Origin of the sequence: Streptomyces sp. NPDC056883, from assembly GCF_042788835.1 — a bacterium.
In the GTDB taxonomy this organism is placed as follows: Bacteria; Actinomycetota; Actinomycetes; order Streptomycetales; family Streptomycetaceae; genus Streptomyces; species Streptomyces stoeckheimensis.
In genome coordinates this window covers 55,603-113,273 of the sequence record NZ_JBHUBS010000004.1, presented here as the reverse complement: position 1 = coordinate 113,273, position 57,671 = coordinate 55,603, and the positions used below count along the sequence as shown (strand labels likewise).

Below are 57,671 nucleotides of genomic sequence, written 5' to 3'. Positions count from 1 at the left end.
ACGTCGACTCAGGCGTTGGAGAGGATAGACGGGCGGCCAGCCGCACACACCAACGGGGAGGGCGCTATGACGGGGACGGGATTCGAGAAGGCACCGGCGCGGGACCGCAAGAGGTTCCCCGGTATTTCCTCACGGGCGTACGAGCATCCGGCGGACCGGTCCGCGCTCGTGGCCCTGCGCAAGCTGACCGGCTTCGACACGGTCTTCAAGGCGCTCAGCGGGCTGCTGCCGGAGCGCAGTCTGCGACTGCTCTTCCTGTCGGACTCCGTCCGGGTGGGCGAGACGCAGTTCCCGCACCTGCACGCGATGCTCCTGGACGCCTGTTACATCCTGGACCTGGAGAAGGTCCCGCAGATGTACGTGCAGCAGGACCCGAAGCCCAATGCCATGTGCATCGGGCTGGACGAGCCGATCATCGTGGTCACCACGGGCCTCGTCGAGCTGCTCGACGAGGAGGAGATGCGGGCGGTGGTGGGCCACGAGGTGGGCCACGCCCTGTCGGGGCACGCCGTGTACCGCACGATCCTGCTGTTCCTGACGAACCTGGCGCTCAAGGTCTCCTGGATCCCGCTGGGCAATGTGGCGATCATGGGGATCGTGACGGCGCTGCGCGAGTGGTTCCGCAAGTCGGAGCTGTCGGCGGACCGGGCGGGGCTGCTGGTGGGACAGGACGTGCACGCCTCGATGCGCGGACTGATGAAGCTCGCGGGCGGCAACCACCTCCACGAGATGAACGTCGACGCGTTCCTCGCCCAGGCCGAGGAGTACGAGCGGAGCGGCGATCTGCGCGACTCCGTGCTGAAGATCCTCAACGTGCTGCCCCGGACGCACCCCTTCACGACGGTGCGGGCGGCCGAGCTGAAGAAGTGGTCGCAGAACCGGGACCACCAGCGGATCATGGACGGCCACTACCCGCGGCGCGAGGACGACAAGGACACCTCGGTGACCGACTCCTTCCGGCAGTCCGCGGCGCACTACGCCGATACGGTGCGCACGAGCAAGGACCCGCTGCTGAAGCTGGTCGGCGACATCGCCGGCGGTACGGCGGACCTGGGCGGCAAGCTGCGGGACAGGTTCTCGGGCATGGGTGCCACGGGAGCGGGCGGCGGCAGCGGCAGCAGCAGCAGCGCCGCCGGCGGCGAGGACAAGAGCACCGGCACCGGCAAGGACGGCGCTACGGAGCAGGGCTGACGCCCTCCCCCGGGGCGGCCGGGGACGCCGGCGCCTGTGACTGCGGCGGCTCCGGCGGCTCCGGCGCGGTCGTCGGCGCGAGCACGCCGCACAGCCCGGCCGTGCGGCGCGGACTGCCGCTGGCGTACGGGTCGCTGGCGGCCGGGCCGGTGGTGGTCGGCCCGGCGCCGGCCGTCAGCGGGCGGAAACCTCCGGCCGGGTCGGCGGAACAGGCCTGCGGGCCCGCCATGACGTACGCCGAGACGAGCTCCGCCCGCCGGGCCGCGAGGTCGTCGCGGTCGAAGCGCATCCGCAGCTCCCGGCGGACGGTGAAGAGCGAGGCCCCGTCCGCCGCGGCCGGCTGGCCGGTGGCCGGGCGCACCGCGTAGACGAAGGTGTGGTCGGAGGTCACCTCCAGGGCGTTCGGGGCGGTCTCCGCTGCGGCGAGGACCCCGCTGACCCGGACCCGGGTGTCGGCCACCACGGCGGTCGCCGGGTCGAAGCGCACGAGCCAGCCCGTGATGGCGTGCCGCCCGTTGCCGGCCGGGACGAGCATGCTCTGGTCGAACTGCGTCAGCTGGTCGGGGTCGAGCAGGACGCGCACCGGCCGGGAGGCCTCGCCGGACAGCACGTCGGGGTCCAGCGAGGACTGCACCAGGTAGTCCTTGGCGATGGTCAGCGCGGTTTGGACCTGCTCCTCGGTGAAGTGGCGGGTGCGGCGCACGGCGGGGAAGGTGATCCCGGCCGCCCCGATGCGGTACTGGGCCGCCGGACTCTGCGCGTACAGGTCGGCGGGCCGGCCGCCGGGCACGGGCGCGGAGGGCGCGAGCGGGACCACGGTGCTGCTCATCGCCTCGGCCGGGTCCCCGGCGGGCGGCACGTAGGGATTGCGCAGCCCCATGTAGACGGCGCCGGCGAGTGCCAGGGCGATGCACAGCACGATGATCCGGCCCTGCCGGGCCGCACCGCCGCCGGAGCCGCCGCGGGGGCCCGGATGGCCTCCGCCGGTCGACCAGATCGAGCGGCTCCGTACGGCGCGGGCGTGCTCGCCCATGCGCTCCTGTGCGGAGAACTCCTGGATCCGGGCAGCCCGGACGAAGTCCTCGTCGAACACCACCGACCGGTACTCGTCGGCCCGGAACTCGTCGTCGGCCCCGCCGGCACCCTCGGGGGTGCCGTTCGGCGGATCTCCTGGCATGGCCATCGCTTCTCCCCGCTGTCCCCGCTCCAGAGAAGCCCCCGGCTCCGGCGATGGGGAGCGGGGTCGTACCTTCAGGGTTGGCGGCTGACGCGGTCCATAAACGCTCCGGCGCCGGTGACTTCGCCCATCGGGGTGCTGGCGGGGGCCGGAGCCGGTTCCGCGTCGCTCGCCGCGCTGCGGTACACGGCGCTGAAGGCGAGCGCGATCATGCCGAGGCCCATCACGAAGGCGAGCACCCAGGCGACCGGGCGCAGCCACGGCGAGCGGCCGCGGTAGGGGCGCAGACTGCCGCCGTAGACTCCGTACGGGCCGTCCCCGGAGCCTGCTCCGTGGCCGTGGTCCCAGCCGGGATCCTCGGAGTGGTGGCCGTCGGCGCCGCCGTAGGCGTACGCGTCGTAGTCCTCGTCGCCCGTCCAGCCGCCGGCGAAGGCGGCGCGGGCGGCCTCGGCCGCCTCGGCGCGCGCCCGGTCGCCGGCCCGCTGGCGCTCTGCGGCGCTCGGTTCACGGATTTCGGCGTTCCGGACGAAGTCCTCGTCGAACACCACGGAGGCGAAGTCCTTGTCCGCGCCTCCGCGGTCGTCTGCATGTTCTTCGGGGGTCCCGTCGTCCGGGAACGGCTTGCCCCCCACGTCGTCCGGCACGGAACCAGCGTAGACCTGAGGGCCACCTTTGGGCAGGGTGTAGGCCGAAATCCGGCCACACCGCGTTCAGAGGTCGACTACCGTACGTGACCGTCGCCGGTGACGATGTACTTGGTCGAGGTGAGCTCGGGAAGCCCCATCGGGCCCCGGGCGTGCAGCTTCTGGGTGGAAATGCCGATCTCCGCGCCGAAGCCGAACTGACCACCGTCCGTGAACCGCGTGGAGGCATTCACGGCAACCGTGGTCGAGTCGACCAGCTGGGTGAAGAGGCGGGCGGCGGCCTGCGAGGTGGTGACGATCGCCTCGGTGTGGCCGGAGGTCCAGCGGCGGATGTGGGCGACGGCCTCGTCGAGGGAGTCCACGACACCGGCGGCGATGTCGTACGAGAGGTACTCGGCGGCCCAGTCCTCGTCGGTGGCCGGGAGGGCGGTGACCTTGGAGTCCTCCGCGTACCCGAGCACCCGCTCGTCGCCGTGGACGGTCACGCCGGCGTCGGCGAGGGCGTCCAGGGCGAGGGGCAGGAAGGCGTCGGCGATGTCCCGGTGGACGAGCAGGGTCTCCGCGGAGTTGCAGACGGAGGGCCGCTGGGCCTTGGAGTTGACGAGGATGTCCACGGCCATGGCCAGATCGGCCTGGGCGTCCACGTAGACGTGGCAGTTGCCGGTACCGGTCTCGATGACCGGGACGATGGATTCCTCGACGACGGTCTTGATGAGCGAGGCGCCGCCGCGCGGGATGAGGACGTCGACGAGACCGCGGGCGCGCATCAGCTCGCGGACGGAGTCGCGGGACTCGCCCGGCACGAGCTGGATGGCGTCGGCGGGCAGACCGGCCGAGACGACGGCGTCGCGCAGGATGCCGACGAGGGCGGTGTTGGAGGCGTACGCCGAGGAGGAGCCGCGCAGGAGTACGGCGTTGCCGGACTTCAGGCACAGGGCGGCGGCGTCGACGGTGACGTTGGGGCGAGCCTCGTAGATGATGCCGACGACGCCGAGCGGGACGCGGATCTGGCGGAGGTCGATCCCATTGGGGAGGGTGGAGCCGCGGACGACCTCGCCGACGGGGTCGGGCAGGGCCGCGACGTCGCGGACGTCGGAGGCGATGGCCGCGATGCGGTCGGGGGTGAGGGTGAGACGGTCGATGACGGTCTCGCTGGTCCCGGCGGCGGCCGCCTTCGCCGTGTCGACGGCGTTGGCCTCGACGATCTCGGCCGTACGGGCCTCCAGCGCGTCCGCGATGGCCAGCAGGGCCTTGTCCTTGGCGGACCGCGGGAGCGGGGCGATGGCCGCGGCGGCGATCCGGGCGGCTTGCGCGGTGGCGATCACGGGCGAGGTCGTGGCATCGAGCGAGGTCATGCCGCCCAGGGTAATCCCCGCCGGGCCCGGCCCCGATGGGTTTCCACCCCCCGAGACGGGGCATCGGTGGACACCGTCCGAGGTGGCCCGGGTGCCGGGTGCCGAGTGGGCGGGTGCGGCTGGGGTGGCCCTGCGGGGCATGTCCCCTACCCGCCCTTCGCCCGTTCCCTGGGGCTCCGCCCCAGACCCCGCGCCTCAAACGCCGGCGAGGCTGATTTTGGCTGACGTGTGCGTGCATGTGCGGGTCCGGGCGGAGCCCGGGGAACGGGCGAAGGGCGGGTAGGGGACCTCGCCCCGCAGGGCCCACCCAGCCGCACCCGCCCGCTCGGCCCGCGCCGGGGTGCGGTGGCGCCGGCGCCGACCAGCCCCCCGACGGACGGAGTCCGGCGCAGCGACGCGAAGCCCAGGAGACCCGCCAGGGCCGAGTGGTGCGAGCGGAGCGTTAGTAGGGGTGCACGCCCATGGGGTGGGCCGGGGGTGGGCCGTAGCCTTCGGCGACGCGTTGGTGGTAGGTGGCGCGGTCGATGACTTCGAGGCCGACGATCTCCCAGGGCGGGAGCTTCGCCGAGGAGCGGTGTTCGCCCCAGAGCCGCAGTGCCACGGCCGCCGCGTCGTGGAGGTCGCGGGCTTCCTCCCAGTAGCGGATCTCCGCGTGGTCGTCGGCGTAGCGGCTGGTCAGCAGGAAGGGGTGGTCATGGGCGAGCTGCTCCAGCCCACGGCGTACGTCGCACAGCGGCGCGGGCTTCCCGGAGACGCTCAGGGTGATGTGCCAGAGGCGGGAGGCATCCCGTTCCTCCCCGCTCCCGCCGACGTCACCGTCCCCGGTGCCGACGCTGGTCAGCGCTCGTCTCACCAGCCGCCTCCTTGTCCTGCGCTACGCGTGTCCGCCCCTCACAGTTGACCAGTCCTCGGCTCACCGCGCGGCGGTTTTACCGAACCTCAGCCCTGCAGCAGGACCAGATCGTCGCGGTGGACGACCTCCCGCTCGTACTCGGGTCCGAGTTCCCGCGCGAGCTCGCGCGTGGAGCGGCCGAGGAGCTGCGGGAGCTCCTTGGCGTCGAAGTTGACGAGGCCGCGCGCCACCGCCCGGCCGTCGGCCGCGCGCAGTTCCACGGGGTCTCCGGCGACGAAGTCGCCCTCGACCGCGGCGATGCCGGCGGGCAGCAGCGAGCTGCCGCGTTCGGTCACCGCGCGGACGGCCCCGTCGTCCAGGACGAGGTGTCCCTGCGGGGCCGACGCGTGCTGGAGCCAGAGCAGCCGGTCCGTCGAGCGGCGTCCGGTGGAGTGGAAGAGGGTGCCGGTCGCCCGTCCGGCCAGGGCGTCCGCGGCCTGGCTGGCCGAGGTCAGGACGACGGGGATGCCGGCTGCCGCCGCGATGCGCGCCGCCTCGACCTTGGTGGCCATGCCGCCGGTGCCGACGCCCGCCTTGCCGACGCTGCCGATGGTGACGTGGGCGATGTCCTCGGGGCCGCGCACCTCGTCGATGCGGCTGGTGCCGGGCTGGGACGGGTCCCCGTCGTAGAGGCCGTCGACGTCCGAGAGCAGGACGAGGAGGTCGGCGCGGACCAGGTGCGCCACGAGTGCGGCGAGGCGGTCGTTGTCGCCGAAGCGGATCTCGTCGGTGGCGACGGTGTCGTTCTCGTTGACGACGGGCAGCGCCCCCATGGCCAGGAGCTGGTCCAGGGTCCGGTAGGCGTTGCGGTAGTGCGCGCGCCGGCTCGTGTCGTCGGTGGTCAGGAGCACCTGGCCGACGCGTACGCCGTACCGGGCGAAGGAGGCCGTGTAGCGGGCGACGAGCAGGCCCTGGCCGACGCTCGCGGCGGCCTGCTGGCGGGCCAGGTCGGTGGGGCGGCGGCGCAGGCCGAGCGGGGAGAGTCCGGCGGCGATGGCTCCGCTGGATACCAGGACGATCTCCTTCTCGCCGCCGCTGCGCGCCTTGGCCAGTACGTCGACCAGCGCGTCCACCCGGTCGGCGTCGAGTCCTCCGGCCGCCGTGGTCAGGGAGGAGGAGCCGACCTTGACCACGATCCTGCGCGCGTCGAGCACACCCTGCCTAGCCGCTGACACTTCTGTCCCCTGACCCTTGACCCTCGCCGAACACGAACCTGCGAACCTGCGAACCTGCGAGTCTTCGAAGGTTCGAACCCTCGAAGCCGCCCGTTCAATCTACGGGGTGTCCGGGCGGGTCCGCCCAGGGGTTTCAGACCGTGGACGCGCTGTGGGTCTGCTCCGGTTCCGCGGCCTTGTCGCCCGTCCCCGGGATGAGGATCTTGCGGGAGAGGACGTAGGTGAACGGGATGGCCACCACGGCCGCGACCAGCGGCGCGATCTGGGTGTTCATGCCCGCCCAGGTGACCAGGGCGTACAGGCCCGCGGACTGGATCACGTAGTTGGTGATGTTGGTCAGCGGGAAGAGCAGGAACTTCTTCCAGGTCGGCCGCGTGCGGTAGGTGAAGTAGGTGTTCATGAAGAACGAGCCGACCATCGCCAGCACGAAGGCGATGGAGTAGGCGGCGAAGTACGGCATCAGGGGATGCAGGAGCAGGTAGATGGCGTAGAAGGTGCCGGTGTTGACTCCGCCCACCAGTCCGAAGCGGATGATCTGGGCGAGCTGGGCCTTGCGGTCCGGGGCCGGACGTTCGTTCGTCGTGGGCGGCATCACTTGCTTCGCTCCGCAATCACGGCCTGGGCCTCGGGCAGGTCCCGGACGTCGGTGGACGTGGCCAGGCGGTCGGCGCCGTGCGCCTCCTTCACCAGGAAGTGCGGCCGGCGCTTGCTCTCGTAGTAGATGCGGCCGATGTACTCGCCGATCAGGCCCAGCATGATCATCTGGACGCCGCCCAGGCCCGCGATGAGCGCGACGAGCGTGACGTATCCCGGGGACTCCACCCCGTTGGTCATCGCCATGACGGCGATCCACACGGCGTAGAGGACCGTCAGGGCCACCAGCGACACGCCCGACCAGATGCCGATGCGCAGCGGCCGGTTGTTGAAGGAGATGAGCCCGTCCATGCCGTAGTTCAGCAGGGCGCCGAACTTCCACTTCGTCTCGCCGGCCTCGCGCTGCGCGTTGCGGTAGTCGAAGTGGACCGTGTCGAAGCCGATCCAGGAGAAGAGGCCCTTGGAGAAGCGGTTGTACTCGGGCAGCGACAGCAGCGCGTCCACGGCCGGGCGTGACAGCAGCCGGAAGTCTCCGACGCCGTCGGTGAGCTCCACGTCGACCCAGCGGTTGATGCCCCGGTAGTAGAGGCGGCTCAGCGCCGTGCGGAGCTTCTTGTCCCCCTCGCGGGTGCGGCGGGCGATGATCTGGTCGTGGCCCTGCCGGTAGTAGTCGAGCATCGTGGCGATGAGCTCGGGCGGGTGCTGGAGGTCCGCGTCCATGATGACCACGGCGTCGCCGGTCGCCTCGCGCAGGCCGGCGAGCATGCCGGCCTCCTTGCCGAAGTTCCGGCTGAAGGAGACGTAGCGGGTGCGGTCGGGGTGCTGGGCGGCGATCTTGCGGAGTTTGGCGAGGGTTCCGTCGCGGCTGCCGTCGTCGACGTAGCAGACCTCGTACTCGACGGGGAGCGCGTCCAGGACCTTTCGGATCTCCGTGTCGAAGCTGTCGATGACGGCTTCCTCGTTGTAGCAAGGGACTACTACAGACAGCTTCATGAACACTTCCTGCGGTCCGAACGGGTGATTTACGGCGACCGGACCTGCCACTCACCTCTTCCTTAGAAGTATGCACGGCGGTGGTTGCCCTGCCTGGCGCGAGTGCGGCACACGGTAGCTTTGACGGGATAAGCGGAATGAAACAGAGGGATCGAGGTGCACGTGCCTGACGTCTCCGTGGTCGTCATCGTCTACAACGACGCAGAGCGTCTCCCGGCAGCCGTCCAGTCGGTTTTGGACCAGACCCTGCACGGGGTCGAGGTCGTGATCGTCGACGACTGCAGCAAGGACGGGTCCTACGCGGTCGCCCAGGAGCTCGAAACCGCGCATCCGGGGAGGGTGCGCGCCTTCCGGCTGCCCGAGAACAGCGGGGGCTGCGGTGCCCCGCGCAATCACGGCATCCAGCAGGCCACCGGAACCTACGTCATGTTCCTGGACAGCGATGACGTGCTGGAACGCAATGCCTGCCGCAACATGCTGGACGCCGCCGAGCGGACCGGGTCCGACCTGGTCTCGGGCATGTGCGTCCGGGTCCACCTCGACAACCGTTGGGGCAAGACCACCGAGTGGTACCCGTGGATCTACGCGCGCACCCGCACGCTGGAGTCGATCACCGAGTACCCGGACCTGCTGGTCTACGACACCCTCTCCACGAACAAGTGCTACCGGCGCGCGTTCCTGCTGGAGCAGGGCCTGGAATTCCCGGTGGGCATCCACTACGAGGACCTGCTCTTCTCCGCGCAGGCCTACGTCGCCGCCCGCCGCATCACGCTCATCCCGAACCACGTCTACTACTGGAACGTGATCGAGAAGGCCTCGGCGAAGTCGATCAGCAACCGGCGCCACGAGATCGAGAACTTCGTCCACCGGATGGAGATCCACCGCCGCGTCGACGAGCTGCTGGCGGCCAAGGGCCACACGGAGATCAAGTCCGCGAAGGACGCCAAGTTCCTCAAGCACGACCTGGTGCTCCACCTGCGGGACCTGCCCCTGCTCGGTGACGCCTACCGCCAGGAGTTCGCCCGGCTCGCCAACGGCTACCTGGCCGGCATCGACCCGGCCGCGTACGACAACGTCAGCAACCTCCAGGCCATCTGCGCCTACCTGCTCGGCAAGGAGGACTGGGACAACCTGCTGCCCGCCGCCGACGCCATGACCAACCAGGGCCGGCTCACCTCCCCGCTCGCCGAGCGCGACGGGCGCGTCTACTGGTGCGGCCGGCACATCGACGGCCCCGACGCCGAGGAGGCCCGCCGGATACTGGACGTCACCGACCAGGGCTACGCCGGTGCGCCGCTCACCTCCCTCACCCTGGGCAACCGCCTCACCGCGTACGAGGACGACGGCCGCGGCACGGTCACCCTGTCGGGTGCCGTGGTGAACCCGCTGGGCCGGATCCGCCCCGAGGCGGAGCTGAAGGCCTCGCTGGAGTTCCGGGCCCGCCGGCAGATCGGCGTCCGCTCCTTCAGCTTCCCGGTGGCAACCGTGCGCCACGCCGGTGACACGATCGAGTGGAAGGCCACGGCCGACATCGGCAGCACCGTCCGCCCGCTCGGCATCATCGACGCGGTCTGGGACGTGCGCCTGAAGTTGACGGCCGGCGGCGACCGGCTCACCACCCGCGTCTCCGTCGGCGGGGTCGACCTGGAGCAAGCCGCCCGGCTGCGCGTGCGCCCGAGGCTGACCCGGCTGGTCTCCGACCGCTTCGAGCCGGAGATGACCAAGAAGGGCAACCTCTCCTACGTCCTGACCGCCGAGGGCGCCGCCGCCGTGCGCACCCAGACGCTGATCAACAGCGCGATGCACGGCAAGGCCGCGGGCGTGGTCAAGCGGGGCCTGCGCAGGGCCCTGCGGGCCCGCCGCAACATCGGCTCGGGCGAGCAGAAGGTGAAGGTCTACCACGAGGTCTTCTCGAAGCTGCCCATCAAGAAGGGCACGGTCGTCTTCGAGAGCCACATGGGCAAGCAGTACAGCGACAGCCCGAAGGCGATCTACGAGGAACTGGTGCGCTCCGGCGTGCAGTTCGAGGCGATCTGGTCGTACGCGGGCGGCCGGCCCACCGGCTTCCCCAAGGAGGCCACCCTGGTGCGGCGTTGGAGCTGGGCCTACCTGCGCGCGCTGGCGCAGGCCGAGTTCTGGATCGACAACCAGGGCTTCCCGCTGGCGCTGGCCAAGCGCCCGGGGACCACGTACATCCAGACCTGGCACGGCTCGGCACTGAAGCGGATGGGCTTCCACGAGCCCCGCACCAAGGCGCAGGACCGTCCGGGCCAGGCCCGCTTCCAGGCGGCCGTCGACCGCTTCGACCACTTCCTGATCCGTTCCGAGCACGACGCCCGCACCCTCGCCAAGGGTTTCCGGCTGCGTGACGAGGTGCTGCTGCGCACCGGCTACCCGCGCAACGACGCCCTGGTCGCGGCCCACCGCTCCGAGGCGAACAGCGGCGAGCGGGTCCGCGGCTCCCTGGCCGGCGAGTTCGGGATCGACCCGGAGAAGAAGGTGCTGCTGTACGCACCGACCTTCCGGGCGAACGCGGACGGCGCGGTGGAGGGCTTCGAGTTCCCCTTCGACGTGGAGGAGTTCGCCGACCGGCTCGGCGACCGCTTCACGCTGCTGGTGCGCACCCACTACCTCAACAGCGTCACGCTGCCGCCGTCGGTCGCGGGCCGGGTCATCGACGTGTCCAAGCACCACGACATCACCCCGCTACTGGCGCTCGCCGACGGGCTGATCACGGACTACTCGTCCGTGATGTTCGACTACGCGGTCCTGGACCGGCCGATGCTGTTCTTCGCGTACGACTACGAGAAGTACGCCACCGACATCCGCGGCACCTACTTCGACCTCAAGGAGAAGGCGCCGGGCCCGGTGGTCGCCACCGCGGACGAACTGCTCCAGGCCCTCGCCGCCTTCGACGAGGCGGATGCCAAGTACGCCGAGGCGCGCCAGCGTTTCCTCGCCGAGTTCGGCGAGTACGACCGCGGGGACGCGGCCCGCCGGATCGTCGAGAAGTTCTTCACCAGGAGCGGCAAGTGAGCCAGCAGACCGCCACCCCGGGCGGCCGTGACATCTTCCTCGTCTCCAACAGCGTGGACGAGCTGGGCGGCGTGACCACCTGGTCGCACCAGATGGCCCGGCTGTTCAGCGAACGCGGGCACCGGGTGCACGTCATCGGCATCGCCCCCGTCGCCGAGGAGATCCGCCAGCAGCTCCCGGCGGACCTCCCCTACGCGGTGACCACGCTGTACGAGGCCCACCCGCCGGCGGCCCGCCGGCTGCACGGCATCAAGGGCCGGCTCAACGCACCCGAGCGGCGCCGTCAGGCGGCCCGCCGGGCGAAGATGCGGGCCAAGGCGGACCAGTTGGGCGAGCTGCTGCGCGCGGCCCGCCCCGGCGCCGTGGTGATCGTCACCCAGGTCTGGGCGATGGAGTGGGTGGCCCTCGCCGACACCAAGGGCTGCACCGTCATCGGCATGAGCCACGAGTCCTTCGAGGCCAGCAACAAGTCCACCCGGGGTCAGCGGGTCCGCCGGTACTACCGGGACGTCGACCGCATGCTCGTACTGACCCCCGAGGACGCCGACCTCTGGATCCGCTCGGGCATGGAGAACGTCTCCAGCATGCCGAACCCGCTGCCGTTCATGCCCGCCTCCCCCGCCCCGCGCACCGAGAAGGTCGTGGCGAGCGTCGGCCGCCTCGCCTTCGAGAAGGGCGTGGACCTGCTGCTCGACGCCTGGGCCGACGCCTCCCCGCACCACCCCGACTGGGTCCTTCGGATCTACGGGGCGGGCCTGGAGGAGGCGACCCTGCGGGCGCACGCCGCCGGGCTCGGCCTGGAGGAATCCGTGGAGTGGATGGGCAGCACCGGCGACGTGCTGGGCGCGCTGAACGGAGCTTCCGTCTTCGCCCAGGCCTCGCGCGCCGAGGGCTTCCCGATCACGCTGCTGGAGGCGATGGCCGCGGGCGTGCCGGTGGCCGCCTTCGACTGCGCGCCGGGTGTGCGGGAGATCGTGACGCACGGCGAGGACGGGCTGCTGGCCCGGCTCGGCAACACGATGGAGCTGGCCGGACAGCTGGACCGGCTGATGGCCGGCCGTGAACTGCGCGACCAGCTCGGCGACGCCGCCTTCCGCAACGTGCAGCGGTACTCCAGCTCCGAGATCACCGACCGGTGGGAGGAGCTGTTCTCCTTCCTGGAGCGCTGAGCCGGACGCTCGACGTGAGACGAAGCCGCCCGCCCCGGAATCGACCGGGGCGGGCGGCTTCTTCGTACGCTCTACGGGCCTCAGGCCTTGCGGTGGGCCTCCCAGCCCTCCCAGGCCGAGGTGATCATGTCGCGGACGTCGTGGCGGGCCTTCCAGCCCAGCTCCGCGGAGATCCGGTCGGCGGAGGCGACGACCTTCGCCGGGTCGCCGGCGCGGCGCGGGGAGACCTGGGGCGCGTAGGCGGCGTCGGTGTGACCGGTGACCTCGTTCACCAGCTCGACCATCTCGCGGACGGAAACGCCCTCGCCGCGGCCGATGTTGACGGTGAGGTCCTTGTACTCGCCCTGCGCGCCCCATTCGACGAGCTTGCGGGCGGCCACCACGTGGGCCTCCGCGAGGTCGGCGACGTGGATGTAGTCGCGGATGCAGGTGCCGTCCGCGGTCGCGTAGTCGTCACCGAAGATCCGGGCGCCCTCGCCCTTGTCGAACCGCTCGAAGATCATCGGGACCAGGTTGAAGACCCCGGTGTCGGCGAGCTCGGGGGTCGCGGCGCCCGCCACGTTGAAGTAGCGCAGGCACGCGGTGGAGATGCCGTGCGCCTTGCCCGCGGCGCGGACGATCCATTCGCCCGCCAGCTTCGTCTCGCCGTACGGGCTGAGCGGCAGGCACGGGGTGCTCTCGGTGACGAGGTCCACGTCCGGCATCCCGTACACGGAGGCGGAGGAGGAGAAGAGGAAGTTGCGCACGCCCGCGGCGGCCACGGCCTGGAGCAGCACGGTGAGGCCGCCCACGTTCTCCTCGTAGTAGTGCAGCGGCTTCTCGACGGACTCGCCGACCTGCTTCTTGCCCGCCAGGTGGACCACGCCGGTGATCCGGTGCTCGGCGAAGGTCTCGTCGAGGAACTTCCGGTCCAGCACGGAACCGATCACCAGCGGAACGCCCTCCGGGACGCGGGCGGCCTTGCCGGTCGAGAGGTCGTCCAGCACCACCACCTCCTCACCCGCAAGCAGCATCGCGCGGACGACGTGCGCCCCGATGTAACCGGCTCCACCAGTGATCAGAAACGTCATGCGTGTCTCCCCAAATATCTTTCGTACGTCTCGTCCGGCGCCGGACCGTTCAGCCGCGTTCCGTTCTAGCCGCGCACTATGCGCGCCCGGTGGAACCGGTGACGGGCCAGGCTCATGACACCCGCGGCACCGGGCGCGAGCCGCAGCGCCAGGGATCCCCCGGTCGTGCGGTACGGCTGCGCCAACAGCACACCGTACCGGCTGCTGGGCAGCACCCGTCGGTGCAGCAGGCGGCTGAGGGGGCGGGGGGAGGTGAGCACGGAGCTCCCGTCGGCGCACTCCACGTTCAGTTTCACGTCCCACGCCTGCAGGCCCCGCCGGCCCTCGCCCCGTCCGAGGCGCGCCAGCGTGGTGAGCCGGAAGGGCAGCTCCGCGGTCCACCGCAGGCCGTCCGCGGCGGGGGTGAGCTCCACCGGTTCGGCCACCAGCAGCTCCCCGAGGTCGCCCCGGGGCTGGAAGCGCAGCTGGACGGTGCGCGGGCCGGCCGCGGCGAGCCGCCCGTACAGGTCGTGCACCTGGATCCGGAGCCCTGCGCAGCCGCTCGGTTCGGCGTCGATGGTGACGGGCAGGTCCGCCGTCTCCAGCTCGTCCAGCCGGTCCAGCTCGACCGGCAGCGTGTCGCTCCAGACCGGCGTCCCGGAGGGGCCGGTCGCGTACGGGGGCAGCAGGCGGGGCGGGTCGGCGGCGAAGCGGGTCAGCCGCAGCAGGTCGGCGGGGGCGGGCGGCACCTCGGTGGCGCGCAGCACTCGTACGATCCAGCGGGCGTGCGCCCCGGCGGCCTCGATGTCGGCCTCGGAGAACCCGGCGACGTAGTCACGGGTCAGCGTCCACCAGGCGGCCTGGTAGTCGGGGTCCTCGCCGAGCTCGCGCAGGTACATGCGCAGGTCGTACTCCAGGAACTTCACCTGGCAGGCCCGGCCCAGCTCGGGGGAGGACGCCTTCATCAGCCGGGAGGCCACGCGGTGGGCCTCCACGCGCGCGCTCCAGTTGCCGACGTCCTTGCGGTCCAGGGAGATGGAGACCTGGGCGGCGTTGCGGCGCACGTGCCACACGTAGACGAGGTCGCCGATCACCGCGATGCGGGGGCGGGCGGCCAGTACGCGGGCGGTGAAGACGAAGTCCTCGTAGATGAAGCGGCCGTCCGGGAAGCGGATCCCGTACATGTCCAGGAAGGCCCGCTCGTACAGCTTGTTGACGCAGAGGGTGTCGCGGACCAGTTCCGGACGGTCCGCCGGGCGCTCGATGACCTCGCCCGGCGTGTACAGGCCGGGCACCCAGGGCACGTCACGGCTCTCGGGCAGTTCGCGGCGGACGCACGAGCCGACGGTGACCGGCGACCGGTGCTCCCCGGCCGCGGACACCAGGGCCTCGACCGCCCCGCGGGGCAGGACGTCGTCGCTGTCCAGGAACATGACGTACGGGGCGGTGGCAGCCGCGATCCCGTCGTTGCGGGGGGTGCCGCAGCCCCCGCTGTTCTCCGTGCGGTGCACGACCTTCACGCGGGGGTGGCGGGCCGCCAGCTCGTCCAGCACCTCGGCGGTGCCGTCGCCGGACGCATCGTTGACCGCGATGACCTCGGCAACGACCGGGCCTTGGGCGAGGGCCGAGGAGACGGCCTGACCGACGAGCGCGGCATCGTTGTACGCGATCACGACGACGGCAACTGTGGGGGTATGGGTGCTCGTCACTCGTGGATCCTAGGCCACTGGAGTAAACGTGGCCTTAATACGGGTCACCCGAACGGGGGTAACCGGAATCCTGTGACGAGCCTGTGACGACGGCCGGAGACCCGGCCGTCGTCCTCGGTCACGGCCCGGTCAGAAGGGACGGAACTCGTCGTACTCCTTCTGGGCGGAATCCCGCTCGGCTTCCTTCTCCTTGCGGCGCGTGGTCGCCGGACGCGGCGCCTCCAGACGGTGGTCCTCACCGCGGCGGCCCAGCATCTCGGCGCCGGCCATCATGGTCGGCTCCCAGTCGAAGACGACCGCGTTGTCGTCGGAACCGATGGCGACGCCGTCACCCGCGCGGGCACCGGCCTTGGCCAGCGCCGCCTCGACGCCGAGGCGGTTGAGGCGGTCGGCGAGGTAGCCGACGGCCTCGTCGATGTTGAAGTCGGTCTGGCGGACCCAGCGCTCCGGCTTCTCGCCGCGCACGCGGTACACGTCCTCGGCCTCGTCGTAGGTGATGGTGAAGCCCGAGTCGTCCACGGCCTTCGGACGGATGACGATGCGGGTCGCCTCCTCCTTCGGCTTGCGGGCGCGGAACTTCGCGATGACCTCGGCGAGGAAGTAGGACAGCTCCTTCAGGCCGGTGCGGTCCACCGCGGAGACCTCGAAGACCTTGTAGCCGCGCTCCTCCAGGTCCGGGCGGACCATGTCGGCGAGGTCCTTGCCGTCGGGGATGTCGACCTTGTTGAGGACGACGAGGCGCGGGCGCTTCTCCAGGCCGCCGCCGTAGAGCTTGAGCTCCTCCTCGATGGCGTCGAGGTCGGCGAGCGGGTCGCGGTCGGACTCCAGGGTGGCGGTGTCCAGCACGTGCACGAGGATCGAGCAGCGCTCGACGTGGCGCAGGAACTCCAGGCCGAGGCCCTTGCCCTGGCTGGCGCCCGGGATGAGGCCCGGGACGTCGGCGATCGTGTAGACCGTCGAGCCGGCGGTGACGACGCCCAGGTTCGGGACGAGGGTGGTGAAGGGGTAGTCCGCGATCTTCGGCTTGGCCGCGGAGAGCACCGAGATCAGCGAGGACTTGCCGGCGCTCGGGAAGCCGACCAGCGCCACGTCGGCGACGGTCTTGAGCTCCAGGACGACGTCGCCGCCGGTGCCGGGGACACCGAGGAGCGCGAAGCCGGGCGCCTTGCGGCGGGCGGAGGAGAGCGCGGCGTTGCCGAGGCCGCCGCGGCCGCCTTCGGCCGCCACGTAGGTGGTGCCCTGACCGACGAGGTCGGCGAGGACGTTGCCCTCCTTGTCGAGGACGACGGTGCCGTCCGGCACGGGCAGGATGATGTCCTGGCCGTCCTTGCCGGAGCGGTTGTCGCCCGCGCCGGGCTGGCCGTTGGTGGCCTTGCGGTGGGGGCTGTGGTGGTACTCCAGCAGGGTGGTGACCGCCTGGTCCACCACCAGGATGACGTCGCCGCCACGGCCGCCGTTGCCGCCGTCGGGGCCGCCGAGCGGCTTGAACTTCTCCCGGTGAACGGAGGCGCAGCCGTGGCCCCCGTTACCCGCGGCGACGTGCAGCTCGACGCGGTCCACGAAGGTGGTCATGGTTGTTCCTCCAGATACAGCGGGAATATCCCGGAAAGCCCGGGGGGTAGGCCTTGCTACCCATTAAACGTGTCTGTGTGACAACGCGCCGAGGGCGGACCTCTCTTCCCGGCTGCTGCCGGGAAGAGCTGAGATCCGCCCTCGGGGTGTTACGAACGCTTCAGATCAGCAGGAGCTGAATCAGGCGGCCGGAACGATGTTGACGACCTTGCGGCCACGGTGCGTGCCGAACTCGACCGAACCGGCCTGCAGCGCGAACAGCGTGTCGTCGCCACCACGACCGACACCCGAACCCGGGTGGAAGTGGGTGCCGCGCTGGCGGACGAGGATCTCACCAGCGGAAACGACCTGACCGCCGAAGCGCTTCACGCCGAGCCGCTGAGCGTTGGAATCGCGCCCGTTCCGGGTGGACGATGCGCCCTTCTTGTGTGCCATGTCTCAGTCCCTCTTACTTCGCAGCCGCGGGGATACCGGTGACCTTGATCGCCGTGTACTGCTGGCGGTGACCCTGGCGACGGCGGTAGCCGGTCTTGTTCTTGTACCGAAGGATGTCGATCTTGGCACCCTTGTGGTGGTCCACGATCTCGGCCTGGACCTTGATGCCGGCCAGGACCCACGGGTCGCTGGTCACGGCTTCGCCGTCGACAACGAGCAGGGTCGAGAGCTCGACCGTGTCGCCAACCTTGGCAGTGGGAATCTTGTCAACTTCAACGATGTCGCCGACAGCAACCTTGTGCTGGCGACCACCGCTGCGCACGATGGCGTACACGCGGATCTCTCTCTCACTCGAGTTCGGGAACCCCTGAAGCCAGCCGGCCCCGCGGGAACCCGCAGACCGGCCTCCCCCGCTCCAGCCGCGAGGCGGCGGTACGGGAGGTGAGGTGCTCAGTGGATTGGCGTGCACATAGACACGCCAGCGACCTAGGTTACGGGCCCCGGTCAGGAGGGTCAAACCGGGGCCCTGCCGGATGGAGTGACCCACCCGGCAGGGCTCGGCGTCCGGCTCAGCTGCCACCCATGCCCTCATCGGCCAGTGCGATGATCAGAGGATCCGAGTCCTCCGACATGTAACCGATTTCCGGAAGGTACTCGATGTGCAAGTGAGAATCCGTTCCAGCTTCCTCGGCGAATGATTCCAGATTCGCCGCAAGGATTTCGAGGGACTCGCGCCCACCACGAATTTCCAGGCACTCCGAATCAGCGGAGGCCAGGGCTACGGCAAGCCCGACGGTCTCCTCGAATTCGACGCTCGACAACGATGTGTCGTAAGGATGAGGGTCTGGGTTCCGGTCCAGCTCCAGACGGCCCCTCTCTCCATGCAGGAGATCTGCTAGTCGCGAGAGACCGGCCCGGCTCCCTCTGATCTCCATCTCTCCCGTGGCCTCCGAGAGCCGCACTTGCAGTGTCATCACTTCTTCTTTTTCCTCGGCTCGTACGGGAAATAGTCTCCGGATCGGATCGTTGCAGGATCGATCGGCGTGTGCGGGTCCTTAAGGGGACCGCTTGTTACCGGCTTCTTGTTGATCTGCGTCTCCAGGTTCAGGTGAGGACCCCATTCCTGGACATGCGGCACATCAGGATTCACGTCGAATCGGGCGATCTTCGAAACCAAGTTACCGGCTTCATCCGTAGAGGTACTCATGTATTGGACGGCGAACGTACCCGACCTCACCACGCTGACGTCGCCGTCACCGACGAATTCCGTCGCACGGTTCACGGCCTCGCTCATCGAGATGGGTTCGTCGCAGTTGTGCACCAGCAGGGGTGCCGTCCCCGCGAGTACGTAGTACGCGTGGATCCCCTCGACCGTGAGGTCGTGCGTCCGCTGCATCTTCCGGAAGAAGCGCAGGCCCGTCAGTTCGACATCCGCGCCGTTGGGCGTCCGCAGCAGCATGCCCGCCTTGAGCTCGCCCGCATTGATGAAGCGGCCTTCGCTCTCCACCCAGAACGGGTGGGTGACGGTGGAGACCAGTGAGGCCTCGCCCCCTCCGACCGTCACCGCGAGGTCGACGAAGTCCTTGTCGTCCTCGGTGACCACCGTGCCGACGACTTCGCGCGTGAGCGCCTCACCCGTCGACGGATCGGTCGTGGTGATTCGATCTCCGAGCGCGACGTCTTCAATGCTCTTGGTCGTCCCGTCATCAAGCAGAACCGCGGTACCCGGCAGGAAGCTGTGGCTGGCTCCCACGAGGCAGCCGCCCCCCGTCCCCTTGAAGCGCGCACTGGCAGACGCCAGGGCACTCTTGGCCTTGCCGACCTTCTCCGAGGCGTTCCACCAGGCCTTGGCACCGCCGATCAGGTCGCCCGCCAGGCCGGCCAGGCGCTTGCCGAGTTGTGCTGCCTTCTCCCACTTCCACGGGGCGCCGTACTTGGCCAGGATCTTGCCGGCCAGGCCGCCCGCGAAGCTGCCTGCGATGTTCAGTGCGGTTTCGCCGCAGGAGCCGAGGTCGCCGCTGGAGAAGCAGTCCAGGGCCGCCGTCACACCAAGTTCGTCCATGAGGATCTTGGTGATCTGCTTGACGGCGTTCTTGACCTTGTTCTTGGCGCCGTTCAGTTCCTTGTTGGCGTTGTTGTAGGCGTCGGTGGCCTCGTTGTAGTCCGCCTCCTCCTGGCTCGCCGGAGGGGTGAACGTCGACCCGCCGCCACAGCTGGACGGGTTGTTCTGGCAGAACGCCCGCTCGTCCGGGTCGTACAGACCCGTCGGGTCGCTCGCCGAGACCGGGCGGTTGTGGGCGTAGGCGTACGCGTTCAGCTGCTGTGCGTCGTTCGTGTCGACGACCGGGTCCGGGGTGATGAACTTCCCCAGGAAGGGGTCGTACTCGCGGGCTCCGATCGTGGTCAGGCCCGTGGACGCGTCGATCGTGCCGCCGACGAAGCCCTTCTCGCCCTTCCAGGTGCCCTGCGGGGTACCGCGGCTGTTGCCGTAGGGGTCCATGCGGCGCTGGGTGACCGCACCCGTCGTCGCGTCGACCGAGAGCTCGGCCGTGCCGTGGTGGTCCGAGGCCAGGAAGGAGAGCTTCTTGTCCGGGGTCCGGATCGCGACGCTCTGGCCTGCGAAGGCGTAGTAGCGCGTCGCCTTGGCCGTGGTCGTGCCCGCGTCCAGGCGCAGCTCCATGCCGGGGAGGTACACCGTGGTGCCGGTGGCGTCCTTGCGCTGGACGCGGCCGCCGTCGGCGCCGTAGAGGAACGTCGTTTCCGACGCCTCGTTCTTGGCCGGGGTGGTGACGTCGTCCGGCTGGCTGTTCTTGATCGGGTTGCCCAGGGAGTCGTACTCCAGGGTCTGGGTGTTGCCCCCGATCGTGCGGGTGGTGGTGTTGCCCGCCGCGTCGTAGCCGTACGTGGACTGACGGTCACCGGTCGGGGTGTTCTCCACGACCTTCTGGACCTGGTGGGTCCCCGCCTTGTAGGTGAAGGTGCGCTTGACGTCCTTCGTGGCGTTCAGACCGGTGTCGTGCGCCGTCTCGGTGAGGCGGTTGCCGACCTTGTCGAAGGTGTACGAGTTCCAGTACGGCGCCGGGCCGCCCAGCGCGGAAGCACCGGGAGCGGTGTTGCACGCCGACGGGCCGGAGCCCGAGACCGGGACCTGGCTGCCGACCGTGCCGGACGCGGCGGCCGCGGCCTTGGTGGTCGTCGGGGTCCAGGACTCCGTCATGCGGTTCTGGTAGTCGTACCCGAAGCACTGCAGGTCCGGCGTGCCGGCACCCGCGGTGTCCGCGATGGACTTGACGTTGCCGATCTGGTCGTAGGAGTAGTTCGACTCCTTGGCCGGACCGGTGGTGGACCCGTAGACGTCCACCGTCGACTGCATCAGCCGGTCGGTGCCGGTCTCGTACTGGAAGGTCTGCCAGACCTTCTTGCCGCCGTTGTTCAGCTCCAGCTGCTGGAGCAGGGTGCGGCCGGACCAGATCGCGTTCGTGACGTACGACGTCGTGCCCGTCATGCTCTTCAGGCGCTGGATGTCGTCGTAGCCGTAGGCGAGCACTTCGGCGTCGAGGCCGCCCGCTGCCGGAATCCCGTCGCTCTGCTTGGTGCCGTCACGGTTGTAGGCGCTGGTGAAGACGTACGTGCCGGCAAGGCCCGTCCCCGAGGAGGCGGGGACCGAGTAGGCCGTCTTCAGCGGCTGGTAGAACTCGTCCATCGTCTGGACGACCGACGCGAAGTACTCCGTCGCGTTGATGTAGCGCAGCGAGGCGTAGCCCTTGCCGAGCCAGCCCGCCTTGTCGTAGCGCTGCTCGGTGAGCTTGGTTCCGGTGGTCGGAACGCCGTCCCACGTCGTCAGCGTGCGGCCCAGCTGGTCGTAGACCGTCGAGATCTTCTTGCCGCGGGCGTCCGTGGCGGAGACGGGGCGGTCGACCTCGTCGTACGTGGTCGTGCGCTTGCCCGCGTCCGGGTCCACGGCCTCGATTGCACGGCCCAGCTGGTCGTACTTGTAGGACCACACGTTGCTCGCGGGGTCGGTGACCTTCTTGAGCTTGCCCGACGGCGTGTACGCGTACGCCGTCGTGTCGTAGCCCGACGTCGGGCCGTTCGGCACGGGGGACGCGCCCTTGTAGTGGCGCACCTCGGTGGTCTGGCCCTGCGCGTTGACCAGGGTCGTCGTCGGCGTGCCGCCGACCGGCGGGTCGATGTGGGTGCGGTCGCCGCCGTGGACGTACGTCGTACGCCACTGCTCGCCGCCCGACACCGCGAAGATCTCCGCGGTGGTGCGGCCCAGGCCGTCGTACTCGTACGACTGCTGGGCACCGACGTCGCCGTTGCGCACGATCAGCAGCTCGTCCGAGGCCGCGCCCGCCGCGTTGTACGTGGCGTTGGACTTCGCGACCTTGCCCGTGGGCGTGTAGAAGGTGTCGGCCACCATGCGGGTGCCGCTCGGGCCTTCGGTCTGCTTCTGTCGGGGGCGCAGGAGGCTGTCGTACAGCTGGTACTCGGCGCCGTACGAGCCGTCGATCTCGATCTTCTCGGTCTTGACCGAGACCGGCTTGTCGAGGCGGAAGTTGTAGCCGTACTTGATGCTCGGCGTCTGGGCGGCGCTCTTCGAGCGGTCCGGGAGCCAGACCGAGGTCAGGCGGCCGAAGGGGTCCAGCGCGAGGTCGCTGCGCTTGCCGTTCGGGTCGGTCTGGCCGGTGGACTGGCCCCAGGCGGGGTCGTAGTCCGTCGTGGTGACGTGGCCCAGGGCGTTGGTGGTCTTCACCTGGGAGATGAGCCCGTTGGCGTCGGTGTACGCCGTCTTGGACTCGGCTCCCGCGGCATCGATCTGACTCGTCGGCCGGCCGAAGGTGTCGTAGGCCGTCGTGCCGGTGACCTGGTAGGTGGCGGTGGTCCCGTTGTGGGACGTCATCCGCTCCGTCTTCGTCGCCTTGCCCGCGGTGGGCGCGGCCCCGAAGGCGAGGCCGTCGAACGAAGTGCGCTCGTCGGAGATGACCTGCGTCTTGTAGTCGGGAGTCGCGCCGCAGTTGACGGAGACGGTCTCGACCCGCGAGGCCGCGCCGAGGATGTTCGCCGTCGTGTTGTCCGCGTAGGTGGTGCGGGTGCAGGTGTCGTCGGCCGCGGTCGACAGGTCGCCCAGGTCCTCCGTCTCCAGCACGCGGCCGGTGCCGTTGGTCAGGTCGTACGTGGTGTTCGACTCGGTCTCGCGCCTGCCGTCACCGCCCTCGGTCACCGAGTAGCCGCGCGTCTTGGTGGTCTTGGTGAAGGAGGCGTGGCTGGTGCCCCACGTGTGGGTGTCCGTCGCGGTGTAGTGCCGCATCGGGGTCTTGATGACCTTGGAGATCAGCTTGTCGCCGTCGTAGGTCGCGGACTCCAGCTCGTGGCCGCTGAACTCCTTGTGGTCGGTGTACGTGCCGCCCTCGGAGTCGGTGACCTGGACGCTGCGGGTACCGCCCGCGGAGTCCTTGTCGCCGTCCATGCCCTGGAGGTACGTGTAGTCGATCCGGGTCTTCGGGCCGGTCTCGCCGCCGTTGGTGACCTTGACCTTGCCGTAGCCCTGCCAGCCGCCCCAGGTGAGGTACTTGTCCTCGGTCAGGCCGTCCGGCTCGGCCTTACGCCAGGCCGCCGGGCCCTGGTAGTCGTAGTACGTGACCGAGTCGGGGGCTCCGCCGGTCCGGTCGGTCTCGATGACCTGCGTGACGACGTACTTGTGGAACCAGTCGGTGATCGGGTCGATGAACCCGGGCGGGGACCAGACGACCGGATAGCAGCGCTTGGTGGACTCGCCCGGCTTGGGCAGGGTGGCCTTCGTGCACTCCTCCGCGGAGTACGTGACGTCCAACTGGGCGCCGGTCTCGCTCAGTACGGTGGCGAGGCGGAAGCGGTGGAAGGCGGCGATGGTCTCGTCCGTGCCGTCCACGCGGTTCTTGAGCTGGGTGCCGAAGAGCTCGACGGAGGGGACGTCGGCGGTGCCGCCCCTGCGGCCCTGGTGGTCGATCTTGTTCAGCCACAGGGTCTTGGAGTCGTCGCCGTTGTCGGTGAACTGGTGCGTGAACGTCCAGGCCTCGACGTCGTCGTAGTTCGTGGCGTCCTTGCGGATCTGCGTGGTGACGCCGGTCAGCCGCTGGCGGGTCCAGAAGGACGCCGCGACCTGGGTCGCCTTGCACTTGGTGCTCGGCGCGCAGTACCGGTCCATCGGCACGTCCGGCCAGTAGGCGGCGTTCGCCGTCTTGAAGTCGGCCGGGAGGCACTTGAAGGTCTCCGTCGGCAGGCATCGCTCCTGCGTCGTGAACACGACGCGGGCCGGGGCCTTGGCGGAGTAGACGGTGGCCTCGCGCTGGCCGTAGTCGATGCGCTTGAGCCAGCCGCCGGCCGTGTACGGGGTGCCGTTGACGTCGGTCTTGCCGTTCAGGGCGTAGTGGTTCGTCTCCTTGCCGTAGAAGTACGACATGACGTTGCCCTGGGCGTCCTTGACGTAGTCCAGGTTCCAGCGCCAGGCCTGCTGGCAGGAGGCGTTCGCGAAGGTGGCGTTGTAGCAGGGATCGCCCGTGTTGTTGCCGAAGACCGGGGCGGTCCAGACGGAGTCGGTCACCTCGTTTCCGGTGGCCCAGCCCGGCAGACGGTTCTTGCCGAAGTAGTACTCGGTGCCGTCGGTCGTGGTGATCTTCCAGTACTCACCGTTGTTGTCGCCGTTCACGGCGCCGGTGATCCGCTCGACCTTGGCGCCGTCGTCGGACCCGAACCGCCACTTTCCGTCGGCGTCGCCCCTGATCAGCTCGGTGGAGGTGCCGTTGAGCATCACGGTGGCGTTGTCGAAGGCCCAGCACTGCTCGGCGGAGGCCGTCTCGCCGTCCTTCGCGCAGGGCTTGTAGCGGCGCTCGACGTAGCCGGACTCGTAGGAGAAGCCCTCACCGAGCCAGGAGCCCTGGTTGTTGGTGTCCGAGGTGCGGCCGTCCGCGGACTGCGAGGAGTAGCCGAGGCCGACCGTCGGGACGAGGCCGCCGGGGACGGGAGGCGTGCGCAGCGGGTACGACCAGGAGAAGCCGCCCGAGGAGTTCGACACGTTCCACTTCGCCGACGGGGCGAGCGGGGTGGCCGCGTAGTTGCCCTGCGAGGAGGAATCCCCCGAGGTGAGCGCCACGATCGAGCCGCCCGCTGCCGGACCGGCCGCCATCGTGGACATGCCCGCCGCGCGGGCCGGAGCGGTCACGTCGGCCGAGACCGTCTTCGTCTTGGCGTTGTTGACCGTCTTGAGGGGCTTGGGGAGTTCGGGGCAGGCCGCCGTACCCGGCTGCGCGATCGCCGCACAGGCGGGCAGCTCGACCAGGCTCAGGCGGGATCCGTAGCCGCCGCCGAAGCCGTCGGCGAACGCCGAGTAGTCGACGTTCAGCCGGACCTGGCCGCCGGCCCCGGCGCCGTCGGCCCGCTGGACGCGCAGCAGGGCGCCGGCGCCGAGTGCGGTGGCGCGCTCCGGCGCGAGGACGTCGACCTGCACCTTTCCGGGGCTCTTCGCCCCGGAAAGGGCGGCCGACTGGAAGCTGGTGGCCGGCGCCTTCGGCGCGGCCTCCTTAGGAGCCGTGACGGTGACGGGCAGGCCGCCGACCTTCACCTGGGCGGCCGGGACGGCGACCTCGGCCGTGCCGCCGACCGGCCAGACCGGCTTGTCCAGCTTCTTGACGGCCGACTTGGCGGTCTCGTTCGCGGGACGGGGCTTGGACGTGCCCTTGGTTCCCTTGACGGGATTCCCGAAGTCCTGGACGCCGGGCCTCTTGGTGCCTCCCGGGGCGGCCTCCAGGGCCTGGACCGAAGAAGCCGACAGGGCCAGGCTCAAACCTATGACGACGGAGCTCAGCGCCCGTCGTGAAATGCGCCGATCGAGCAATCGGCCGCGTAGAGACATCAGTGAACTCCACAGAGAGAGCAGGAAGGTGGTGCGAGGTGGTGCGCGGAGGGCAGGCCGGACCGCCGCGAGAAGGTCGGACCGACCTGTCGGGGGGTTGGGCTAGGCCGTCCGTCAGTTCGTCGACTGCCGCGAGCTGGACGACGGTCTGAGCGTCGACGTGGCGAATCCGTCGCCGGTCGCGGAGGCGTTGCCTGCGGTCGCGCCCGGATCTGCGATCGCGGCATACCGCCTGATCGCACCGCGTGGCGCGAGGGATGTGGTGCTCACGTGATCGTTCCGCCTTCGTCGGTTTTCAGGATGCCGGGGCGGCCGCCGAAAATCGGGACGGAATATCGGAGCGTGAAGACATGCAAAGCGGAGCAACGTCAGGGCGCTGTCGCAGCGCACGTCACCCCATCCCCCCGCCCGCCAAAGCCCCCCCCATGACAAGCCGCTGAATAGCGTGGGAACACGTTCTCCCGTTCACCTATCGCAAACAAGTGACGAAGTCGGATATCTAACGATGTCGCAGTTAACGAACTGATCACGCAAACGCAAAACCCCGCCCCGGCACCAGAGGTGCCGGGGCGGGGTTGATGAAGCGGGACCGCGGGGTCAGGACTCCGTCGGAGCCGAGACGGAGGGCAGCGTCTGCTGCTCCGCCGCCGCGGTCTTCTTCGTCGCCCGCTTCGTGGCCGTCTTCTTCGCGGCCGTCTTGGCCGTCGTCGTCTTCTTGGCCGCGGTCTTCTTCACGGCCGCCGCCTTCTTGGCCGGGGCCTTCTTCGCCGCGGTCGTGGTCGCCTTCTTGGCGGCCGTCTTGCGGACCGCCTTCTTGGCGGGAGCCGCCGGGGCGGCCTCCTCGACGACGTCCTCGGCGGCCTCGGGCGCCTGCACCGGCGTCTCGACCGGCGCCTCGACGACCAGCACGGCCGCCTCCGCGCCCGCCGGGGAACCGGCCGGAGCGGTGGCCTTGCGGGTGGCACGGCGACGCGGACGGGCCGGCGCGGCCTCGGGCTCGGCCGGGGTCTCGACGACGACCGGCGCGGCCTCCACGACGACCTCGGGCTCCGGCTCCGGCTCGGCCACGGGGGCCTCTGCCACCGGCTCCGGGGCCTGGACCGCCTCGGCCGGGGCGCCCGCCGGAGCGGTCGCCTTCCGGGTGGCGCGGCGGCGGGTGCGGCCCTTGGGGGCCTCCTCCGCGACCGGCTCCGCGACGACCGCCTCGGCGATCTCGACGACGGCCTCGGGCTCTGCGGCCTCGACGAGCTCCACCTCGGCCTCGACCACCGGCTCGGGCTCGGCAACGGGGGCCGCGGGAGCCGCGGCCGCCGGGGTACGGTCCGTCGCCGCACCGCGCGGGGCGCCCGCCGGAGCGGTCGCCTTGCGGGTGGCGCGACGGCGGTTGCGGCGTCCGCTCACTCCGGCAGCGGCCTCGGCCTCGGCCGGGCTGCTGTAGAGCTCCTCGTCGGCGACGAAGGAGGGCTCGGGCAGCGCCACGGGGGCGGCGACCTCGGCAGCCAGCTCCGCCTCGGTCTCGACCTCGTAGACATCGCCCTCGGCGGTGTCCACGGCCTCGATCTCGTGGTCGTGCTCGTGTCCGCCCTGGCCACCGCGGCGCTTGGAGCGCTTGCCGTTGCCACCGCCGCCGATCGCGGTCGGGGTCTCCATGTGCACGATGACGCCGCGGCCGTTGCAGTGGACGCAGGTCTCGGAGAAGGACTCCAGCAGACCCTGGCCCACGCGCTTGCGGGTCATCTGGACCAGACCCAGCGAGGTCACCTCGGCGACCTGGTGCTTGGTGCGGTCACGGCCCAGGCACTCCAGCATGCGCCGCAGGACCAGGTCGCGGTTGGACTCCAGGACCATGTCGATGAAGTCGATGACCACGATGCCGCCGAGGTCGCGCAGCCGCAGCTGGCGCACGATCTCCTCGGCCGCCTCCAGGTTGTTCCTGGTGACGGTCTCCTCGAGGTTGCCGCCCTGACCGGTGAACTTGCCGGTGTTGACGTCGATGACGATCATCGCTTCGGTCTTGTCGATCACAAGCGAACCGCCCGAGGGCAGCCACACCTTGCGGTCGAGCGCCTTGGCGAGCTGCTCGTCGATCCGGTACGTCGCGAAGACGTCCACCTCGGAGGTCCAGCGCTTCAGCCGGTCGGCCAGGTCCGGGGCCACGTGGTTCACGTAGCCGTGGATGGTCTCCCAGGCGCTGTCACCGCTGACGATGACCTTGGTGAAGTCCTCGTTGAAGATGTCGCGCACGACGCGGACGGTCATGTCCGGCTCGCCGTACAGCAGGCTCGGCGAAGAGGTCGTGAGCTGCTTCGACTTCTTCTGGATGTCCTCCCACTGGGCCTGCAGACGCTCGACGTCGCGGCGCAGCTCGTCCTCGCTCGCACCCTCGGCGGCCGTGCGCACGATGACGCCCGCGTCCTCGGGGACGATCTTCTTGAGGATGGTCTTCAGGCGCGCGCGCTCGGTGTCGGGCAGCTTGCGGCTGATGCCGGTCATCGAGCCCTCGGGCACGTAGACCAGGTAGCGGCCGGGCAGCGAGACCTGGCTGGTCAGGCGGGCGCCCTTGTGGCCGATCGGGTCCTTGGTGACCTGCACCAGGACCGACTGGCCGGACTTGAGGGCGGACTCGATGCGGCGCGGCCCGTTGGCCATGCCGAGCGCCTCGAAGTTGACCTCACCGGCGTACAGGACCGCGTTGCGGCCCTTGCCGATGTCGATGAAGGCGGCCTCCATGGACGGCAGCACGTTCTGGACCTTGCCCAGGTAGACGTTGCCGACGTACGAGGTGGCTTCTTCCTTGTTGACGTAGTGCTCGACGAGCACGTTGTCCTCGAGGACGCCGATCTGGGTGCGCTCGCCGGACTGGCGGACGACCATGACGCGCTCGACGGCCTCGCGGCGGGCCAGGAACTCGGCCTCGGTGATGATCGGGACGCGGCGGCGGCCCTGCTCGCGGCCCTCGCGGCGACGCTGCTTCTTGGCCTCCAGGCGGGTCGAGCCCTTGATGGACTGGACCTCGTCGGAGGAGGTGGAGCCGGTGAGGGCCTCCGCGCGGTCGCGCGCCGGGCGCGGCTCGCGGACCTTGACGACCGTGCGCACACCGTCGTCCTCGGCCGCGTCGGCGTCCGTGCCACCGTCACCGCTGCGACGGCGGCGACGCCGGCGACGACGGCTGGAGCTGGAGCCGAGGGCCCCGTTCTCCTCGTCGTCCTCGGCCTCGTCGGTGTCCGCGTCCTCGGCGGACTCGGCCTCTTCGGCGGACTCGCCCTCTTCCTCGGCGGACTCGTCGAGGTCGGCGGCCTCACCGCGACGGCGGCGACGGCCACCGCGGCGGCGACGGCGCGACGGGCGGTCGCCCGACTCGTCCGACTCGTCGAAGGCTTCCTCGGCAGAGCCTTCGAGCTCGGCCTCGGCCTCTTCCTCGACCAGCTCTACGTCGGCCAGCGTGACCGGGCCGGACGGCGCGGCGGCCGGAGCCTGGGCCACGGGCGCGGCGGTCTCGGCGGCGGCTCCGCGGCCACGGCGGCGGCGACGGCCGGCCGGCTGCTGGGCGGGGGCCGGAGCGGCCTCGGCCTCGACCTCGGTCTCGACGAGGTCGAGCTCCTCCTCCTCGAGCTCCTCGGCCGGGGCGGCGGCAGCGGCGGCCGCGGCCATCATGGCTGCGGTCTCCGGGGTCTGGAACATCGGCTCGGCGAACACCGGGGCCTGGAACACGGCGACGGCGGGGCGCCCGGCGCGGCGGCCACGGGCCGGCGCCTCGGCGGCGGGAGCCGCCGGCTGCGCTGCGGCGGGAGCCACGGGCTGCGCGGCGGCGGCCGGGGCGGTGGTGGAACGGGTGGCGCGGCGGCGGCCGCCGCGCTTCGGGGAGTCCACGGCGTCGGCCACGGTGACGGTGGCCTTGGCGGCGGCGACCGGGGCCTCGGCCACGGCGGTGTCGGGGGTGGCGGCTTCGGCGGCGGGCGCCTCCGGAGCGGTCACGGCACGGGTCGCACGGCGACGGGCACGCGGGGCCGGAGCAGCGGGCTCCTCGACGACCGGAGCGGCTTCGGCGACCGGGGCGGCCACGGGGGCCTCGACGACCGGGGCCTCGACCACTGCCTCCGCGACGGGCGCCTCGGGAGCGGTCACGGCGCGGGTGGCGCGGCGACGGGCACGCGGGGCCGGAGCAGCGGGCTCCTCGACGACCGGAGCGGCTGCGGCGACGGCGGGGGCCTCGACCACGACCTCGGCGGCGGACGCCTCGGGGGCGGCCACGGCGCGGGTCGCACGGCGGCGGGTACGGGCCGGGGCGGCCTCCTCGGCGGGAGCTGCGGCCACCACGGGCGCGGGAGCGGTCTCGGCGGCGGCTACGGCGCCGCCGGGCGGGCCGGCCGGCCGGGACGCGGCACGCCGGCGCCTGCGCGGCGGCAGGTTGTCGCTCGGGCTGCCTGCGTCGGCGGCACCGTTGGTGGCGTTGTCGTTTTCGTTGTTGAGCATGCGGGGTTTCTCCCGTCACGCTCCCGGGCGCCGCGGCTGACTTCCGGTCCGGCACGGTTCCGCGTAATGAGCGCGGAACCGGCCTCCGGGGCGCGTTCGCCACACGGGAGCTCAGTTCAATGGCCGCCGGTTCCGTACGCGAAAGTCCGTACGGCCTGGCGGAAGTCTTCAAGTCTTCAGGTCTGTGCGCGGCCCGACCCAGGTGGCTCCCGAGTCCCAGGGCTGCGCGACGACGACGATCCCTACGCGGCGGGACCTTCCGGCGCCTTCGCGTCGGCGGTTACGGCCGCCGTGGGTGGGGCGGTCGTGACAGCCTCGCGGTCGGGCGCGAGCGGGTCGGTCACCGTGCCGGACTCCTCGTCGAAGAGCCCCTGCGCCAGCCTGGTCACCGCAGCGGGGACCGGCGGCGTTAGGTCGGCCACAGCTCGGAGACCGGACAGGACGTCGTCGGGTCGCACGGCAGGTGTCAGATGCCGAACAACCAGCCGCAGTATCGCACAAGCATTGTCCAGGGGCCTATCAGCCTCCGCGGTACCCGCAACGGGAACCACTTCCAGACTGACCACGGCGCCACGCGTGTCGAAGGTCCGCATGCCGTTCTTGGTGCGGCGCTGGACCTCCACGGCCTCGGCCGCGAGGAAGGCCTCGACGGCCTTCTGCGCGTCCCCGGGCTCTACGCCGTCCAGGCGCAGCTCCCACACGGAGGCCGTCAGCCGGTCGGCGAGACCGGAGGTGTGCGCCTCCACGGCGTCGATGATGTCGAGGCCGACGGGCATCGACTCGTCGAGCAGCTCGCGCAGGACCGCGGGGTCGCGGGGCTCGGCGAGGGCGATCTCCAGGTACTCGGCCTCGCTGCCGGTCCCGGTCGGGGCGGCGTTCGCGTACGAGACGCGGGGGTGCGGGGTGAAGCCCGCCGAGTACGCCATGGGCACCTCGGAGCGGCGCAGGGCCCGCTCGAAGGCACGCTGGAAGTCCCGGTGGCTGGTGAACCGGAGGCGGCCGCGCTTGGTGTAGCGCAGACGGATGCGCTGCACTACCGGTGCGGGAGGCGGGCCTTCGGGCTGTCGCTTGCCCAGTGGTTCATCTCCTTGTGCGGGGCTCCGCGGCTCGCGCGTCGCCCTGAGGTCTGTGGGGCCTGCCGGCCACGCCTGCCCTCCGGCTCACCCTTGCCTACTTGTGCAAGGAGATCTCGGGGGCGGGTGTGTCGCCTGCGGCTCTGTTACTACCCAGAGTACGCGCCCGTGACCTCGCCGGTTCCCGGGGCGGCCCCCCGAACAGCGCCCGCCGTACGTCGGCCCGCGCCTCGCGCACCGAGAGGCGGGTGATCCGCCACGCCTCGGCGACGGCACGGCCGACGGGAGCGATCGCCTGCCGGTGCACCGCGCGGACGCCGCGGCTGCCGACGGCCCACCCGGCGCGCAGCGCGTTCCCGGCGGGGGTGACCACGTGCCGGCGCAGCCATCCGGCGGGCCGCACGACGGCCCACCGCCACAGCCACACCAGCCCGCGCCCCAGCGCCCGGCTCACCCGCCCCGCGAGGTGCCAGGCCGAGACGAGCAGCTGCCCGAGCGGCACGAGCAGGTACGCCCACACCCCGCGCCCGACCGGAGCGAGCAGATACCGCCACGCTCCCCCCGCCACGGGCCGTACGACATACCGCCACAGCGCAACCCACGGCCAGACGAACACCGCCTTGCCCAGCCACACCACGCCGACCACGAACCCCCGCCCCAGCCACCGCAGGGCGCGCCCGACGGGGGCGAGGACGTAGCGGTACAGCGCGCCGCCCGGCAGTACGAGCAGGTACCGGACCGCGCCCGCGAGCAGCCATGCGATGCCCCGCCCGGCGGGCAGCAGCCCGTACTCCCAGACCGGGACCAGGAGGTACCGCCAGAGCCCCAGGCCCGCCGGCCTCAGCAGATACGCGTACGCGGCCTGCGCCACCGGGAGCACGACGTACCGCCAGAGACCCGCCCAGGGCCAGTAGAAGACCAGCTTGAACAGGACCCCGATCAGCCACCCGGTCCCCCGCAGCACCGGGAGCAGGAGCAGTTCGTACAGCCGGCGCAACCCCTGCCCCAGCGGCCCGAGGACGGTCCGGTTGAGTATCCGCGCGACGGCGACGAACAGATCCCAGGCCACCCGCAGGGGCAGCACGATCAGCACCGCCACGATCTTCACGGGAATCCGCACGACTCCGACCAGGCAGCCTTCTCCCCCGGGTGCGCGCGCCTCTTCCAGTTCCATACACACAAGGACTCCGTAGGAGCCCCAGCCGTTGCGGGGAACACCCCACGGGTCCGGACGCGACGACGGCCCGCCCCTAGGTCGGGGCGGGCCGTCGTCGTCCGGTCAGTTCGCCAGCGGGTGTCCGCCGGGCGGGGTCAGGGCGGGCGGCGGGGCCGCGGTGACCTTGTAGGCACCGGGGAGGTAGCCCGGTGAGCGGACGCCCCCGGTGTACCCGGGGGAATCGAGCACCAGGTCGTAGGTGCCCGGCTCGAGGCCGAAGGTGCTGAGTTGCACGACGAGCGCGGTTCCGGCGGCGTTGACCGCCGTCGCCTTGACCGACCGGTCCGGGCTCGTGCTGCCTCCGTCGGCCCTCAAGGTCACCTCGGTACCGAGGGTCAGGTTCTTTCCGCGCAGGGTCACCTTGGTGGTGGTCTTGGCGGGGCTCGTCGCCGGCGTCACCGAGGAGGCGTCGGCCTGCTTCGGCAGGGTGGTGCAGGGGAAGTCGCAGACGCCCTGCATCTGGTACTTGAGCGGAGTGGCGGCCGTGTACGCGCTCAGCAGGAACAGGTACTCGCCCTTCGGGGCGTCGGCCGAGGTCGTGCAGGAGAAGTTGAAGTCACCGACGTTCCGGTTGTCGCAATGGGCCACCTGGTCGAGGCCCGAGCCGGTGAAACTGGTGGGGCTCATCAACTCCGCGTTGGGATTGGTCATGCTCGCCGTGCTGTCGTCCGCGCCGTAGAGGTCGAAGCGCTGTCCCGGCTTCATATCGGCGACGGCGCAGTAGCCCGCCGCATCCTCGGTCAGGGTGCCGCCGCGCACCGGGAAGTTCTCCGCCCCGATGCGCTTCGTCGTGCACTCCGGAGCCCAGCCGGCCGCGGTGGCGACCCGCCAGGTGTCGATGTGCGCCGCGATGGGCGTGCTGCCGTCGTAACCGGAGGCCAGCACGTAGACGAGGTATCCCGTCGAGCCGGTGACCCGGCAGGCATAGCCCCATTGCCGGCAGACGCGCTTTCCGGCGGCGTCGACCACGACGAGCACCGCGCCGGTGCGGTACGCCGCTTCGGGGGTCCGCTGCGCGATCACGAGCTTGTCGGTGGCGGCCGTCTTGAACTGCACGCAAGTGCTGTCCAGGGCGGACTTGAAGGTGTAGCCGGTGGACGCACCGCCGACGGTCAGCGACTTGGGCGCGGGGCAGTTCGCGGTCTGCGAGATGTCCCGGCGGACCAGCCGGTAGCTGTCGGTGTAGCCGGTGCCGATGAGCAGCGCCGGATAGGCGGAGGCGGCCTGGAGCATGCAGCTGGTCGTGGTACCGCCGACCGTGCTGCACACCGCGTTGCCGGCGGCGTCGTAGATCTGCACCGAGGCGTTGACCCGGTTACTGGTGTTCGTGTAGTCGATCATCTCCGCGGTCGAGTGCTTGCCCGCCGCGATGGCGAGGCACCGGATCTGCGTGGCGGCGGTGAGATTGACCCGGCTGCCCGGAGAGGGACCGAAGGTGGCGCTGTTCCAGGTCGTGCAGCCGGCGGTGTTGCCGGTGTCGTGGACGGTCACCCGGTAGGTACCGGAGGCGGGGCCGTTGAAGACCGCGCGGAAGGGGGCAGTGCCGGTCAGCTTGCAGACGGAGAAGTCGTACGTGGCCTCGCACTGCTGCACGCCCTTGGCGTCGTAGACCGTGGTGCTCACGTCCGCGCCGCCGTCCGCCGGCGGGTTGTCGTAGAGGTACAGGCCCTTGCCGGTGGCCGTCGGGAGGGTCCGGCAGAGCCGCTGGCCTGCTCCGGTGAAGGAGCCGGTCGCCGGGCCGGAGGCGAAGCCGTCGTCGCGTACGTCCGTGCATCCGGCGGACTGGCTGGTCGCGTAGAACCAGAAGCCGTACGCGTCCGTAGTGTTGTTGGCGTCGCGCGCCCAGGTGTAGGAGCCGACGGCGAGGTCGCACGGCTTCAGGAGCGTCGGTGTGCAGGCCGCCGTTCCGTTGAGCCGGTAGAGGCGTCCCGAGATCCACGAGGAGGCCTCGGTCGGGCCGAAGGAGTGGGGACCTGCAGTGGTCACGCGCAGGGTCCGGCACGGTGCCTTGGAGGTGGCCCCGGGGACGGTGCCGTAGGCCTGCACGTCGACAACGGGGCACCCGGCGCCGTAGGACAGGCGGGCGACGGTGAAGCCGTAGGCCACGCTCCGCCCGTAATCCTCGTTGATCAGCACGCTGTACGGAGCGGTGCCCGTCAGCTTGCAGTCGAAGTCCATCGTGCTGGCGTCGCGGGTGGAGCACATCCGCTTGCCGGAGGCGTCGAAGACGGTGCCCTGCACCTCGTACGAGGTCAGGTGTACGCGCAGGACGGAGCCGGTGACGATGTTCGTCGGCAGGCGGTAGCAGTCCCCGGTGGAGCCGGCGGCCACGGTGGCCTCGAAGAGCTTCGGCGCCCCGAGGGCGACCGCGGACGCGGACACGGTGGCGCAGGTGGCGCTGGAGACGAGCGACCGATAGGAGATCGAGAAGCCGTCCGAGGAGGAACTGACGTCCAGCGTGTACGCGCCCGCCTTGGTCGTCGGGCAGCTCGCCTCGCCGTACGAGGGCTGCGGGTTGGTGCAGGTGACCGCGGATCCGTCGGGCCCGGTCAGCGTCGTGTACGCGGGTCCGCCGCCGTTGAGGTCGACGGCCTGGACGAGGACCAGGTCGGTCGCCGCCGTCAGGGAGAACGTGAACCGGGAGGGCCCGGTCCCCTCGGGCTTGGTGCAGGTGTGAACCGCGTCGGGCGCGAGGGCGCCCGAACAGGTCTCGGCGGCTGCGGTACGAGCGATCTCGCGCGCGGCCTCGGCCCGTGCGGCCTTGGGATCGGGCTGCTTCCGCTCGGGCTGGGCGGGCGGCGCCTTAGGTGCGGGCGGGGCCTTGGGTGCGCCCTCCGCCGTGGGCCCGGCCGGCCCGGTCGCGGGTGCGGACGGAGCGGCGGCGGCCTGTTCCCCGTCCTTCGGTGCGATCGCGGCGGTGGCCACGCCGGCGGGTCCGACGAGGGTGGCCAGGACGGCGATGATCAGGGCGACGAGCGCGATGACGCCTTGATGCCCGCCTCTCCCCCGACAGCGGACGTCCTTGAAGAGTTTCAGCATGGGATCCCCCCAGGGTTCATGGCCCCCGCCGCATGTCGATCACAGGGGCCGGGGGTCAGCGGATCCTAGCGGGGCCCCTGCACGCGACGACGGCCCGCCCCGTGATCGGGGCGGGCCGTCGTCGTGCGAGCGGCGGGCTCGGAGGCGCTACTTCACGACCGACAGGGGCAACAGCTTCTTGCCCGTCGGGCCGATCTGGATGCTGGTGTCCATCTGCGGGCAGACGCCGCAGTCGAAGCACGGGGTCCAGCGGCAGTCCTCGACCTCGGTCTCGTCGAGGGCGTCCTGCCAGTCCTCCCAGAGCCAGTCCTTGTCCAGGCCGGAGTCGAGGTGGTCCCAGGGGAGCACCTCTTCGTAGGTGCGCTCGCGGGTCGTGTACCAGGCCACGTCCACGCCGTAGGCGGGGAGGGTCTTCTCCGCGGCCTGCATCCAGCGGTCGTACGAGAAGTGCTCGCGCCAGCCGTCGAAGCGGCCGCCCGACTCGTACACGGCGCGGATGACGTCGCCGATGCGGCGGTCGCCGCGGGACAGGAGGCCCTCGACGATGCCGGGCTTGCCGTCGTGGTAGCGGAAGCCGATGGAGCGGCCGTACTTCTTGTCGCCGCGGAGCTTGTCGCGGAGCTTGCCGAGGCGGGCGTCCGTCTCCTCGGCCGACAGCTGCGGGGCCCACTGGAAGGGGGTGTGCGGCTTGGGGACGAAGCCGCCGATGGAGACGGTGCAGCGGATGTCGTTCTGGCCGGAGACCTCGCGGCCCTTGGCGATGACGTTGACCGCCATGTCGCCGATCTGCAGCACGTCCTCGTCGGTCTCGGTGGGCAGGCCGACCATGAAGTACAGCTTCACCTGGCGCCAGCCGTTGCCGTACGCGGTGGCGACCGTACGGATCAGGTCCTCTTCCGAGACCATCTTGTTGATGACCTTGCGCATGCGCTCGGAGCCGCCCTCGGGGGCGAAGGTCAGACCGGAGCGGCGGCCGTTGCGGGTCAGCTCGTTGGCCAGGTCCACGTTGAAGGCGTCCACGCGGGTCGACGGCAGGGACAGGCCCACCTTGTCGTCCGTGTAACGGTCGGCCAGGCCCTTGGCGATGTCCGCGATCTCGGTGTGGTCCGCCGAGGAGAGGGACAGGAGGCCGACCTCCTCGAAGCCCGTGGCCTTGAGGCCGCGCTCCACCATCTCGCCGATGCCGGTGATGCTTCGCTCCCGCACGGGGCGCGTGATCATGCCGGCCTGGCAGAAACGGCAGCCGCGGGTGCAGCCGCGGAAGATCTCCACGGACATCCGCTCGTGGACGGTCTCGGCGAGCGGGACCAGGGGCTGCTTGGGGTAGGGCCACTCGTCGAGGTCCATGACGGTGTGCTTGGACACGCGCCACGGCACGCCGGAGCGGTTCGGGACGACGCGGCCGATGCGGCCGTCCGGCAGGTACTCGACGTCGTAGAAGCCCGGCACGTAGACGCCGCCGGTCTTCGCGAGGCGGAGGAGGACCTCTTCGCGTCCGCCCGGGCGGCCCTCGGCCTTCCACGCGCGGATGATCTCGGTCATGTCGAGGACGGCCTGCTCGCCGTCGCCGATGATCGCGCAGTCGATGAACTCCGCGATCGGCTCGGGGTTGAAGGCCGCGTGGCCGCCCGCGAGGACGATCGGGTGGTCGACCGTACGGTTCTTCGCCTCCAGCGGGATGCCCGCGAGGTCCAGTGCCGTCAGCATGTTCGTGTAGCCGAGCTCGGTGGAGAAGGAGAGCCCGAAGACGTCGAAGGCCGAGACGGGACGGTGGCTGTCCACGGTGAACTGCGGCACCTTGTGCTCGCGCATCAGTTCTTCGAGGTCCGGCCACACGCTGTACGTGCGCTCCGCGAGCACGCCCTCGCGCTCGTTGAGCACCTCGTACAGGATCATGACGCCCTGGTTGGGGAGCCCGACCTCGTACGCGTCCGGGTACATCAGCGCCCAGCGGACGTCGGCGCTCTCCCACGGCTTGACCGTGGAGTTGAGCTCACCGCCGACGTACTGGATCGGCTTCTGGACGTGCGGAAGCAGGGCCTCAAGCTGAGGGAAGACCGACTCGGTCATCACGCGACTTTCGTGAAGCGGGCAGGGGGCGACTCTCAAGCGTACCCCGGGGCCCGGAGCACCCCCGCCCGCAAGATCAGCCGCGCAGCGCGGCCGCCGGTCCCGCCGCCGCCGCCCACACCTGTGGCAGCTCCCGCTCGCGGCGCTCGGCCAGCGCCTCCTCGCGGGCGTAGAGCACGCCCCAGGTGAAGGCCGACTCCCTCGCGCCCGCCGCCTGGATCGCGAGTCCGCGCAGGGCTTCGCGGGCGACGACCCCGTCCTGGTGGTCGCCGAGCAGGGTCTGGACCGTCTTGACCGCCTTGGCCAGCTTGCGCGCGGGTTTGCCGAGGGCCGGGGTCGCCGCCTCGGCCGCGTACCGTGCGCGCTTCGCCGCCTTGCGCGCCTCGTGCAGGGCCAGGTCGCGGCCCTCGCCCGGGTCCAGGGACAGCGCGGCCTCGATCCGGCCGGAGAGGCGTTCGTAGTCCGCGAGGACCGCCGCGGGCAGGGCCGACTCCGCCGGCCGGGCCGCGGCCTTCTGCAGCGGCGGGTCGGCCAGCAGGGCGTCGAGGGCGTTCAGCAGGGCCACGTGGCGCCTGCTGTCGAGCGCGGCGAGCGCCGCGCGGCGGGCTCCGGTGCGGCGGGCGACGTTCCAGATCTTGAGCCGGCCGCGGACCGGGCCGAGCACCAGGGTGCGGGGGAGTTCGTCCAGCCGGGTCTGGATCCGTTCGAGCAGCACTTCCTGGTCGCGGTCGACTCCGAGCTCGGCGGCGAGCCACCGCAGCTCCTCGCCGATCGGGCCGGTCTCGGCGGGGTCCAGGATCCGGCGGTGGGTCTTGAAGGCGCTACGCAGGCGCCGGGTGGCGACCCGCATCTGGTGGACGGAGTCGGGCAGCCCTCGGCGTACGGCGGGGTCCTGGGCGATGAGGGTGTCGCGCTGTTCGCGCAGGTACGCGAGCACGTGCGCGCCCACCGTGTCCCCGGCGGGGCCGGTGTCGGCGCCGGCCGTACGGGCCGGGGGTTCCCCGCCGGTCTCGGTCAGCGCCCGCGCGAGCTTCGAGGGGGCGTCGCTGACCCGGAGCCCGGCCTTGCGGAAGGTCTTCTCCACGGCGTCGAGCAGCGCCGGGTCGGCTCCGTCGGCGAGCTCGACCTCGACCTCGGTCCAGGCGGCGGTGGCGTCCGCGCGCTCGGCCCGTACCGCGTCCGTGGACAGCTCCGCGAGGAGGGTGCCGTCGGCGTCGAGGAGGTGGCTGACGTGGCGCGAGGACAGGAGCCTGACCTGTGGTTCCAGGGGGGTGTCGCGGACACGGGAGCGCAGCAGGGCGGTCAGCGCGTCCGGGACGGTGTCGCCGAGGGGGGCGGTGATCTCGTCGCGCACGCCGGGGGCGACGGGCAGTTTGAGGTGCCAGCCGGCGTCCTTGCCGCCGGTGCGGCGGCGCAGGGTGAGCCCGTCTGCGGCGAGCCGCTGGTCGGGGGTGTCGTAGTAGACGGCGTCGAGCTCGGCCGTGCCCTGGTCGGTCACGGCCGCGATGGCGGCCGTGCCCGTCAGGTCGGGTACGCCGCGCCGTCCGGCCTTGGTGGTCCTGAACTCGAATTTGCGCTCGATCTCGCGCTTCGTGTCCGCCATGGTTCGAACGTAGTCCTGAACGGAACACGGCGGGAAGGAAAACGGCCGGGGCGGCGGAAAACCTGCCCGGGAACCGACGGATCGAGCCTGCCCCGGATCGAGCCTGCCCCGGGTCCGCGGGGCCCGGGGCCGCGGGACCCAGGGACCCGGGGCCGCCGGACCCGGGGCAGCACATCAAGCCGACATCGGCCGCTGCACCCTGATCGACTGGAGCAGCCCGATGGCCACCCACACGGCGAACATCGAGGATCCTCCGTAGGACACGAAGGGCAGCGGGAGGCCGGCCACGGGCATGATCCCGAGGGTCATGCCGATGTTCTCGAAGGACTGGAAGGCGAACCAGGCGATGATCCCGGCGCACACGATCGTGCCGTACAGCTCGGTGGTCTCGCGGGCGATCATGCAGGCGCGCCACAGGATGACCCCGAGCAGCACCAGGATCAGCCCGGCTCCGACGAAGCCCAGCTCCTCCCCCGCCACCGTGAAGACGAAGTCGGTCTGCTGCTCCGGCACGAACTGGCCGGTGGTCTGCGAGCCCTTGAAGAGCCCGGAGCCGGTCAGGCCGCCGGAGCCGATGGCGATGCGGGCCTGGTTGGTGTTGTAGCCGACGCCGGCCGGGTCGAGCTCGGGGTTGGCGAAGGCCGCGAAGCGGTTGATCTGGTACTCGTCGAGGACGCCGAGCTGCCAGATCAGGATGGCCCCGCCGACGCCCGAGCCGAGGAGGCCCAGCACCCAGCGGTTGGAGGCGCCGGAGGCCAGCAGGACGCCGAGCACGATGACGACCATGACCATGACGGAGCCGAGGTCGGGCATCAGCATGATGATGCCCATCGGGAAGGCGGCCAGGCAGAGCGCCTTGACCACCGTGCGGTGGTCGGGGTGGGCGAGGTCGCCCGCGTCCACCCGGGTGGCCAGCAGCATCGCCATCACCAGGATGATCGTGATCTTCACGAACTCGGAGGGCTGCAGCGAGAAGCCGCCGCCGACCACGATCCAGGCGTGGGCGCCGTTGATGGTGGCGCCGAGCGGGGTGAGCACGGCGAGGATCAGGACCACGGAGAGCCCGTAGAGGATCGGCACGGCGCCGCGCAGGGTGCGGTGGCCGAGCCAGATGGTGCCGATCATCAGCACGAGGCCGATGCCGGTGTTCATGGCGTGCCGGAAGAGGAAGTAGTACGGGTCCCCGTTGTTCAGCGAGGTCCGGTTGCGGGTCGCCGACCACACCAGCAGGGCGCCGATGAGGGAGAGGGCGAGCGCGGAGAGGAGTATCGGCCAGTCGAGCCGGCGCACCACGGAGTCGCGGGCGGTGAGTTTGGCCATCGCTCCCCGCTGCTCCGGCGCGTACCGGGCCACGGAGAATTTGTTGGCGGTCTGCATGTCGGTCCTCGGTACTCAGTCGTGCTGCGCGGGGCGCTGGGCGGGCGGGCCGGCGAGCGCGGGCGGCGCCAGTTCTTCCGGGGACGGCGGTACGTACGGCCGGATCTCGGGGGAATCGATGCCGCCGTCGGGGCGGATCTTGGGCAGGTTCTTCTCCGGTCCCAGCAGGAGCGCCTTCTTGTAGTCCTGCTTGCCCGCCATGTCGAGGCCGTAGATGGCGTTGTAGATGTTGCGGACGGCGGGGCCGGAGGCTCCGGAGCCGGTGCCGCCCTGGGAGATGGTCATGACGATGGTGAAGTCGTCGGTGTAGGTCGCCAGCCAGGAGGTGGTCTGCTTGCCGTAGACCTGGGCGGTGCCGGTCTTGGCCCGCATCGGGATCCTGTCCAGCGGCCAGCCGCCGAAGCGCCAGGCGGCCGTACCGCCGGGCTCGACGACCATGCGCAGGCCCCTGTCGAGGTCCTTGATGGTCTTGGCGTCGATCGGCAGCCGGCCATGCGGCTTGGGCTTGATCATCCGGACCTGCTTGCCGTCGGCGCTGATCACCGCCTTGCCGACCGTGGGGTCGAAGAGGGTGCCCCCGTTGCTGATGGCGGCGTAGGCGGTGGCCATCTGGATGGGGGTGACGAGGACGTCTCCCTGGCCGATGGCGAAGTTGATGCTGTCGTACGCCTTCAGCTGGTTGCCTTCGAGGCAGCTCTCGTAGGCGATCTGCTCGACGTAGGTGCCGCCCTTCTTGCCCTGCTTGCACCAGGAGTTCTTGTTGGCCGCCCAGAAGGACTGCTTCCAGTGGCGGTCGGGGATGCGGCCGGAGACCTCGTTGGGCAGGTCGACCCCGGTCTCGGAGCCGAGGCCGAACTCGCGGGCGGTCCGGTAGAACCAGTCGTGGGCGTCCTTCTTGGGCTTGAGGCCGCCGTCGCGCTGCCACTCCTTGTGCCCGAGGGCGTAGAAGACGGTGTTGCAGGAGAACTTGAGGGCCTCGGCGAGGGTGATGGGGCCGTGCCCCTTGGACTCGAAGTTCGCGAAGCTCCGGTTGCCCATGCTGTACGAGGCGCTGCAGTTGTACTTGTCGTCGAAGGCGTATCCGGCCCGGACGGCCGCGCTCGCCGACACCACCTTGAAGATGGAGCCCGCGGGGGCCTGGCCCTGGATGGCCCGGTTGAGCAGCGGGTAGTTGGAGGTGTCGCTGGTGAGGCTCGCGTAGTCCTTGGCGGCGATGCCGCCGACCCAGGCGTTGGGGTCGTAGTCGGGCTGGGAGGCCATGGCGACGACCCGGCCGGTCTTGGTCTCCATGACGACGACGGCGCCCGAGTCGCCCTCGTACTTGCGGCCGGTGATCTTGTCGGTCTCCTGGCGGACCGTCTTCATCGCCAGCTGGAGCTCGTACTCGGCGACGGACTGGACCCGGGCGTCGATGCTGGTGACGAGGGTGGATCCGGGCACACCGGCGTCGGATTCGGTCTGGTGCATGACCCGGCCGAGGTTGTCCACCTCGTAGGAGGTGACCATCGCCTTGCCGCGCAGGTACTTGTCGTAGGTGCGCTCGATCCCGGAGCGGCCGACCTGGTCGGAGCGCAGGTGCGGCGAGTCGGTGTCCTTGGCCTTCTGGATCTCGTCGTCGGTGACCGGCGAGAGGTATCCGAGGACCTGCGCGGTGCGGGCGCCGCCGGGGGCCGGGTAGCGGCGGATCGCGACGGGCTCGGCGGTGATGCCGGGGAACTCCTCCGGGCGTTCGCGCAGCTGCAGCGCCTGCTGCGTGGTGGCGTCGAGGGTGATCGGGATCGGCTGGTACGGGGAGCCGTTCCAGCAGGGTGCGGGGGTCTGGGAGTCGCAGAGGCGGACCTTCTCCATGACCTCCTTGGGGGTCATGTCCAGGACGCCGGCGAGCCGGGTCATGACGCCCTTGCCGCGGTCCTTCATCTTCATCAGCGCCGTGCGGCTGGTGGAGACGACCAGCCGGGTCTCGTTGTCGGCGAGGGCGACGCCCCGGGCGTCGAGGATCGTGCCGCGCACGGCCGGCTGGACGACCCGCTGGACGTGGTTGCTCTTCGCCTCGTGGTAGTACTCCGCGCCGTTGCGGATCTGGAGGTACCAGAGCCGGCCGCCGAGGGTGAGGAACATCGAGCAGACGAGAACCTGGATGATCACGAGCCGGATCTGCACCCGGGAGGTACGGCCGGTCTCCGGAATGTTGGTCACGTGGACTCCTCCCTCACAGCTTCTTGACGCTCTTCACACCCTTGATTCCCTTGACGCCCTTTATCCGGCCGGCCCGGTTGGCCCGGCTGCGGGCGGTCTTCATCCGCAGGCCGCCGCGCTGGCTGCCGATCCGCAGCCCGGTGCCGCCGGCCAGCCAGCCGGAGGCGATGTCCTTGCCCGCGGGCGGACCGCCGTTGGCCTCGACGGCCATCGGGTCGTTCTCCGCGCGGCGGGCCAGGGCCATGATGAACGGCACCGTGAAGGGGGCGAGCAGCAGGTCGTAGAGGACCGCGGTGAACAGCAGTCCGGTCAGGCCCACGTGCCGGGCGGCGGTGTCGCCGACGAGGGCGCCGACGCCCGCGTAGAGCAGGGTGGAGACGAAGGCGGCGCCGACCACGGTGAGCATCGGGCCCCAGGCGGAGCGGAACCGCCCGGTGTCGGGGCGGACCAGGCCGGCGACGTAGCCGATGACGCACAGCACGAGCGCGTAGCGGCCGGCGGCGTGGTCGGCGGGCGGGGCCAGGTCGGTGAGGAGTCCGGCGGCGAAGCCGATGAGGGCGCCGCTGACGCACCCGTACACGAGTGCGAGGGCGACGACCGTGAGCAGGACCAGGTCGGGGACGGCTCCGGGGAGTTGGAGGCGGCCCAGGATGGAGACCTGGACGACCAGGGCGACCACGACGAGCGTGCCCGAGAGCAGGATCCGGTTGAAACGCATGATGATCGGCTCCTAGTCGTCGGCCGGCTTGCCGGACGCGGACGCGCCGGGCGACGGGGTGACCGTGACGGTGACCGTCGGGGTGGGCTTGGGCGCCTCGGGCTTGGGCGGCAGGACCGCGTCGCGCGGGTCTTCGCGCGGGGGCATGACCACGACGCCGACGATGTCCAGGCGGGAGAAGCCGACGAAGGGGCGGACCCAGATGGTGCGGGTCAGGTCGCCGCGCGAGGGGTCGACCTTGATCACCTCGCCGATCGGGACGCCGGGCACGAAGGGCTTGTTGCCGCGCGAGCCGAAGGTGACGAGCCGGTCGCCGGTGTTGATCTTGGCCTTGCCGTTGAGCATCTGCACGGAGAGCTCCCGGTCGCCCTGACCGGTGGCGAAGCCGAGTTCGCCGGTCTTCTCCAGGCGGGTTCCGACAGTGAAGTCGGGGTCGTTGGCGAGGACCACGGTGGCGGTGTCGGGGCCGACGGTGGCGACGCGGCCGACGAGTCCGTCCCCGTTGAGGACGGTCATGTCGCGCTCGATGCCGTCCTTGCTGCCCGCGTCGATGGTCACGGTCCAGGAGAAGCCCTGGGCCGCTCCTATGGCGATGACCTCGGCGCCCTTGATGCCGTACTGGCCCGCGCCCGCCCGCTTGAGCATCTCGTCGAGCTCGCGGATCCGGCTGCGGGTCTGGTCGTCACTGCCCAGCTTGGCCTTGAGCGCCGCGTTCTCGCGCTCCAGCGTCGCGATGCGGTTGTGCCGCTCGCCGGAGTCCCGTACCGCCCCTATGGCGTTGGCGACCGGGTCGACGCCTTTCGCCACGCCCTTCTCGACCGGCCCGAAAACCGCTGCGGCGGCCTGTCGGGCACCGTCGACCGGAGACTCCTCACCCGTCCTGATGTCCACCGTGATCAAAGCGAACGCGATGGCGATCAGAAGCACCAGGAGCAGCCGGCTTTCTCGTGTGTCCCTCACGTGCGGCGGCCGTGCCTTCCTCATAGTTACCCGTGCGGCGAAGCCGCTCCGGTGGAGCCGGGGCTCGCACCGGACCTTGCCTGTATATCAACGATCCGCCGCACGGGCCCGGTAGCACCCGTACGGCGGATCATTTGTGTTCCACCGCCGCGCGGCGGGCCGGATCAGCGCCGCGGCTGGGCGTCCAGGACCTGCTGGAGCGCCTCGAACTCCTCTACGCACTTGCCGGATCCGAGCGCGACGGAGTCGAGCGGATCCTCGGCGATGTGGATCGGCATGCCCGTCTCGCGGCGCAGCCGCTCGTCGAGGCCGCGGAGCAGGGCGCCGCCTCCGGTCAGGACGATGCCGCGGTCCATGATGTCGCCGGAGAGCTCCGGCGGGCACTTGTCGAGGGTGGTCTTGACGGCGTCGACGATGGCGTTGACCGGCTCCTCGATCGCCTTGCGCACCTCGGCGGCCGAGATCACCACGGTCTTGGGCAGGCCCGAGACCAGGTCGCGGCCGCGGATCTCGGTGTGCTCGTCCTTGTCGAGGTCGTAGGCCGACCCGATGGTGATCTTGATCTGCTCGGCGGTGCGCTCACCGAGGAGGAGCGAGTACTCCTTCTTGATGTGCTGGATGATCGCGTTGTCGAGCTCGTCTCCGGCCACCCGGATCGACTGTGCCGTGACGATTCCGCCGAGGGAGATGACGGCCACCTCGGTGGTGCCGCCACCGATGTCCACGACCATGTTGCCGGTGGCCTCGTGGACGGGCAGGCCCGCTCCGATGGCGGCGGCCATCGGCTCTTCGATGATGTGCACCTGGCGGGCACCGGCCTGCGTGGACGCCTCGATGACGGCGCGGCGCTCCACTCCCGTGATGCCGGAGGGCACGCAGACCACCACGCGCGGGCGGGCCAGGTAACGGCGCTTGTGGATCTTGAGGATGAAGTACCGGAGCATCCGCTCGGTGATCTCGAAGTCGGCGATGACGCCGTCCTTGAGGGGCCGCACGGCGACGATGTTGCCGGGCGTGCGCCCGATCATCTTCTTGGCTTCGGAGCCGACCGCCAGGATGCCACCGGTGTTCGTGTTGATGGCGACCACGGACGGCTCGTTCAGGACGATTCCCCGGCCCCTCACGTACACCAGCGTGTTGGCGGTCCCGAGGTCGATCGCCATGTCACGGCCGATGAACGACATGTTGTTCCCCTTGTTCCCCATGAGGAGCGTCTGGCCTTCCAGTTGATAGCGGCTGCTGTCAGGTCGGCGAGGTGGGTGTGTGGGTGGAGGCCCCATCGTAGTGCCGCAAGTACGGCCACCGCGCGACGGGACTCCGGCAAGCCCGCCGGAACGAATACCCGCCCCCATAGTGGTGACGTCGTGTCCTGTCGATGCGTTCCCGAAAGTGCCCGGTAATACCGGAGGGCGACCGAAATTACTTCGGTCGCCCCAGGTCATGAGCGCTATTCGGCTGATGTTGCGTCAGAAAAGAGTGATCACAGCGCCGGGAAGAACAGCTTCAGCTCCCGCTCCGCGGACTCCTCGGAGTCCGAGGCGTGGATCAGGTTCTCCCGGGTGACGGTACCGAAGTCACCCCGGATGGAGCCGGGCGCGGCGGCAATCGGGTCAGTGGGTCCGGCCAACTGGCGGACACCCTCGATCACGCGCTCCCCTTCGACGACCAGGGCCACGACCGGGCCGCTCGCCATGAAGCCCATGAGGGGCTCGTAGAAGACCTTGCCCTTGTGCTCGCCGTAGTGCGCTTCCAGGGTCTCCTGGTCCAGCGTGCGCAGCTCCAGCGCGGGAATGGTCCAGCCGGCCTTCCGCTCGATGCGGCCGACGATCTCGCCGATCAGGCCGCGACGGACGGCGTCGGGCTTGAGGAGGACGAGCGTGCGCTGGGTCATATGGGTAACTCCTTGCGGCATACGGGTGCGGTCCGACGAGGCTACAGGGGCCCGGGCCCCCGCCGTACGGGGCCTTCCGGGCCCCGCTCCGGCTCCCCGGCGGACTACGCCTCGGTCGGGGCGGCGGCCTGGGCCTCCGCCTGGGCGGCCCACTGGGCCTTGATCACGTCGATGCGGCGGCCGTAGTGGATCGAGCACCACCACAGACCGGCGAACACCACGCCCAGGGCGAACATCATCGGGACGACGAACCCGCTCAGCACGAGCCCGATCTGCAGGGCCCAGCCGATCTGGACGGCCCCGGGGCGCGAGAGCATCCCGCACAGCAGGACCGACACCAGCATCGCGATCCCGCAGACCGTCCAGACCGTGACCTGGCTCAGGTCGCCCTTCATCGCGACCAGTCCGGCGAAGCCGATCACGAAGAACTCGGCGATCAGCGTAGAACTACACAGCGTGCGCATCCCTCAGCCCCTCTTCAGTAGCAGGCGGGCCTCGCCCACCGTGATGACGGACCCGGTCACCAGGACCCCGGCCCCTCCGTACTCCGCCTCTTCCTCCGCCAGCGTGATCGCCGCCTCCAGGGCGTCGTCCAGCCGCGGCTCCACCTGCACCCGGTCGGCGCCGAAGACCTCGACCGCGACGGCCGCCAGTTCGTCGGCGGAGCTCGCCCGGTGGCTGGTGTTCTCCGTGATCACGACCTCGGCGAAGATCGGCTCGAAGGCCTCGAGGATCCCGCGCGCGTCCTTGCCCTCGCTCGCGCCCACGACCCCGATCAGCCGGCTGAAGCCGAAGGCCTCGGTCACCGCCTCGGCCGTGACCCGCGCCCCGGCCGGGTTGTGCGCCGCGTCCAGGACCACCGTCGGGCTGCGCCGCACGACCTCCATGCGGCCGGGCGAGGTCACCGAGGCGAAGGCCTTCCGCACGGTCTCCACGTCCAGCGCCCGCGCGTGGTCGGCGCCGATCCCGAAGAAGGCCTCGACCGCCGCCAGCGCCACCGCCGCGTTGTGCGCCATGTGGGCGCCGTACAGCGGCAGGAAGATCCCGTCGTACTCGCCGCCCAGCCCGCGCAGCGTCAGCTGCTGCCCGCCCACCGCGACCTCGCGGGTGACGACGCCGAACTCCATGCCCTCGCGGGCCACGGTCGCGTCGACCTCCACGGCCTTCTTCAACAGCACCTGCGCCGCGTCCACCGGCTGCTGCGCCAGGATCACGGTGGCGCCCTTCTTGATGACGCCGCCCTTCTCCTGCGCGATCTCGCCGGTGGTGGAGCCGAGCCGGTCCGTGTGGTCCAGGCTGATCGGGGTGACCACGGCGACCGCGCCGTCGATCACGTTGGTGGCGTCCCAGGTGCCGCCCATGCCCACCTCGACCACGGCCGCGTCCACGGGAGCGTCCGCGAAGGCCGCGTAGGCCATGCCGGTGAGGACCTCGAAGAACGACAGCCGGATCTCCTCGGCCGCGTCCACCATGTCCACGTACGGCTTGATGTCGTGGTACGTCTCGACGAACCGCTCGGCGCTGATCGGCGCCCCGTCCAGGCTGATCCGCTCGGTGATCGACTGCACGTGCGGGCTGGTGTAGCGGCCCGTGCGCAGCTCGAAGGCGTTCATCAGCGCCTCGATCATGCGGGCGGTGCTCGTCTTGCCGTTGGTGCCGGTGACGTGGATGGAGGGGTACGCGCGCTGCGGCTCGCCCAGGACGTCCATCAGCGCGGCGATCCGCGTGACGGACGGCTCCAGCTTGGTCTCGCCCCAGCGGCCGGCCAGCTCCTGCTCCACCTCCCGCAGCGCCTGGGCCACCTCGGGGTCGGTGGGCTCTTCGGGTACCGGGTCGCCCTGGGGCGGACCGGCCTGCGTCCGCAGGGTGCGGCTGCCCGCCTCGATCACCGCCAGGTCGGGGTCGCGGTCGGACTCTTCCGCCACGATCTGGTCGAACGCGTCGAAGCTGTCATCGTGGCTCTCGGGCTGCTGCTCACTCACGGGACCCAGTCTACGGACGAGGGCCGGGGGGACTTTCGGCCCGGTCGTATCGGGACCTTTGGCCGGCAGAGCGACCGGATCGTTATGCAAGCCTTGCGGGCAGGAGATTGGGGAACAAATGCCGCAGGCCAGCACCAACAAGACAGCTTCCAGCCGCGACATAGGGATAGACCTGGGAACCGCCAACACCCTCGTCTACGCACGGGGGCACGGCATCGTCCTCAATGAGCCGTCCGTGGTGGCCGTCAAGGCGGGCACCACCACCGCACTGGCCGTGGGGACCGAGGCCAAGGAGACCATCGGCCGCACACCGGGCTCCATCACCGCGATCCGCCCCCTCAAGGACGGCGTGATCTGCGACTACGAGGCCGCCGAGGAGATGATCCGGCACTTCGTCCGCAAGGCCGTCCCCGGCCGCCGGGTCCGCACCCGCATGGTGATCTGCGTACCGTCCGGGGTCACCCCGGTGGAACGGCGGGCCATCATCCACGCCTCCACCCGGGCCGGCGCCAGAACCGTGCACCTGATCGAGGAACCCATGGCCGCGGCGATCGGCGCCGGGCTCCCGGTGTCCGAACCTCGCGGCTCGATGGTCGTCGACATCGGCGGCGGCACCTCCGAGGTCGCGGTCATCTCGCTGGGCGGCATCGTCACCTCCCAGTCGCTGCGGGTCGGCGGCGACCGGCTGGACGCCGCGATCACCGACTGGGTCCGCAAGGAGCACGCCCTGCTCATCGGCGACCGCACCGCCGAGGACGTCAAGATCGCCATCGGCTCGGCGTGGCCGGTGCCGGACCGGCCGGAGCTGGAGACCGCCACCTTCACGGTGCGGGGCCGCGAGAAGGTCGGCGGCATGCCCCAGACGCTGCAGCTCGACGCGCGCGACGTACGGGCCGCGCTCGACGAGCCGATCGAGGCGATCATCGCGGCGGTCCGCACCACCCTGGAGGAGTGCCCGCCCGAACTGTCCGGGGACGTCATGGAGCACGGCATCGTCCTGACCGGCGGCGGCGCACTGCTCCCCGGCCTGGACCTGCGGATGGCCTCCTCGACGGGGATCCCCGTCTTCGTCGCGGACGACCCGCTGGACTGCGTGGCCCTGGGCTCCGGGCGCTGCGTGGAGGACATGGACGCGCTCAGCAGCCTGCTGGCGCCGGCGAGGGCCTGACGGAAGTGGGGGCGCCCGGCCGGGCTCAGCCCTTCGGGAGCGTGGCGAGGACCTCGTACGCGTCCTGCGTGCGCGTCGCCGTCAGGGTTCCGCCCAGGCTGCGCACGCGCTCGCACATGCTCGCCGTGCCCGAGCCCGCCGAGACGGGGGCCCGGGTCGGATTGCGCTGCGCCAGCCCGTTGCGGACGGCGATCCGCAGCTGCGGCCCGTCCGCCGCGATGGACACCTCGACGGTTTCGCCCCGCGCGTGCTTGGCGGCGTTGGTCAGGCATTCCTGCACCACCCGGTAGACCGCCGCCTGGCGCAGCGGCGACAGCCCGTGCACGGCCGGATCCAGGTCCAGCCGTACGGGGGAACCCGCGCGCCCGCTCTCCTCCGCGAGGGCCGCCAGCCCGTCCACGCCCGGGGTCGCCGCCCGCTCCCCGCGCTGCACGATGATCTCGTTGAGCACCAGGTGGGCCCGGCGGGCGGTGTCGGCGAGCTCCTCGAAGTCCTTCGCGTACGCCGTCTCGCGCGAGCGCATCGACAGCACCTCGGAGCGGACCGTCAGCAGGGTCAGCTCGCGCCCGACGAAGTCGTGGACGTCGCGGGCGACGGAGGTCCGCTCCTGCTGGACGGCCTGCAGGACGGCGGACTCCGCGCGCCGGGTGTCGAGCTCGCGCACCAGGTCGTGGCGGTAGGCGGCGATGCCCACGGCCGAGGCGAGGACCCCGATGGGCACGACGAGGCTGAGGAAGGAGCTGAGGGTCTCGGCCCGGGCCAGCGGCCAGCCCGGCACGCAGCAGAACAGGCACAGCGCGAAGGCCACGTAGCCCAAGGTGGCGAGGACACCGGCCCGGCGCCCGCGGAAGCGGCCCACCGAGTACAGCGAGAACTGGATCAGGGTCAGCTCGTGCAGCCAGCCGATGAAGAGCAGCGCGGCGAGGTACGAGACCCAGGGCAGCCGGCGCCGCACCAGCAGCGTGGAGCAGCCAATGGCCAGGACGACCGCCGCGGCGGGCCCGTTCAGGGAGTTGTCGGCGGCCGCCAGGCCCGGCAGGTCGAGCGCCATCAGGCCCAGGCAGCAGAGGGCCGCGAGCACGTCCATCGCGCGCGGCGACCCGGCCCAGCCCTGCGCGAGCCGGCGGCCGAAGGCCAGGAGCCTGTGGGGCGCCGAGGGGGCGGGCGTGACGTGCATGCCCTCCATCATCCGTGCTCGGCACCCCCGGATCCCGGCCACCCGGACCCGAGAACGCGTGATTTAGGGCACTTCGGACAGGCCGGAGGTCCCTCCGCCCGGAGGCCTTCCTCTCTACCCGGGGCCGCCGCCGCGCTCGTAGCGTCGGGAGAATGACCACCCAACGGGGAACGACCCCCCACCAGGGAACGCCCGCCCCCCGGGGCACCGCCCTGCTCCTGCTGATCGGCGGCCTCGTCGGCACCCTGGCCTCCGGCGTCCTCACCTACGACCGCATCCGCACCCTGGAGAACCCGCTCTTCACCCCGGGCTGCAACATCAACGCGGTGCTGAGCTGCGGCGACGTGATGACCACCTGGCAGGGCAACCTCCTCGGCTTCCCCAACATGCTGCTCGGAATCGCCGGCTTCGCGGCCCTCGCCGGACTGGGAGCGGCCCTGGTCGCCGGGGCGCTGCTCCCCCGGTGGCTGTGGCGCGGCCTGTGGGCCGGGATCGCCGCCGGGTTCGCCTTCACGGTGTGGCTGATCAGCCAGTGCCTGTACGTGATCGGGGCGCTGTGCCCGTGGTGCATGGTCGTCTGGGCGGTGATGATCCCGCTGTTCTGGTACGTCACCCTCCACCTGGCCCCGGCCGGCTCCCGGCTGCGGGCGGTCCCCCACTGGCTGGTGCCGGTGGCCGCGTACGGCGTGGTCGCGGCGCTCATCCTGACGAGGTTCGGCGCACAGCTGTTGTGATGGCACCGCTGTTGTGATGGCACCGCTGTTGTGATGGCACCGCTGCCGTGATGCCGGGCCCCTCGCGGGGAAGGGATAGGCCGAAGGCCCCCACGTCGACCGACGGCGTGGGGGCCTTCGCTTGCGTCCTGCGGGTCGGCTAGCCCTGGGGCAGCCCGGCCAGCTGGTCGGTGAGGCGGGCGATGTCCGCCTCGGCCTTGGTCAGCCGGCCCTTGATCTTGTCCACGACGTTGTCGGGGGCCTTGGCGATGAACGCCTCGTTCCCGAGCTTCGCCTCGGCCTGCTGCTTCTCCTTCTCGGCGGCGGCCAGGTCCTTGCTCAGCCGCGCGCGCTCCGCCGGGATGTCGATGGTGCCCGACAGGTCGAGCGCGACGGTGGCGCCGGCGACCGGCAGGGTCGCGGTGGCGCTGAAGTCGTCGCCCTCCGGCTGGAGGCGCAGCACCTGGCGGATGGCGGCCTCGTGGGCGGCCAGCGCGGTGGCGGACAGGTCCAGGCGGGCCGGGACCTTCTGCTTGTCGTCGAGGCCCTGCTCCTTGCGGAACCGGCGGACCTCGCGGACCAGGCTCTGGATGCCCTCGATCTCGGACTTGGCGCCCGCGTCGCGGAAGCCGCTGTCCTTCGGCCATTCGGCGATCACGAGGGACTCGCCGCCGGTCAGCGTGGTCCACAGGGTCTCGGTGACGAAGGGGACCACCGGGTGCAGCAGGCGCAGCATGACGTCGAGGACCTCGCCGAGGACCCGGGCGGAGGCCTTGGCCGGCTCGCCGCCCGCGAAGAAGGTCGTCTTCGACAGCTCGACGTACCAGTCGAAGACCTCGTCCCACGCGAAGTGGTAGAGCGCCTCGCTGAGCTTCGAGAACTGGTAGTCCTCGTAGAAGGCGTCGGCCTGCGCGACCGTCTCGTTCAGCCGGGACAGGATCCAGCGGTCGGTCGCCGACATCTCCTCGACCGAGGGCAGGTCGCCCTCGATCGTGGCGCCGTTCATCATCGCGAAGCGGGTGGCGTTCCAGATCTTGTTGGCGAACTTGCTGGAGGCCTGGACCCAGTCCTCGCCGATCGGGACGTCGACACCCGGGTTGGCGCCGCGCGCCAGGGTGAAGCGGACCGCGTCGGAACCGTACTTGTCCATCCAGTCCAGCGGGTTGACCGCGTTGCCGAAGGACTTCGACATCTTCTTGCCGCGCTCGTCGCGGACCATGCCGTGCAGGGCGATGGTGTGGAACGGCGGGGTGCCGTCCATCGCGTACAGGCCGAACATCATCATCCGGGCGACCCAGAAGAAGAGGATGTCGTAGCCGGTGACCAGGACGGCGTTCGGGTAGAACTTCGCCAGGCTGTCGGTCTGCTGCGGCCAGCCGAGCGTGGAGAACGGCCACAGGCCGGAGGAGAACCAGGTGTCCAGGACGTCCGTGTCCTGGGTCCAGCCCTCGCCGGTCGGCGGCTGCTCGTCGGGGCCGACGCAGACGATCTCGCCGTTCGGGCCGTACCAGACGGGGATGCGGTGGCCCCACCACAGCTGGCGCGAGATGCACCAGTCGTGGAGGTTGTCGACCCAGTCGAAGTAGCGCTTCTCCATCTCCTGCGGGTGGATCTTGACCTGGCCGTCGCGGACCGCGTCACCGGCGGCCTTGGCGAGCGGGCCGACCTTGACCCACCACTGGAGCGACAGGCGCGGCTCGATGGTGGTCTTGCAGCGCGAGCAGTGGCCGACGGAGTGCGTGTACGGACGCTTCTCGGCGACGATCCGGCCCTCGGCGCGCAGCGCGGCGACGATGGCGGAACGGGCCTCCAGGCGGTCCAGGCCCAGGAAGGGGCCGTGGACGGTGATGACGGCGTGCTCGTCCATGACGGCGAGGTTGGGCAGGCCGTGGCGCTGACCGATCTCGAAGTCGTTCGGGTCGTGCGCCGGGGTCACCTTGACGGCGCCGGTGCCGAACTCGGGGTCGACGTGCCCGTCGGCGACGACCGGGATGCGGCGGCCGGTGAGCGGCAGCTCGATCTCGGTGCCGACGAGGTGCTTGTAGCGCTCGTCGTCGGGGTGGACGGCGACGGCCGTGTCACCCAGCATCGTCTCGGCGCGGGTCGTCGCGACGACGATGGAGGCATCGCCCTCGCCGTAGCGGATGGAGACGAGCTCGCCCTCGTCGTCCTGGTACTCGACCTCGATGTCGGAGATCGCGGTGAGGCAGCGGGGGCACCAGTTGATGATGCGCTCGGCGCGGTAGATCAGCTCGTCGTCGTAGAGCTTCTTGAAGATGGTCTGGACGGCCTCGGACAGGCCCTCGTCCATGGTGAAGCGCTCGCGCGACCAGTCGACGCCGTCGCCGAGGCGGCGCATCTGGCCGGAGATCTGGCCGCCGGACTCGCCCTTCCACTGCCAGACGCGCTCGACGAAGGCCTCGCGGCCCAGGTCGTGGCGGGACTTGCCCTCCTTGGCGAGCTCGCGCTCGACGACGTTCTGGGTGGCGATGCCCGCGTGGTCCATGCCGGGCTGCCACAGGGTCTCGTAGCCCTGCATGCGCTTGCGGCGGGTGATGGCGTCGATCAGCGTGTGCTCGAAGGCGTGCCCCAGGTGGAGGCTTCCGGTGACGTTCGGCGGCGGGATGACGATGGCGAAGGGGGGCTTGTCGCTCTTCTCGTCCGCCTCGAAGTACCCACGCTCTACCCAGCGCTCGTAGAGCTTCCCCTCTACATCGGCCGGCGCGTACGAAGTCGGCAGTTCGGAGTAGGGGCTGCTGGGTGTCTGCGTGTTCTCGGTCACGAGCCACAGTTTAGGGCCGTAACGGTCCGGTCATGAAACCGGGTTTCCGGGGGCCCGGGGCCCTTCGCCGCCCCGGCTTCCGCCAGGATGTCTGGGACGCATAAACAACCTCATGGGGGGACGCGGGATGAGCTACAACCAGCCGGGGCCGTACGGAGGCCAGCAGCCGCAGCAGCCGGGGCCCTACGGGCAGCAGCCGCAGCAGCCGGGCCCGTACGGGCAGCAGCCGGGGCCCTACGGACAGCAGCCCGGATACGGGTACCCGCAGCAGGCCCCCCAGGGTGTCCCGCAGCAGGGCTACCCGCAGCAGCAGCCCGGCTTCCCCCAGCAGCAGCAGGCCCCGTACGGCGGCTACCAGCAGCAGCCTCCGTACGGCGGTACGCCCCCGAAGAAGTCGAAGGCCGGCGTGATCATCGCCGTCGTGCTGGCGGTGGCCGTGATCGGCGGCGCCGGCTGGTACTTCACGCAGGGCGGCGGCGCCTCGGCCTCGATCTCCGCGGACACCAAGGGCTACAAGCTGGTGGCTCCGGCGACGGTGGACGACTTCAAGAAGGACCCGAAGTACAAGGACCCCGACTTCAGCGACAAGGACAAGAAGGAAGCCGAAGGGGTCGGCATCAAGAACCCCACCCAGGTGGGCATGAACTACCAGGCCGGTGACCCGAAGAACCCGCTGACCACCAAGGGCCTCAACTTCTCCGGGCTCTACGGCGACGTCGCCGACCCGGAGAAGTCCGTGGACGCGTACTTCGCCATGGCCAAGCTCAACGCCTCCAAGGACGGCTCCACGAAGGTGGAGTTGATCGGAAGCCCCCAGGCGAAGACCCCGGCGGGCTTCAAGGGCGCGGTGATGAAGTGCCAGGAGATGAAGCTCATCAACACGAACACCACGGACAAGGGTCCGAAGGAGTTCACCATTCCGATCTGCGTGTGGGGTGACTACAGCACCCTGAGCATGGTCGGCGCCACCGACGTGGCGTCGATCCTGGCCGGCAAGCCGGGCTACACCCTGGACCAGACCGCGGAGCTCGCCGCGAAGCTCTACAACACCGCCCGCGTGAAGAAGTAACGCTCAGCGCACCACATTCGGCGCACCACATGAGGAAGGGCGCCCCCGGTCCGGGGGCGCCCTTCCTCATGCGTGCTGACGTAACGGCCGCTACGCCGACTTCTCGTGCGGGCCCTGGTCCTTCGGGACGATCCGCGGGACCAGCGTCGGGTTGACGTTGGAGCGGACCACGTCCGAGGTGATGACCACGCGGGCCACGTCCTTGCGGGACGGGACCTCGTACATCACCGACATCAGGACCTCTTCCATGATGGCGCGCAGGCCGCGCGCGCCGGTCTGGCGGAGGATCGCCTGGTCGGCGATGGCCTCGAGGGCCTCGCGCTCGAAGTCCAGCTCGACGCCGTCGAGTTCGAACAGCCGCTGGTACTGCTTGACCAGGGCGTTGCGCGGCTCGATGAGGATCTGGAGCAGGGCCTCGCGGTCCAGGTTGTGCACCGAGGTGATGACGGGCAGACGGCCGATGAACTCGGGGATCATCCCGAACTTCACCAGGTCCTCCGGCATGACCTCCTGGAACTGGTTGCTCGCCTCGATCTCGCGCTTCGAGCGGATCGTCGCCCCGAAGCCGATGCCCTTGGCGCCGGCGCGGGATTCGATGATCCGCTCCAGGCCGGAGAAGGCGCCGCCCACGATGAACAGCACGTTCGTCGTGTCGATCTGGATGAATTCCTGGTGCGGGTGCTTGCGGCCGCCCTGCGGCGGCACGGAGGCGGTGGTGCCTTCCAGGATCTTCAGGAGGGCCTGCTGCACGCCCTCGCCGCTCACGTCGCGCGTGATCGACGGGTTCTCGCTCTTGCGGGCGACCTTGTCGATCTCGTCGATGTAGATGATTCCGGTTTCGGCCTTCTTGACGTCGTAGTCGGCCGCCTGGATCAGCTTGAGCAGGATGTTCTCGACGTCCTCGCCGACGTACCCGGCCTCCGTGAGCGCCGTCGCGTCCGCGATGGCGAACGGAACGTTGAGCATCCGGGCCAGCGTCTGGGCCAGCAGCGTCTTGCCCGAGCCCGTGGGGCCGAGCAGGAGGATGTTGGACTTCGCGAGCTCGATCGCGTCGTCACGGCCCGTCCCGCCGCCGTTCTCGCCGGCCTGGACGCGCTTGTAGTGGTTGTACACCGCGACGGAGAGCGCCTTCTTCGCCGGCTCCTGGCCGACGACGTAGCTCTCCAGGAACTCGTAGATCTCACGGGGCTTGGGAAGTTCTTCCCAGCGAACCTCGGAGGTCTCCGCGAGTTCCTCTTCGATGATCTCGTTGCAGAGGTCGATGCACTCGTCGCAGATGTACACACCGGGTCCCGCGATGAGCTTCTTCACCTGCTTCTGGCTCTTTCCGCAGAACGAGCACTTGAGCAGGTCGCCGCCGTCACCGATGCGTGCCACGAGGTGCTTCCCCTTCGCCTGGGAGACGCCTGGTTCAGCGCTCCTGGTGCCTCATATCCGACGGTACCTTGCCGGGGGCCCCGTGCGGGGCCCCCTTGACGTGGTTCACATCTCCGAATCCGGCGATGTGCCCGCGCCAACTGGCGGCAAGGATCAGTTCGAAGTCTTACGGGTCGCCACGACCTGGTCGATCAGGCCGTACGCCAGCGCGTCCTGGGCCGTGAGGATCTTGTCGCGCTCGATGTCGTCGCGGATCTTCTCGATCGGGGTCGAGGAGTGCGTGGCCAGCATGGTCTCCAGCTGGTCGCGCATGCGCAGGATCTCGTTGGCCGCGATCTCCAGGTCGGAGAGCTGCTCACGGCCGGTGCCGCCCGAGGGCTGGTGGATCAGCACGCGGGCGTTCGGCAGCGCCATGCGCTTGCCGGGAGCACCGGCGGCGAGCAGGACCGCGGCGGCGGAGGCCGCCTGGCCCATGCAGACCGTCGAGATGTCCGGCTTCACGAACTGCATCGTGTCGTAGATCGCCGTCAGCGCGGTGAAGGAGCCGCCGGGGCTGTTGATGTACAGGTAGATGTCGCGGTCCGGGTCCATCGACTCCAGGCACAGGAGCTGCGCCATGACGTCGTTGGCGGAGGCGTCGTCGATCTGCACGCCGAGGAAGATGATGCGCTCCTCGAAGAGCTTCGCGTACGGGTCGTACTCGCGGACGCCCTGCGAGGTGCGCTCCACGAAGCGCGGCACGACGTAGCGGTTGTCCACCGGCGCGCCGGTGTAGAGGCCGCTCGCGGGAGAAAGGTTGTTCATGTGCATCTGAGTGTTCACCGTCCTGGTGGCGTTCTGCGGGCTGAGGCTTTGCCTGGTGCGGGGCGGGCGTACGGGCTCCCGTAGGGGATCCCCGTACGCCGGGCCGGGGCCGGGATCAGGCCCCGGTGCCGCCGCCGCCCGGGACCAGCGACGCGGCGGAGATGATCTCGTCGATGAGGCCGTACTCCTTGGCCTCTTCCGCCGTGTACCAGCGGTCGCGGTCGCCGTCGCGGATGATCGTCTCCACGGTCTGGCCGGAGTGGTGCGCGGTGATCTCAGCCATGCGCTGCTTCGTGCGCAGCAGGTACTGGGCCTGGATCTTGATGTCCGAGGCGGTGCCGCCGATGCCGGCGGAGCCCTGGTGCATCAGGATGTCGGTGTTCGGGAGCGCGAAGCGCTTGCCCGGGGTGCCGCCGGTGAGCAGGAACTGGCCCATGGAGGCCGCCATGCCCATACCGATGGTGACCACGTCGTTCGGGATGTACTGCATGGTGTCGTAGACCGCCATGCCCGCCGTCACCGAACCACCGGGGCTGTTGATGTACAGGTAGATGTCCTTCTCCGGCTCGGCGGCCAGGAGCAGGAGCTGCGCAGTGATCTTGTTGGCGATGTCGTCGTCGACCTGCTGGCCGAGGAAGATGATGCGCTCGCCGAGCAGCCGGTTGTAGACATGGTCGCCGAGGCCGCCACCGATGGACGGCTCACCCGCGGCGTAAGGCTTCAGATTCGTCACGTATCCACCTGCTCGTCTCCGACGGCCATGTGCCGTCTCAGCGTCTCGTTCTGGGGCGCGGACCTGCCGTGCGGACGATGTCCGCCGGCGTCGGGTACTCCCGTGCCCTCGTATTCATGGACCCTAACGCGCAGCTAGGACAACGCCATCCCGCTTCCCGAACTGTTCGCTCGGAGCGCAAGGTCAGAGGGCCCTCACGGAGGGTCCCGGGGAGGGTCCCCGAAGGGCGTCCCGCGGGACTCCCGCAGCGGTCCCGCGGGAAGGCCGAAGGGCCCGGACGCGATGGCGTACGGGCCCTCCGGGCCGTGCTCTGGTACTGCTCAGCGGGGGTACCCCGCTGTATCCACCGGATCTACCGGATCTACCGG

At 70.5% G+C, this 57,671-nt stretch carries 39 protein-coding genes; 6 read left to right on the top strand and 33 right to left on the bottom strand.

Going from position 1 to position 57,671, the window contains the following annotated elements; translation table 11 throughout:
• The first annotated feature begins 66 nt into the window (after positions 1-66).
• Positions 67-1,191, top strand: a complete 1,125-nt coding sequence (locus tag ACFRU2_RS12350; protein WP_382971081.1) for a M48 family metallopeptidase — start codon at positions 67-69, stop codon at positions 1,189-1,191.
• Here ACFRU2_RS12350 and ACFRU2_RS12345 read toward each other — a convergent pair.
• From ACFRU2_RS12345 to ACFRU2_RS12315, 7 genes are all read right to left on the bottom strand, one after another.
• A complete protein-coding gene (locus ACFRU2_RS12345; RefSeq protein ID WP_382971078.1) occupies positions 1,175-2,374 on the bottom strand; it encodes a hypothetical protein in 1,200 nt (399 codons plus the stop codon). The two genes, ACFRU2_RS12350 and ACFRU2_RS12345, sit on opposite strands and share 17 nt — an antisense overlap.
• A 68-nt stretch (positions 2,375-2,442) precedes the next feature.
• Positions 2,443-3,012, bottom strand: a complete 570-nt coding sequence (locus tag ACFRU2_RS12340; protein ID WP_382971076.1) for a hypothetical protein — start codon at positions 3,010-3,012, stop codon at positions 2,443-2,445.
• A gap of 77 nt (positions 3,013-3,089) precedes the next feature.
• A complete protein-coding gene (locus ACFRU2_RS12335; protein ID WP_382971073.1) occupies positions 3,090-4,367 on the bottom strand; it encodes a glutamate-5-semialdehyde dehydrogenase in 1,278 nt (425 codons plus the stop codon).
• Positions 4,368-4,809: 442 nt separating this feature from the next.
• Positions 4,810-5,220 (bottom strand): hypothetical protein, encoded by a 411-nt coding sequence (locus tag ACFRU2_RS12330; protein ID WP_374213255.1) that lies wholly within the window; start codon positions 5,218-5,220, stop codon positions 4,810-4,812.
• Between the two features lie 86 nt (positions 5,221-5,306).
• The gene (gene proB, locus ACFRU2_RS12325) at positions 5,307-6,434 is read right to left on the bottom strand and encodes a glutamate 5-kinase (protein WP_254383028.1); all 1,128 of its coding nucleotides are present in this window, start codon (positions 6,432-6,434) and stop codon (positions 5,307-5,309) included.
• 133 nt (positions 6,435-6,567) lie between these two features.
• Positions 6,568-7,026: a GtrA family protein gene (locus ACFRU2_RS12320; RefSeq protein ID WP_382971070.1), complete on the bottom strand. Its 459-nt coding sequence runs from the start codon at positions 7,024-7,026 to the stop codon at positions 6,568-6,570.
• Complete coding sequence (locus ACFRU2_RS12315; RefSeq protein ID WP_382971066.1) at positions 7,026-8,021, bottom strand: glycosyltransferase family 2 protein; 996 nt, start codon at positions 8,019-8,021, stop codon at positions 7,026-7,028. The genes ACFRU2_RS12320 and ACFRU2_RS12315 overlap by 1 nt, the downstream gene beginning before the upstream one ends.
• A gap of 156 nt (positions 8,022-8,177) precedes the next feature.
• Here ACFRU2_RS12315 and ACFRU2_RS12310 point away from each other — a divergent pair, with 156 nt between their 5' ends.
• Positions 8,178-11,057: a CDP-glycerol glycerophosphotransferase family protein gene (locus ACFRU2_RS12310; RefSeq protein WP_382971063.1), complete on the top strand. Its 2,880-nt coding sequence runs from the start codon at positions 8,178-8,180 to the stop codon at positions 11,055-11,057.
• Entirely contained in the window at positions 11,054-12,226 is a 1,173-nt protein-coding gene (locus ACFRU2_RS12305) for a glycosyltransferase (protein WP_382971061.1), read from the top strand. Before ACFRU2_RS12310 ends, ACFRU2_RS12305 begins: the two co-directional genes overlap by 4 nt.
• Positions 12,227-12,306: 80 nt before the next feature.
• Here ACFRU2_RS12305 and galE read toward each other — a convergent pair whose 3' ends face one another.
• From galE to ACFRU2_RS12200, 21 genes are all read right to left on the bottom strand, one after another.
• Positions 12,307-13,296, bottom strand: coding sequence for a UDP-glucose 4-epimerase GalE (galE, locus tag ACFRU2_RS12300; protein WP_382971058.1), 990 nt, complete (start codon positions 13,294-13,296; stop codon positions 12,307-12,309).
• A 65-nt stretch (positions 13,297-13,361) separates the two neighbouring features.
• Complete coding sequence (locus ACFRU2_RS12295; RefSeq protein ID WP_382971055.1) at positions 13,362-14,984, bottom strand: glycosyltransferase family 2 protein; 1,623 nt, start codon at positions 14,982-14,984, stop codon at positions 13,362-13,364.
• A gap of 129 nt (positions 14,985-15,113) precedes the next feature.
• Positions 15,114-16,556: a GTPase ObgE gene (gene obgE / locus ACFRU2_RS12290; protein WP_382971053.1), complete on the bottom strand. Its 1,443-nt coding sequence runs from the start codon at positions 16,554-16,556 to the stop codon at positions 15,114-15,116.
• A 180-nt stretch (positions 16,557-16,736) separates the two neighbouring features.
• Positions 16,737-16,991, bottom strand: coding sequence for a 50S ribosomal protein L27 (gene rpmA / locus ACFRU2_RS12285; protein ID WP_030013081.1), 255 nt, complete (start codon positions 16,989-16,991; stop codon positions 16,737-16,739).
• 13 nt (positions 16,992-17,004) lie between these two features.
• Positions 17,005-17,325, bottom strand: coding sequence for a 50S ribosomal protein L21 (rplU, locus tag ACFRU2_RS12280; RefSeq protein WP_214950890.1), 321 nt, complete (start codon positions 17,323-17,325; stop codon positions 17,005-17,007).
• A gap of 235 nt (positions 17,326-17,560) precedes the next feature.
• Positions 17,561-17,965, bottom strand: coding sequence for a hypothetical protein (locus ACFRU2_RS12275; protein ID WP_382971050.1), 405 nt, complete (start codon positions 17,963-17,965; stop codon positions 17,561-17,563).
• On the bottom strand, positions 17,965-24,813 hold the full coding sequence (locus ACFRU2_RS12270; RefSeq protein ID WP_382971048.1) for an RHS repeat-associated core domain-containing protein: 6,849 nt from the start codon (positions 24,811-24,813) through the stop codon (positions 17,965-17,967). The genes ACFRU2_RS12275 and ACFRU2_RS12270 overlap by 1 nt, the downstream gene beginning before the upstream one ends.
• 666 nt (positions 24,814-25,479) lie before the next feature.
• Positions 25,480-29,355, bottom strand: coding sequence for a ribonuclease E/G (locus tag ACFRU2_RS12265; RefSeq protein ID WP_382971045.1), 3,876 nt, complete (start codon positions 29,353-29,355; stop codon positions 25,480-25,482).
• 242 nt (positions 29,356-29,597) lie between these two features.
• Positions 29,598-30,389 (bottom strand): TIGR03936 family radical SAM-associated protein, encoded by a 792-nt coding sequence (locus ACFRU2_RS12260; RefSeq protein WP_382971043.1) that lies wholly within the window; start codon positions 30,387-30,389, stop codon positions 29,598-29,600.
• A 136-nt stretch (positions 30,390-30,525) separates the two neighbouring features.
• Positions 30,526-31,602, bottom strand: coding sequence for a hypothetical protein (locus ACFRU2_RS12255; RefSeq protein ID WP_382971040.1), 1,077 nt, complete (start codon positions 31,600-31,602; stop codon positions 30,526-30,528).
• Positions 31,603-31,707: 105 nt separating this feature from the next.
• Complete coding sequence (locus tag ACFRU2_RS12250; RefSeq protein WP_382971037.1) at positions 31,708-34,683, bottom strand: hypothetical protein; 2,976 nt, start codon at positions 34,681-34,683, stop codon at positions 31,708-31,710.
• A 147-nt stretch (positions 34,684-34,830) separates the two neighbouring features.
• Complete coding sequence (locus ACFRU2_RS12245) at positions 34,831-36,756, bottom strand: TIGR03960 family B12-binding radical SAM protein (RefSeq protein ID WP_274553332.1); 1,926 nt, start codon at positions 36,754-36,756, stop codon at positions 34,831-34,833.
• A 73-nt stretch (positions 36,757-36,829) separates the two neighbouring features.
• On the bottom strand, positions 36,830-38,356 hold the full coding sequence (locus tag ACFRU2_RS12240; protein ID WP_382971035.1) for a CHAD domain-containing protein: 1,527 nt from the start codon (positions 38,354-38,356) through the stop codon (positions 36,830-36,832).
• A gap of 174 nt (positions 38,357-38,530) precedes the next feature.
• On the bottom strand, positions 38,531-39,733 hold the full coding sequence (gene rodA, locus ACFRU2_RS12235) for a rod shape-determining protein RodA (RefSeq protein ID WP_274553330.1): 1,203 nt from the start codon (positions 39,731-39,733) through the stop codon (positions 38,531-38,533).
• 15 nt (positions 39,734-39,748) lie between these two features.
• The gene (gene mrdA / locus ACFRU2_RS12230; protein WP_382971031.1) at positions 39,749-41,929 is read right to left on the bottom strand and encodes a penicillin-binding protein 2; all 2,181 of its coding nucleotides are present in this window, start codon (positions 41,927-41,929) and stop codon (positions 39,749-39,751) included.
• A gap of 13 nt (positions 41,930-41,942) precedes the next feature.
• Complete coding sequence (mreD, locus tag ACFRU2_RS12225; protein WP_250739467.1) at positions 41,943-42,647, bottom strand: rod shape-determining protein MreD; 705 nt, start codon at positions 42,645-42,647, stop codon at positions 41,943-41,945.
• Between the two features lie 12 nt (positions 42,648-42,659).
• Positions 42,660-43,607 carry a rod shape-determining protein MreC gene (mreC, locus tag ACFRU2_RS12220; RefSeq protein ID WP_250739468.1) on the bottom strand — a complete coding sequence of 316 codons (948 nt, stop codon included), beginning with the start codon at positions 43,605-43,607 and terminating at the stop codon, positions 42,660-42,662.
• Between the two features lie 164 nt (positions 43,608-43,771).
• A complete protein-coding gene (locus ACFRU2_RS12215; RefSeq protein WP_069923827.1) occupies positions 43,772-44,791 on the bottom strand; it encodes a rod shape-determining protein in 1,020 nt (339 codons plus the stop codon).
• 296 nt (positions 44,792-45,087) lie between these two features.
• The gene (gene ndk, locus ACFRU2_RS12210) at positions 45,088-45,498 is read right to left on the bottom strand and encodes a nucleoside-diphosphate kinase (RefSeq protein WP_214950910.1); all 411 of its coding nucleotides are present in this window, start codon (positions 45,496-45,498) and stop codon (positions 45,088-45,090) included.
• Between the two features lie 104 nt (positions 45,499-45,602).
• Positions 45,603-45,962, bottom strand: coding sequence for a DUF4233 domain-containing protein (locus ACFRU2_RS12205; RefSeq protein WP_382971027.1), 360 nt, complete (start codon positions 45,960-45,962; stop codon positions 45,603-45,605).
• A gap of 3 nt (positions 45,963-45,965) precedes the next feature.
• Positions 45,966-47,480 (bottom strand): bifunctional folylpolyglutamate synthase/dihydrofolate synthase, encoded by a 1,515-nt coding sequence (locus ACFRU2_RS12200; protein ID WP_382971024.1) that lies wholly within the window; start codon positions 47,478-47,480, stop codon positions 45,966-45,968.
• Positions 47,481-47,598: 118 nt separating this feature from the next.
• On the opposite strand from ACFRU2_RS12200, the gene ACFRU2_RS12195 reads away from it, so the two are divergent.
• On the top strand, positions 47,599-48,648 hold the full coding sequence (locus tag ACFRU2_RS12195; protein WP_382971022.1) for a rod shape-determining protein: 1,050 nt from the start codon (positions 47,599-47,601) through the stop codon (positions 48,646-48,648).
• 25 nt (positions 48,649-48,673) lie between these two features.
• On the opposite strand, the gene ACFRU2_RS12190 is transcribed toward ACFRU2_RS12195, so the two are convergent.
• On the bottom strand, positions 48,674-49,825 hold the full coding sequence (locus ACFRU2_RS12190; RefSeq protein ID WP_382971019.1) for a sensor histidine kinase: 1,152 nt from the start codon (positions 49,823-49,825) through the stop codon (positions 48,674-48,676).
• Positions 49,826-49,977: 152 nt separating this feature from the next.
• Between ACFRU2_RS12190 and ACFRU2_RS12185 the strand changes: the two genes are divergently transcribed.
• Positions 49,978-50,559, top strand: coding sequence for a vitamin K epoxide reductase family protein (locus ACFRU2_RS12185; protein ID WP_382971016.1), 582 nt, complete (start codon positions 49,978-49,980; stop codon positions 50,557-50,559).
• A 139-nt stretch (positions 50,560-50,698) separates the two neighbouring features.
• Here the strand turns inward: ACFRU2_RS12185 and ACFRU2_RS12180 are convergent, their stop codons facing one another.
• On the bottom strand, positions 50,699-53,320 hold the full coding sequence (locus tag ACFRU2_RS12180) for a valine--tRNA ligase (RefSeq protein ID WP_382971014.1): 2,622 nt from the start codon (positions 53,318-53,320) through the stop codon (positions 50,699-50,701).
• Between the two features lie 127 nt (positions 53,321-53,447).
• Between ACFRU2_RS12180 and ACFRU2_RS12175 the strand changes: the two genes are divergently transcribed.
• Positions 53,448-54,389 (top strand): hypothetical protein, encoded by a 942-nt coding sequence (locus tag ACFRU2_RS12175; protein ID WP_375955088.1) that lies wholly within the window; start codon positions 53,448-53,450, stop codon positions 54,387-54,389.
• Between the two features lie 90 nt (positions 54,390-54,479).
• Here ACFRU2_RS12175 and clpX read toward each other — a convergent pair whose 3' ends face one another.
• The 3 genes from clpX to ACFRU2_RS12160 form a co-directional block, all read right to left on the bottom strand.
• Positions 54,480-55,766, bottom strand: coding sequence for an ATP-dependent Clp protease ATP-binding subunit ClpX (gene clpX, locus ACFRU2_RS12170; protein ID WP_250739478.1), 1,287 nt, complete (start codon positions 55,764-55,766; stop codon positions 54,480-54,482).
• A gap of 153 nt (positions 55,767-55,919) precedes the next feature.
• Positions 55,920-56,570, bottom strand: a complete 651-nt coding sequence (locus tag ACFRU2_RS12165) for an ATP-dependent Clp protease proteolytic subunit (protein WP_250739479.1) — start codon at positions 56,568-56,570, stop codon at positions 55,920-55,922.
• A gap of 115 nt (positions 56,571-56,685) precedes the next feature.
• Positions 56,686-57,303 (bottom strand): ATP-dependent Clp protease proteolytic subunit, encoded by a 618-nt coding sequence (locus ACFRU2_RS12160; RefSeq protein ID WP_382971010.1) that lies wholly within the window; start codon positions 57,301-57,303, stop codon positions 56,686-56,688.
• Between the last annotated feature and the right edge of the window lie 368 nt (positions 57,304-57,671).

Excerpts from the sequence above, each read along its gene's own strand:
- ACFRU2_RS12350 (WP_382971081.1), top strand. The coding sequence starts at position 67 with ATGACGGGGACGGGATTCGAGAAGGCACCGGCGCGGGACCGCAAGAGG.
- ACFRU2_RS12345 (WP_382971078.1), bottom strand. The coding sequence starts at position 2,374 with ATGGCCATGCCAGGAGATCCGCCGAACGGCACCCCCGAGGGTGCCGGC.
- ACFRU2_RS12335 (WP_382971073.1), bottom strand. The coding sequence starts at position 4,367 with ATGACCTCGCTCGATGCCACGACCTCGCCCGTGATCGCCACCGCGCAA.
- ACFRU2_RS12320 (WP_382971070.1), bottom strand. The coding sequence starts at position 7,026 with ATGCCGCCCACGACGAACGAACGTCCGGCCCCGGACCGCAAGGCCCAG.
- ACFRU2_RS12315 (WP_382971066.1), bottom strand. The coding sequence starts at position 8,021 with ATGAAGCTGTCTGTAGTAGTCCCTTGCTACAACGAGGAAGCCGTCATC.
- galE (WP_382971058.1), bottom strand. The coding sequence starts at position 13,296 with ATGACGTTTCTGATCACTGGTGGAGCCGGTTACATCGGGGCGCACGTC.
- obgE (WP_382971053.1), bottom strand. The coding sequence starts at position 16,556 with ATGACCACCTTCGTGGACCGCGTCGAGCTGCACGTCGCCGCGGGTAAC.
- rpmA (WP_030013081.1), bottom strand. The coding sequence starts at position 16,991 with ATGGCACACAAGAAGGGCGCATCGTCCACCCGGAACGGGCGCGATTCC.
- ACFRU2_RS12275 (WP_382971050.1), bottom strand. The coding sequence starts at position 17,965 with ATGACACTGCAAGTGCGGCTCTCGGAGGCCACGGGAGAGATGGAGATC.
- ACFRU2_RS12265 (WP_382971045.1), bottom strand. The coding sequence starts at position 29,355 with ATGCTCAACAACGAAAACGACAACGCCACCAACGGTGCCGCCGACGCA.
- ACFRU2_RS12255 (WP_382971040.1), bottom strand. The coding sequence starts at position 31,602 with ATGGAACTGGAAGAGGCGCGCGCACCCGGGGGAGAAGGCTGCCTGGTC.
- ACFRU2_RS12250 (WP_382971037.1), bottom strand. The coding sequence starts at position 34,683 with ATGCTGAAACTCTTCAAGGACGTCCGCTGTCGGGGGAGAGGCGGGCAT.
- ACFRU2_RS12240 (WP_382971035.1), bottom strand. The coding sequence starts at position 38,356 with ATGGCGGACACGAAGCGCGAGATCGAGCGCAAATTCGAGTTCAGGACC.
- rodA (WP_274553330.1), bottom strand. The coding sequence starts at position 39,733 with ATGCAGACCGCCAACAAATTCTCCGTGGCCCGGTACGCGCCGGAGCAG.
- mreD (WP_250739467.1), bottom strand. The coding sequence starts at position 42,647 with ATGCGTTTCAACCGGATCCTGCTCTCGGGCACGCTCGTCGTGGTCGCC.
- ACFRU2_RS12215 (WP_069923827.1), bottom strand. The coding sequence starts at position 44,791 with ATGTCGTTCATCGGCCGTGACATGGCGATCGACCTCGGGACCGCCAAC.
- ndk (WP_214950910.1), bottom strand. The coding sequence starts at position 45,498 with ATGACCCAGCGCACGCTCGTCCTCCTCAAGCCCGACGCCGTCCGTCGC.
- ACFRU2_RS12205 (WP_382971027.1), bottom strand. The coding sequence starts at position 45,962 with ATGCGCACGCTGTGTAGTTCTACGCTGATCGCCGAGTTCTTCGTGATC.
- ACFRU2_RS12195 (WP_382971022.1), top strand. The coding sequence starts at position 47,599 with ATGCCGCAGGCCAGCACCAACAAGACAGCTTCCAGCCGCGACATAGGG.
- ACFRU2_RS12190 (WP_382971019.1), bottom strand. The coding sequence starts at position 49,825 with ATGCACGTCACGCCCGCCCCCTCGGCGCCCCACAGGCTCCTGGCCTTC.
- ACFRU2_RS12185 (WP_382971016.1), top strand. The coding sequence starts at position 49,978 with ATGACCACCCAACGGGGAACGACCCCCCACCAGGGAACGCCCGCCCCC.
- ACFRU2_RS12175 (WP_375955088.1), top strand. The coding sequence starts at position 53,448 with ATGAGCTACAACCAGCCGGGGCCGTACGGAGGCCAGCAGCCGCAGCAG.
- ACFRU2_RS12165 (WP_250739479.1), bottom strand. The coding sequence starts at position 56,570 with ATGAACAACCTTTCTCCCGCGAGCGGCCTCTACACCGGCGCGCCGGTG.